The following is a 57,103-nucleotide window of genomic DNA, read 5'->3' on the forward strand; positions in this document are numbered from 1 at the left end:
CGGGCGACGACCACACGGTGACCGAGGAGTCGCCGCTGGCCCCGCAGAGCCCGTACGCGCGGACGAAGGCGGTCTGCGAGGGCATGTTCGCCGACATCGCGGCCGGCCGGCCCATCAAGATCCTGTCGCTGCGCTACTTCAACCCCGTCGGGGCCGACCCTCTCATGCGGACGGGCCTGCAGCTCCGCCGCCCCAGTCACGCGCTGGGCAAGATGATCGAGGCGTACGAGGAGGGCGTCCCCTTCCAGATCACCGGCACCGGCTACCCCAAGGCCGACGGCACCGGCATCCGCGACTACGTCCACGTCTGGGACCTCGCCGAGGCCCACGTGGCGGCCCTGCGGCGGTTCGACTCGCTGGAGGCCGACGTGGTCAACCTCGGCACCGGCTCAGGCACCACCGTCCGCGAGCTGGTGGAGGCGTTCAACCGGGTGGCCGACCGTCCGATCGAGACCGTCGAGGCCCCCGCCCGCCCAGGCGACGTGGCCGGCGCCTACACCCGCAACGACCGTGCCCGCGAGCTGCTCGGCTGGCAGACCCGCTTCTCACTGGAGGACGGCATCAGGCACTCCCTCGATTGGGCCGCCCTCCGCCCCACCCGCCTCCCCTGACCCGAGAAGGGGGCGGCGGCGACGCGAGGCAAGGGGCGAAGTGCCGGCCCGGCTCAACCAGGCCGGCACCCGGAGCGACTCACCCGGCCGGCCCGCCAGAGTGGCGGGCCGGCGGGGCCGGTGCTCGACGTGCGGGTCAGCCGGCGAGGCTGCCGATGGGGAGTTCGAGGCTGGAGATGTCGTCCTCGCCGTTCTTGAACGTGGTGGTCACCTGGTCGGCGGGCGGGGCCTTGACCACGACCTTGCCGCCCCAGCCGGTGTAGCGGGTGTCCACGCTGATGCTGCCCGTCTTGCCGAGGCCGGGCACCGACGTCGGGTACGTCGTCACGAGCCGCGTCGGACGGCCCGCCTTGTCGACGGTGAGCTTCCAGCTGATCGACGCCTTCATCGCCTTGGCGGAGGGCTTGTCCATCCAGCTGGAGCGCAGCCAGGGGGAGACCTTCCACAGGTCGGCCACCCTGGCCTTGCCCGCGTAGCCGCTGCCGGTCGCCTTGGAGCGCTTGAGCAGGGTCGCCAGGGTGACGGGCTCGGCCACGTTGATGGGCTGGCCGTAGGTGCCGGTGAAGCCGCCGGTCAGGCCCTTCGGCATCTTGTACCAGGGCTTGTCCTCGGGCAGCAGCGCCGACCAGATGTTGCCGGACAGGTAGGAGGTGGTGCCGACGCGGATCGTGCGCTCGGGCACGGTCAGCGCCTTCAGCAGCAGGCCGGTCTCGCCGTCGCCCACGCCTTCCAGGTCGCTCGCCTTGATGTTGATCTTGCCGGTGATGTCCGAGGCGGCGACGCCCGACTTGCCGAACTGCAGGGAGCCGGTACGCCGGACGAACACCTGACGGAGGCGACCTTCGCTCAGGGTGGTCCGTTCGGTGAACTTCACCCCCTTGCCGGGGGCGAGCTGCTTCTTGACGGCCGCCACCGGGTTCTTGGGCGCGGCGGCCAGCGCCGGGGTGGCGCTCACGAGAGCGGCGGTCGTGGCTAACGCCACGCCGGTCAGGATTCGCTTCATGCGGATTCCTTAGGTGTTGAGGGGGAGTTGCTGATGTGCGCCGGAGCCCAGAAGGGCGGCACCGGCGTCAGTGCGCCGGGGCCAGAAGGGAGAGGCCCCGGCGCGGGTGTGGCGGCTACTCGACCGCGCTGAGCGAGTTCAGCGACCCGTCAGGAATGCTCTGCGGCACGTCGCTCTCAGTGCTCAGCTCGCTGACGTCGACCACCTCGTCCGCCGGCGGGGCCTTGATCGTGACCTTGCTGCCCCAGCCGGTGTAGCGGGTGTTCACGGTGGACGTGGTCTTCCCGAGGATGCCGAAGTCCAGCTTGTACTCGCTGCGGACCCGGGTGACCAGGCCCTTGGAGTTGACGTCGAGCACGTACGAGATCGCGACCTTGCCCAGCCGCTTGTCGACCTTCTCCCCGTAGAGCTCGCCGAGCCGGCCGAAGGTGACGGCGCCCCGGTACGAGCCGCCCTTGAAGCTCTTGGCGCCCGTCACGAGCGCCTTGAGCACCTTGGGCCGGAAGATGTCCAGCGGCTGGCTGCCGGCCCGCCCACCGGTCTGGTTCGGGTAGCGCACCCACTTCTTGCCGTCGGGAAGTTCATCGCTGAACAACCCGCCCTTCGCGTACGTGTAATTGCCGACCGTGACCATCCGCGGCGGCGCGCCAAGGGAAGGCCCCGCGCCTTTCACTCCGGTGCGCAGGTCCATGGCCACGATTCCGGACTTGCCGAAACCGAGCGTGCCGTTCGTGGTGATGCTCACGGCCCCCGTCGAACCCGCGGCCGTGCGAGCGGACTCGGAGATCCGCACGCCGTGCCCGGTGACGTACTGCTTCTTCAGCGCTTTCACCGGGTCAGCGGGCGCGGCCTGCGCGGGCGCGGCGGTCACGAACGCGGCCGACGACGCCAGCGCGAGCCCCGCGAGAATTCGCTTCATAGGGTTTCCTTCGGCATTAGGCAAGAACGAGGAGCAAGCCTGACATTTGAAGATCACGAACATATATCGAGCGAAGGGTCTTATGTCGGCTAAACCGTGCAATTTGTGTGCAGAGTCCGTCCTGAAGAAGTGAGATCACCGTCACATAGCGGAAGAACCGCGACCCGATGACCTGGGCAGGTCAAGCTTCGGGCTAGGCTTCACTGGCGGAAACGCCCGGCACGACCCCTGAGCGCAGGAGCTCGCCGTGACAGAGCAGAGCGAGGAACGAAGCCCGCGCACGGCGAAGCGCACGCGACCATCAGCACAGATGCCCGGGCCGTCGAACATCAGTCGGATAAGCAAGGACGGACCCTCGTGGACCTGTTCGAACATCAGGCGAAGGAGCTCTTCGCTGACTACGGCATCCCGGTGCCACGCGGCATCGTCGCCCACAACGTGGAGGAGGTGCGGTCGGCGGCTCAGGAGCTGACCGGCCGCGTTGTCGTCAAGGCCCAGGTCAAGACCGGCGGCCGGGGCAAGGCCGGCGGTGTGAAGGTGGCCGACGACGCCGCCGACGCCGTGGCCAAGGCCGAGGCCATCCTCGGCATGGACATCAAGGGCCACACGGTCCACAAGGTGCTGGTCGAAGAGGCCAGCGCGATCGCCGAGGAATACTACTTCTCCTTCCTGCTCGACCGGGCGAACCGTACCTTCCTCGCCATCTGCTCGGCCTCGGGCGGCATGGACATCGAAGAGGTCGCCCACACCGCCCCCGAGAAGGTCGCCAAGGTTCCCGTCTCGGCCCTGACCGGTGTCGACCGCGCCAAGGCCCGCGAGATCGCGGTGGCCGGCGGCCTGCCCGAGAAGGCGCTCGACGGCGCAGCCGAGCTCATCGAGAAGCTCTGGTGCTGCTTCGTCGACGAGGACGCCACGCTCGTCGAGGTCAACCCGATGATCCTGTCGGCCGACGGCCAGGTGAAGGCGCTCGACGGCAAGGTCACGCTCGACGACAACGCCGGCTTCCGCCAGGCCGACCACGAGGCGCTGGCCGACAAGGCCGCCGAGGACCCGCTTGAGGCCAAGGCCAAGGAGAAGGACCTCAACTACGTCAAGCTCGACGGCGACGTCGGCATCATCGGCAACGGCGCCGGCCTGGTCATGTCCACGCTCGACGTGGTGGCCTACGCCGGTGAGGCGTTCCCCGGCAAGCCGGCGCCCGCGAACTTCCTCGACATCGGCGGTGGCGCGTCCGCCGAGGTCATGGCGGCCGGCCTGGAGATCATCCTGTCCGACCCCAGCGTCAAGTCGATCTTCGTGAACGTCTTCGGCGGCATCACCGCCTGCGACGCCGTCGCCAACGGCATCGTCTCGGCGTTCAAGCTGCTGGAGAGCCGCGGTGAGGCGGTGACCCACCCGCTGGTGGTCCGCCTCGACGGCAACAACGCCCAGCTCGGGCGGCAGATCCTGGCCGACGCCGCGCTCCCGCGCGTCGAGCTGGTTGACACGATGGACGAGGCGGCCAAGCGCGCCGCCGAGCTCGCTGCGGTAGGTGCGTGACCCATGGCCATCTGGTTGACGGAGAACAGCAAGATCATCGTTCAGGGCATGACCGGTGGTGAGGGCACCAAGCACACCCGCCGCATGCTCGCCTCCGGTGCTCGCGTCGTGGGCGGTGTCAACGCCCGCAAGGCCGGCACCACGCACGAGGGCCTGCCCGTGTTCGGCACGGTGAAGGAGGCCATCGAGCAGACCGGCGCCGACGTGTCGGTGGTGTTCGTGCCGCCGAAGTTCACCAAGGACGCGGTCAAGGAGGCCATCGACGCCGAGATCCCGCTCTGCGTGGTGATCACCGAGGGCGTGCCGGTGCACGACTCGACCGAGTTCTGGGCGTACGCGGTGGCCAAGGGCAACAAGACCCGCATCATCGGCCCCAACTGCCCCGGCATCGCCTCGCCCGGCGCCTCCAACGCCGGCATCATCCCCGCCGACATCACCACCGCCGGCCGCATCGGCCTGGTCTCGAAGTCCGGCACGCTCACCTACCAGCTCATGTACGAGCTGCGCGACTTCGGCTTCTCCACGGCCGTCGGCATCGGCGGTGACCCGGTCATCGGCACCACCCACATCGACGCGCTGCAGGCGTTCCAGGACGACCCCGGCACCGACGCGATCGTGATGATCGGCGAGATCGGCGGCGACGCGGAAGAGCGGGCCGCCGCCTACATCGAGCAGCACGTCACCAAGCCGGTCGTCGCCTACGTCGCGGGCTTCACCGCCCCCGAGGGCAAGACGATGGGCCACGCGGGCGCCATCGTGTCCGGCTCGGCCGGCACCGCCCAGGCCAAGAAGGAGGCCCTGGAGAAGGTCGGCGTCCGCGTCGGCAAGACCCCCTCCGAGACGGCCCGCCTCATGCGCGAGATCATGCAGGCGCGCTGATCGTTTCCCGAAGGGCTCCGCGTGGTATGCCGCCATGCGGAGCCCTTCGCGCGTGCGAATGTCCCTACGCCCTCGGCGAAGAAGCGACAGAACGCGGCGATACCCGGCGCGTCAACCAAGCTTCGGTCGGGAAAGCTTGAGAAAATCGCCTACTGTGACGGCGATCCTCGACCAGTTGCGTACTGCCCCCCGGTCGGTGCTCGGCAAGCTCCCCGGAGCCCCGAGCGACGACGACGAGACGCGGCGGCCGCTGCCGGTGTCGGGAATGCTGGCCGCCGCCTGCACGCTCGGTGTCGGCCTCGCCGTGCTCACCACGCTCACCCTCGTCGGCTGGATCGCCGCGCCGCGCGGCACGCTGGGCGCCGGGCTGCCGGGTGTCTTCCGTACGGCGGCGCAGCTCTGGCTGGCCGCCCACCACGCCGGGTTCGCCATCCCCGGCGGCCGGGTCGGGCTGCTGCCGCTCGGCCTCATGATCCTGCCCGCCATGCTGCTCTACCGCGCGGGCCGCTGGATGGCCCGCGACGCCGACCTGCGGCTGCGGCTGCCCGCCCGGCTGCCCAAGAACAGCCCGAAGGAGCAGGCGGGCGCGAGGCGGCGGGCGCAGCTCGTCCTCGTGGTGCAGGCCGGGGTGTCGCTGGCGGCCCCCTACGCGCTGCTGGCCGGGCTGATCGCGCTGGTCGCCGGCAACGAGATCACCCAGCCGTTCATCGGTGAGGCGCTGCTCAGCCACTTCCTGCTGGCCTTCCTCGCCGGCTCGCTGGCCACGGCGCGCATGATCGGGCCCTGGCGGGTCATGCTGCGGCTGCTGCCCGAGCGCGTGCGCGCCCTGACCGTCGGCACGGCGGTCGCCACCGCGGTGCTGGTGGTGGCCGGGCTCGCACTGGTGCTGCTCGCGGTCGTGCTCAACTTCGGGCAGGTCAGGCAGCTGTCGGAGGTGCTGTCGCCGGGGTTCGTGGGCGGGGTGCTGCTCATCCTGCTCCAGCTGCTCTACCTGCTCAACGCCGTCGTCTGGGCGTTCTCCTACATCGCCGGGCCCGGCTTCGCCATCGGCGCCGACACGCTGGTCGCGCCCACGGGCGTGCAGCTCGGCACCGTGCCCAGCCTGCCGATCCTGGGCGCGCTGCCCGAGAGCGGGCCGGTGCCCGCGTGGATGATGGCGGTGATCGCGCTGCCGTTCGCGGCGGGCGCGGTGGCGGGCGTCATGGTGGCCCGCATCTCGCCCTCGCCGTCGTACGAGGCCGCTCCGCTGTGGGGGTTCCTGTCCGGCATCACCAGCGGGCTGGTGGCCGGGGTGCTCGCGGCGCTGTCGGGCGGGCCGATCGGCGGCGGGCGGCTGGCCACGGTCGGGCCGTCGCCCTGGGAGGTGGCGCTGTCGGTGGCGCTCGAGGTCGGCGTGGCGGCCGGCATCTCCGCGGGCGTCACCAACCTGCTGCTGCTCAACAAGAAGGCCAGGGCGCCGCTCGACAAGGCCGCCGCCCCCGTACGCAAGGCCGGAGCGGCGCTGGCCAAGGCGGCGAGCAAGGTCGGGCTCGCCGAGAGCGACCCGCGCCCGCTGCCCGGCCACTGGCTCGACGCCACCGAGGCCGACACCCAGGAGATCCCCGTCATCAGGGACGACTGGCAGGACGAGCACGCGTCGGCGGAGGCCGAGACGCTGGCCCAGGCCCGGCCCCGGCTCGCCGAGCCCGAACCGGCCGCGGCCCGCCCGCCTCGCAAGGACATCGTGGACGAGTCAGACGACCGGGGCGGCCACGTGATCTACGTCGACCCTTACGCCTGGGATCGCGACTAGGTCAGGGCTGCGACCAGATCAGGGCTGCATGGTGCCGAGCATCTGCAGGACGTCGGCGGGCAGCTTGCGCTGCGCCGCCTCCTTGAACTCGGCGAAGCACTCACCCTGCGAGGCCACCGTGCCGGCGCCCTTCATGCACTCCGTGTAGGCGGAGTATTCGTCCGCGAGATAGAGCTGCATGGCCGTGGCCCCCGCCGACAGCGCGAGCGCGAGCGAGGAGACGGTGATGCCGCCCACCGCCACGCCCGTGGGCTTGCCCTCGCTCTTGAGCAGCGGCAGCGCCCGGACCCCCGCCATCAGCGCGAACAACGCCATGACCAGGCCCGCAAGGGGCAACATGAACGTCATGGCCAGCGCTGCGATGGACAACCAGATCGCTCGGCGGCCCGCGGAATCCGCGGGCTGCTGGCCTGCCGGTGCCTTCACCGGTGTCGACACCTGACCTCCTCTGCGTCGCCGGACGATGAACAGATACCCTGTGACCCCCACCCTGTTTCCTCATTGGAGTGTGCGTGTCTAAGGCTGGGCGGCTCGTCGTCCTCGTCTCCGGCTCTGGAACCAACCTACAGGCCCTGCTGGACGCTTCCGCCGATCCGTCGTACGGCGCTCGCGTGGTCGCGGTGGGCGCGGACAGGGAGGGCATAGAAGGGCTGGTCAGGGCCGAACGAGCACAGGTCCCGACATTTGTCGAAAAATTGGGCGATTACGCGACTCGGGCGGAATGGGATGCCGCGATCGCGGCCCGCATCGCCGCGTACGAACCCGACCTCGTCGTGTCCGCGGGATTCATGAAGATTCTGGGCATCCCCACCCTCGACGCCTTCCCCGTCCTCAACACCCACCCGGCGCTGCTGCCGTCGTTCCCCGGCGCCCACGGCGTACGCGACGCGCTCGCCCACGGCGTCAAGATCACCGGCTGCACGGTGATGCTCGCCGACGAGGGCGTCGACACGGGGCCCATCGTGGCGCAGGCGGCGGTGCCCGTGCTCCCCGGCGACGACGAGGAGGTCCTGCACGAGCGCATCAAGCAGGCCGAGCGGCGCCTGCTCGTCGAAACCGTCGGCCGGATGGCCCGCGAGGGCTGGACGGTCAGCGGACGTATGGTCCGCATCGGCAACCACAATGGAGGGGAAACCACGTGACTCGCATCGCCATCCGGCGCGCGTTGATCGCTGTATACGACAAGTCCGGGCTCGAAGAGCTGGCCAGGGCCCTCGACGGTGCCGGGGTGGAGATCGTCTCGACCGGTGGCACCGCCGCCGCGATCTCCTCCTTCGGGATCCCGGTGACGAAGGTGGAGCAGCTCACCGGGTTCCCCGAGTGCCTCGACGGGCGGGTCAAGACGCTGCACCCGCGCGTACACGCCGGGCTGCTGGCCGACGTCACCAAGCCGCACCACGTCGCCCAGCTCGACGAGCTCGAGATCGACCCGTTCCAGCTCGTGGTCGTCAACCTCTATCCGTTCCAGCAGACGGTGGCCTCCGGCGCGTCCGACGCCGAGTGCGTCGAGCAGATCGACATCGGCGGGCCCGCCATGATCCGCGGCGCCGCCAAGAACCACAGCACCTGCGCCGTCGTCGTCGACCCCGGCTTCTACGGCGACGTGCTCAACGCCCTGTCCGAGGGCGGCTTCACCCTCACCGAGCGCCGCCGGCTGGCCGGCATCGCCTACGCCCACACCGCCTCCTACGACGTGGCCGTGGCCAACTGGTTCGGCGGCACGTACGTGGGCGAGGGCGAGTTCCCGCAGTTCACCGGCACCGCGTACGAGCGCAAGGCCACCCTCCGCTACGGCGAGAACCCGCACCAGCGCGCCGCCCTCTACACCGCAGGCGAGGGCGGGCTGGCCAACGCCGAGCAGCTGCACGGCAAGGAGATGTCCTACAACAACTACCTCGACGCCGACGCCGCCTGGCGGGCCGCGTGGGACTTCTCCGACCCCTGCGTCGCCATCATCAAGCACCAGAACCCGTGCGGCATCGCCGTCGGCGCCGACGTGGCCGACGCCCACCGCAAGGCGCACGCGTGCGACCCGGTCTCCGCCTACGGGGGCGTCATCGCGGTCAACCGGCCCGTCACCGCAGAGCTGGCCAGGCAGATCTTCGACGTGTTCACCGAGGTCGTCATCGCGCCCGACTTCGACGCCGAGGCGCTTGAGGTGCTGCGCGGCAAGAAGAGCCTGCGCCTGCTGCGCTGTGCTTCCGGCCCCGCCAACCCGACCGAGTTCCGCCGGATCGACGGCGGCCTGCTCGTCCAGACCACCGACCGCGTCGACGCGCCCGGCGACTCCGCCGCCCAGTGGGAGCTCAAGACCGGCGCCGCCGCCTCGCCCGGGGTGCTGGCCGACCTCGAGTTCGCCTGGCGGGCCTGTCGCTCGGTGAAGTCGAACGCCATCCTCCTCGCCAGCGACGGCGCCACCGTGGGCGTCGGGATGGGCCAGGTCAACCGCGTCGACTCCTGCCGCCTCGCCGTCACGCGGGCCGGCGAACGGGTCGCCGGCTCGGTCGCCGCCTCCGACGCCTTCTTCCCGTTCCCTGACGGGCTGGAGGTGCTGGCGGAGGCCGGCGTACGGGCGATCGTGGAGCCCGGCGGCTCGGTCCGCGACGCGGAGGTCATCGAGGCGGCCGAAAAGGCCGGCATCACCCTCTACTTCACCGGCACCCGCCACTTCTTCCACTGATCAGCCACACGCAGCTGGCCCGCCTCCGGCACCCGGAAGCGGGCCATCCCCGCGTCATGCCCTGGCTCACGGTGGCTCATGAGGCTCGCGGAGGGCCGTGGGAGGTGCCGTCGGTGGTGACATCAAGACCAATCTGATGGATCTTGTCGCTTTTATCCCTTTTTGTAGCGAGCAGTCGCCGAGGAACGTTAGCCTGAACTCCTCCTCCCCACTCCCGTCCCTCGGAGTTCTTTTATGGCGCTCGACGCATTCCTGCAGGCCTTCGTCGCCTTGAACGGCTTCTCCTCCAGCCCCATCGTCCTCGTGGTGCTCGCCCTCATCGGCGCCTACCTCGGCGGCCGCATCGTGGAGGTAGTTCCCTTCACCCGCCGCATTATCGAACGCCGCGAAGCCCAACTCGCCGAACGCGAGTAACCACCCTCCGGCGAGAACCCAGGCGCACAACAGCGCAGGCCGCGGCACCGAACCACCCACCGCAGCCACCAGACCGGCACCCCCCACAGCGCCTTCTGGAGCAGAATCCGGGCAGCCCCCATACCGCTCCGCATTTTCACGTGTCGCATCCCCCCGACGCGTCCCGGAGCGATCGCTGGCGCATCTGGCACGCCGACGCACCTCGTCCCAAAGGCGCCTTCCGGGGCCAGCGCACCCCCTGCGCGACCGCTGCGGTGAGGGGTGTGAGCTGCTGGTCAGGTTGTGGACTTGAGGGCTTGCCAGGCCAGGTTCGCGGCGCCCGCGAGGCCCGCCCGGACGCCGAGCGTGCTCTGCTTCACCTGGACCGCTCGGACGAACGCGAGCCCCGCCACGTCGTCAAGTGCTCGCTCCAGCGGGTCGAACAGTACGCTGCCCGCCGCCGACACGCCTCCGCCGATCACCACGGTCGTGACCTCGGCGGCCGCCGCTGTGGACGCGATCATGCCTGCCAGTGCCCTGGCGCCTCGCTCGAACGCCTGCACCGCGATCTCGTCCCCGGCGGCGGCATCCCGTGCCAACGCCCGTGCGTCCGCCCGTCGTTCCTCGCCCTGAGCCCTGGCCTGCTCGTTGTGAGTGTGCTCCTCGTCCCCAGGAGTCCCGTTCACCCGGCCGTCCCCGAAGGCTCCTCTACCGTCCTCGAAAGGTCCGTCCCCTACGGGCCCGTTGCCTCGACCTCCCCCAAGAGGGCCGTTCTCCCGGCTGTTCCCGAAGGGTGCGATCCCCTGATTTCCCTCAGTGCTCCCTTTCCCTTGCTTGTCCCGGGGGGCCCCTGCCCCTGGGGTCGCGTCGTGAACGTGGACGAGGGGCTTTCCTGGGACGCCAGCCGTCGAGGTGTCGGGGGAGGGGGACCAGCCGTTGTCCAGGGCCCAGCGGGTCATGTTCGGGCCGCTGGCGTAGCGTTCCACGCAGCCTCGGCCGCCGCACTCGCAGCGTTCGCCGTACGGGTCGATGCTCATGTGCCCGACATGCCCGGCGTTGCCTGTGGGGCCGAGGAGCGGGGCACCATCGATGACCAGGCCGCCGCCGATGCCGGTCGACACCACGATGCCCAGCAGCGACGAGCAGCCGCGGCCGGCGCCCAGCCAGTGTTCCCCCAGTGCGAAGCACTGCGCGTCACCCGCGAGCAGCGTCGGCAGCCCGGTCAGCTTGTGCACTTCGTCCCGCAACGGGAACCGGCGCCAGCTCGGCATGTTGACGGGGCTCACGGTGCCGGTGGCCAGGTCGAGCGGGCCGGCGCAGCCGATGCCGACAGCCTGGGGCGCCGGGCCGCCTGCCGTCACCTCCGCGATGAGGGCGGCGAGGGCGGACATGACGTCCGTACGCGGGGTCGGCCGCGTCGCTGAGCGCAGGATGGAACCCTTCTCGTCCACCAGCGCGGCGGCGAGTTTGGTCCCTCCGATGTCAATGGCAAGTACGCAGTTCATCAGTGTTTGTGGTGGTTGTCGGGCTGGCGGGGGTCGCCAGGATGCTCCAGCCCGGGAACGAGGGTGACCTTCCTGGCCCGCATGTCGTCCAGCCAGCGCGCGAACGCCTTACGCCGAGCGGCGGCCAGAAGGTCGTGGTCGTGGTCGGCCGGCCGGGAGGTGGGGTGAAGCAGTGTCTGCACGATTCCTTCCGGTTGGTCGGACTGCGGTGCGGTAGCGGCCGTGGGGGACGGTGACGGTGACGTGGGGGCGGTCGCCCCAGGTGACGGCGTGATGGTGGTCGTCTGGCCAGGTGGGGTGGTGACGGTCGTCTGGTGTGGTGGGGCGGGGGTGGGTGTCTCGGGTGGGGTGGCGGTTGCCACGTGCCAGCCGAGGGCGTCCCTGATCGGGCCGACCAGGGTGTTGTACGGGTGGCTTTGGAGGGCTTGGGCGAGGGTGCTGGGCAGGGAGTCGAGCGTGATGAGGCCGAGGGGTTGGAGGTCGGAGGGCGTCGCCGCCTGTGCGTCGGTCAGGGTGTCGAACAGGCCGTGGCGTACGTGGTGGCGGGGCGGGCGGTCGGGGGTCGGTGGGCGGCGCCATTCCTCGGGGACGGTCACCGCAGCCGTGACGTGCTCGAACACGGCCCGCACCCAAGGGCTGGCGTTGTAGGCGGCGGCGTTGATCGAACCGAGTTCGACCGCGGCCACCCGATCGAGCGTAAGGGCTGCCGTCACGGCCGCTTTCGCCGGGGCGTCCGACGCAGCGTGATCTTTGGGCGACAGGGGAGTCAGGGTCGCCTGTGGTCCTGCGGACAGAGTCGGGGTTGTCTGCGGTCCTGCGGAGAGAGTCGAGGTCGTTCGCGGTCCTGCGAACAGGCCGATCTCGGTGGCCGTGGACTCGCAGAGGGCTTCGGTGAGGATGACCTGGGTGAGCCAGCGAGCGAGCTGACGGTCTTCCGAGGTGCCGGGCACGGGAAGGGCCGAGCTGAGCGGGCCGTCCCGGAGGGCGGCGAGGCGAGCGTCAAGGCGTGCGCGAGGGACCGGACGGCCGTCGATCCACCCGATCACCGCAGTCTCCGGTACGCCTCCGGCCACTCCACCGACCTCCATCGCCGAGCGGCCTCCTGTCGGGTCGCCGACCACCGTTGTGGGGCCCTCTCCGGCCGGAACGGCTGCGCTGTTGGGCTTGGTCGCGGGGTTCACCGGTGTCATCGGGTCACCTCCAGGCGTACTGCCGGGGTGTACTGGCAGCGGCCGAACCACATGACCTTGGCCAGGGCCCACGCGTGGCCGGTCGGGTGGTCGTGGGGGACCTGCACCGGGAACGACACGTCGGCGGTCGTCCCTGCCGCCACCGTGAAGCCCTGGATGACCTCCGGGAGCAGGGACCAGGTGCCCCAAGGCGAGGCCAGCTGGGCTTCGCCGCGGATCTCGTCGGCGGTGGTGTTGGTGAGGCGCAGCGTGAGCTGGGCTCGGTCGCCGGGGCTCAGAGTCAGGGAGTCCTCGACGGTGGTGATCGACAAGCCTGTGGGGCGGGCCGTGTCGGCGACGGTGCCGCGGGTCGCCTTGGCGAGCTCGGGTGGGGTGCCGGGGACGGGCAGCTCGGGGGCGGGGCCGATGGCGACCGTGGTGATGTCTTCGACGAGTTGCCCGCCGGTGTGGGTGCGGGCGGAGATGAAGTGCAGGCCGGGCTCGGGGCCGGCGGTGGGCGTCACCGTCACGGGGAAGCGGAGGTGCCCGCCGGAAGTGAGGCGGAACGGGCGGGCGGACGGGGTGGCCGTCCAGCCCTCGGGGACACGGATCTCGGCGACGCCCTCGTGCGCGGTGTCCGTGAGGTGGGAGGCCAGGACGACCTCCACCTCGAACGGCCCCTCCGGCGACTCCACGAGACCCGGCGTGACCGCGATGGAGACCGGGAGGTAGCCCAGGGGTGCCGGACCCTTGTTGTGCAGCCAGTAGCGGCTGTAGACGGGCTGGGCCTGCTCGGTCGTGCGCGCGAGTTCCGGGGCCGTGGACGGGAGCGGGGCCGAGGCGAGGTAGGTGGCGACCTCGAAGCCACCAAGGTCGATGCTCGCAGGCGCAGGCGCAGGCGCAGGCGCAGGCGAGGGGGTGGGGCTTGCGGGCTCATCGATGGCCGCAGCCGTGGTGGCTGCGGAGCCGGAGGAAGCGAGGGAGCCGGGTGCTGGCGGGGTCTGCTCGCTGGGGGCGGTGGGGGTGGCGTTCTCGGTCGTGCGGGTCAGCGCGTTGGAGGTGGGTGTCGTGGGGTGTTCGAGGAGGTTGGCGGGGGTGAGGGTGTGCAGGTCGAGGACAGGTGAGGTCAGCTCGGCCCGGGTGCCCAGGCCGGTGGACTCGATCAGGCGGAGGGTTACGGCGGAGGTTTCCGAGGCTCCTTCGGTGCGGCCGTGGGCGTGGGGGTTGCCGGTGGACTTGAGGGTGCTCAGGAGGACGTCGCGCTCGGGGGACACCGTAAGCAGTGAGTGGACAGGTGGGAGGGAGCCCGTCTGCGGGGTGTCGAGGAGGCGGGTGTGGAGGGGGGTGATGTGTTCCTGGGCGGCGGCGGGCAGGCGCAGGGCGCGCCAGTCGCCGGGGCCCGAGACCAGGGAGTAGGAGAACTCGTGCGTCCAGTGCTGGAGCTGGAAGCCGGAGCCGTCGGGGGTGGTGCGGCGGGGCGGGTCGAGCCAGATGCCGGAGGGCCAGCCGGTGCAGGACCGCATGAGCGACAGGTGCAGGGCGCCGGACGGGTCGACCGCGAACCCGGGCAGCCCGTACGCCAGCAGCGCCACCGTACGGTCCTCAAGGCGCTCGCCGCCCAGCGGGCACACGGCCTCGATGGTCGCGTCGGCGAGGTCGGCCACCAGGTCGGCGATGGAGCCGGTGACGATGAGGGCCGGAAGGGCCCGCAGGTCGCGCAGGTCGGCGCTGGGCTGCCAGGTCTCGGGCAGCGGGCGCTCGGCCGGGATCCAGACGCGGGTGGCCCCCTCGCTCAGCGCCTTCGCGTAGGACTCGTCGGCCCTGGCGAGCAGGTCGGCGGCCACCGGGTTGGTGTCGGGGCCGCCCAGCACGAGGCGTACGTCGGGCAGGTTGGAGTCGACGTCGAGCCAGCCGTAGCGGGTGCCGTCGGCGGAGGAGGTGGTGGCGGTGACGCCGGCCTTGGCCAGGGCCACGACCAGGTCGCGGGCCTGCGGAGCGTCGTCGAGGGCGGGCACCACGACCTCGGCCACGCCGAGCGCGCGTGCGCCCGCCGCGCCCAGATCGACCTTCGCGGTGGCCGAGAGACCGAACCAGGTGTTGGCCGGGTTGTCGAGCGTCCACGGGTGGTGGGCCGTGTCGACGTCGGGCAGCGCGAAACCGCGCCCCACCACGGCCCCCGAGACGTCGGACACCGGCAGCGCGCCCTCCACCCGGGCCGGGAACCGCACGCGCAGCAGCCGGTCGGCGCCGGTGTGGTCGAGGACGCGGGTGGTGAAGTCGATGCGGTCGGAGCCGGCCGGGAGGGTGACGACCTGCTCGTACGTGATCTCGCCGACCTGCCCGGTCACGATCAGCCGCCGGCCCACCGGGCTGACCTCGGCGCGCACACCGGTCGCGGCGGCCGACGACGAGCCCACGACGTGGCCGGTCGGAATGAGGTGCCAGGGCCCCTCGCCCATGTCGGGATGCTGCGGATATTCGTCGTAGAGGCGCAGCTCGTTGCCGGGGCCGGTGAGGACCTCTTGGCCGGTGGTGCGATCGACGATGGAGACGAGGGTGCCGCCCCTGTCGGGGTCTGCGGTGATCTGCCAGTGGTCGTTCTCGATGGTGACGCCGGACGCCGGTTGCCACGTCTCGGGGGTGCCGGGCACCACGTGGTACGTGCGCCAGCCCATCGACGGCACGTCGCGGGCCAGGAACGTGAGCATGCCGCCCTCCGCCACGGCGGGCACCGGCGCCCCGGAAGGGTCGGCCGGCAGGTGACCCTCGGGCAGGGCGGCCGTCGCCAGGCCGTCACGCGCGAACGGCAGCGTGTTGGCGACGAGCAGCCCCGGCGCGTCGGTCGTGACCTGGGCGGACAGGGCCGACAGGGCGTTGTCGCGGGCCTCGGCGGCCAGGTCGTACGCCTCGCGCCAGCCGGTCAGCAGGTCGATGTAGACCTGGTCGGACTCGGAGCCGGTGATGGCGTCGTGGTGGGCGCCGTAGGCGAGCTGCCGCCACACCTTGTCGAGCGCCGTGTGCGGGTAGCCGCCCAGCCCCAGCACATGGGCGAACGTCGCCAGCCGCTCCGCGTCGAGCGCCGCCACCTCGGCCGCGCGCTGGGCCTGCTTGGTGTCGATGTAGGAGACGTCTTTCCCGGTGTAGATCGGGTTCATGTCGCGCGTCTGGGGGCTGTAGGACGACAGCCCGGCGCGTACGGCGTCGAGGAAGTCACGCGGGACGGCGCACACGAACCTGGGCCACACGTAGCGGGACGCCCACGTGCGGTGGATGTCGGTCACCCACTTGTTGGGCGGGGTGTAGTCGGTGCCGACCGGGAGCAGGATGTTCTTCGTCGCGGCCACCGGCTTGAGTGAGCGGTAGAGGTCGTAGACCGCCTGGCAGGCGTCCTCAAGGGACGGTGACGAGTCCATCCACCAGCCCGCGGAGTAATGAGCCGGCATGTAGTGGGTCAGCACGCCCTGGCCCGACGGCGCGATCCACTCGAACTCGCTCGGGAACTGCATCAGCGCCGCGTCGTTCTTGGCCTCCTTGAAGTTCTTGCTGATGGGACCCCACTGGTGGAACGGGCCGCGCGCCCACGCGCTGGCCGTCAGCCCGGCCGCCGCGAGGTAGCCGGGGAACTGCGGGTCGTGGCCGAACACGTCGAGCTGCCACGCCGTGCGCGGGTCGCCGCCGAGGATGTCGCGCTGGTAGCCGATGCCGTAGACGAGGTTGCGGATCGTGGTCTCGGCACCGGTGAGGTTGGTGTTGGGTTCGTTGTACGTGCCGCCGACCAGCTCCACCCGGCCCTCGGCCATGAGGGCACTGAGATCGGCCCGGCGCTCGGGATGGGTGTCGAAGAACGGCTTGAGGTAGTCGACCTCGGCCAGCACGAACCGGTAGTCGGGGTCGCGCAGCGCCAGCTCGATGTGGGCCTCGACCAGGGCGAACGCGTTGCCCTCCCAGAGTGGCCTGGTGGTGGCGTCGGCCGACAGCAGCTCCCACGGGCTGGTGTAGGCGGCCTGCGTGTTCCACCACACGGGGTCGTAGTGGAAGTGGGACACCATGAACATCGTCCAGCCCGGCTCTTCGGCCGTGACCTCGACCTCCAGCTCCTCGCCGTCGAGGGTGAGCAGGCAGGGCAGGGTCGTGCCCGGCTGGGCCGACACCTCCAGCGGGACCTCGTGCACGCCCGCTTCCGGCGGGATCGTGACGTTCCCGGCCAACCGGACGCCCGCGCCGCGCAGCTCCAGCGACGACTCGCGCTCGCCTGCCGCCACGGTGACGCGCAGGACTTGGTGCGGCTCTTCCTGGGAGCCGACGAACAGGTCGGTGGACTCGGCGGACAAGAGGCGGAACGGCAAGGGGGACCTCCGGACGCGTGGTGCTGGCGCCGAAAACACTAAGCCTTCGCCGAATCGATGACAACGATGTCAGCCCTTGGCTGTGGGCAACCCGCCCCGGCCCCTGGTGATCTGTGGATGAGTCACCGGGAATGACGGCAACCGGTACACCACGACGGGCCGCGTCCCGCCGGTGCGGGCCGATATGGGGTGGTCGTCCTCTGGGAGTCGGCCGCCACCCCTTCGGGGGGCGGGACGGCGGCGCGGGGGTGGTTGGCGGTCGGAACCGGGGCTCGGCATCCGGCGGGGTGGGGGTGGCCGGTGGCTGGGATCGGGTGTGCGGGATCTGGTGGTGTGGGGTGGTCGGGCTGGGGGGCTTGGCGTCCGTGGCAGCGTCCGTGGCCGGGGGTGCGGGGTGGTGCGGGGGAGGTCAGGGGGCATGACAGGATTGCGGCATGAGCGCTGTGAAACTCGATGGCAAGGCCACCGCCGCAAAGATCAAGGCAGATCTCACCAAGCGGGTGGCCGCGCTCAAGGAACGCGGGATCACGCCGGGCCTGGGCACCGTTCTGGTGGGGGACGACCCCGGTAGCCAGATCTATGTCGCGGGCAAGCACCGCGACTGCGCGGAGGTGGGCATCGCCTCCATCCGCGTCGATCTGCCGGCCACCGCGTCCCAGGCCGACGTCGAGGCGGCCATCGACGAGCTCAACGCCTCACCGGCGTGCACCGGCTACATCGTGCAGCTCCCCCTGCCCAAGCACCTCGACACGATGGCGCTGCTGGAGCGCATCGACCCGGCCAAGGACGCCGACGGGCTGCACCCGGTCAACCTCGGGCGGCTCGTGCACATGGTGGACGCGCCGCTGCCCTGCACGCCGCACGGCATCGTGCTGCTGCTGCGCGAGTACGGCGTGCCGATCAAGGGGGCCGAGGTCGCCGTGGTCGGTCGCGGCATCACGGTGGGGCGCTCGCTCGGGCTGCTGCTGACCCGGCGCAGCGAGAACGCCACGGTGACCCTCTGCCACACCGGCACCCAGGATCTGGCCGCCCACGTGCGGAGGGCCGACATCGTCGTGGCGGCGGCCGGCGTGCCCGAGCTGATCACGCGCGACATGGTCAAGCCGGGGGCCGCCGTGCTCGACGTCGGGGTCTCCCGGGTGGCGGGCAAGATCGCCGGGGACGTGGCTCCGGACGTCGAAGAGGTCGCCGGTTACCTCACGCCCAACCCGGGCGGCGTCGGCCCGATGACCCGCGCCCTGCTCCTCGCCAACGTCGTCGAGGCCGCCGAACGCCGGCTCGCCTGACCTCGGCGCCCCGGGCCCGGGCCCGCCCTGGGCCCGGAGCCCATGGGGCACCTGAGTTCTCGGGGAACCTGCGGCGGCGTCCGCGCTCTAAGACGATGACCGCACTGGGTGGCGCGGTGAGCGTTGCGGGCGGCCCAGGTCCGTGGAAGGGCAGGGAAACGCGCGGCGATACTCGGTGGGCGTCACCCCGAGGTGTGCCGCGAAATGATGGCGGAGGTTGTTCGCACCGCCGAGCCCGCTGCGTTCGCTGATCTGCTCGATGGACAGATCGGTGGTCTCCAGGAGCTGCTGAGCGCGGGCGAGCCGCTGGTGGAGCAGCCACTTCATCGGGCTGGTGCCGGTCGCCGCCCGCAGGTTGCGGTGGAAGCTGCGTACGCTCATCCCCGCGCGGGCGGCCAGGTCCTCGACGGTGAGCGGGGCGTCGAGGTGCTCCAGCGCCCAGTGCAGGACGGGGGCGATCCCGTCGTCGGTCACGTCGACGGCGCGCTCCACGAACTGGGCCTGGCCGCCCGGCCGGTGGGCGGGCACCACGAGACGGCGGGCGAGCTGGTTGGCCACCCGCGCGCCGAGATCGCGGCGGACGATGTGCAGGCACAGGTCGAGCCCGCCGCTGAGCCCGGCGCTGGTGAGCACGTCGCCGTCGTCGACGTACAGGACCGAGTCGTCCACCCGCACCTGCGGGTACCGTTCGGCCAGCTCGCGGGTGTGCTCCCAATGGGCGGTGGCGGGACGGCCGTCGAGGAGGCCCGCGGCGGCGAGCGCGAACACGCCGTTGCAGAGCGAGACCATCCGCGCGCCCGCGGCGCCCGCGCGGCGGAGGGCGTCGAGCAGTTCCGGGGGCAGGTCGCGGTCGCCCCGCATGTACGCCTCCGGCACGACCTGGACGATCACGGTGTCCGCCCGCTCCAGCTCCTCCAGCCCGTACGGCGCGTTGCAGGTGAACCCCGGCACCGAGGAGGTCGTCCCGGGGCGCATCCCGACCACCCGCAGGTCGTACCACGGGTCCGCGAGGTCGCTGTGGTCCACGCCGAAGACCGCCGTGGCGATGCCCAGCTCGTACATGTCCCACATGGAGAGGGCGTCGTCGATCACGACGAGCGCCACGGTGCCGGCACTCACGGCGCTCACCCTATGGCAGGAATTTGGTGAATGTCGGCACTCCTGCCAATGTCGGCCGCCGGCTTGCGTCGTCATCATGGTGGCCCGTCACCATCGAAACGGACAGAAAGCGACAGACAATGGCAGAAACGCCGGTAACCGTCATCGGCATGGGCATGATGGGCCGGGCGCTGGCCGCCGCCTTCCTGAAGGCGGGCCACCCCACGACCATCTGGAACCGCACGCCGGGCAGGGCGCAGGCCCTGGTCGAGGCGGGCGCGAGCGAGGCCCCGACGGTGGGCGCCGCCGTCGCCGCCGCCCCGCTCGTCATCGTCTGCGTACGGGACTACGACGCCGTACGCGACCTGCTCGCCCCGGCGGAAACGGAGCTGTCCGGCCGCGCCCTGGTGAATCTCACGTCGGGCGCGTCCGACGAGGCCCGCACGATGGCCGGCTGGGCGGCAGAACGCGGGGCCGAGTACCTGGACGGGGCGATCATGATGACCCCGCCCGGCATCGGCGCGCCGGAGACGGTCATCCTGTACGGAGGTCCGACCGCCGCGTACGAGGCGTACGAGCAGACCCTGCGGGTGCTGGGCGGCGGCACCACGCTCATCAGCACCGACGTCGGCCTGCCGGCGTTGTACGACGTCGCGCTGCTCGGGATCATGTGGTCGACGTTCAACGGCTTCATGCACGGCGCGGCGCTCCTGGGCACCGAGAAGATCGCGGCCACCGACTTCCTGCCGATGGCCACGGACTGGCTCAAGGGGGTGGCGTCGTTCCTGACGGCCTACGCCCACCAGATCGACGCGAACTCCTTCGCCGCCGACGACGCCACCCTGGAGACCCAGGTCCCGCCGGTCCGGCACCTCATCCACGAGAGCCGGATGCGCGGCATCGACCCCACCATGGCGGAGTACACCGGCGAGCTGCTCGCCGAGGCGATCGACCGCGGGCACGCCCTCGACAGCTACGCCCGCATCATCGACCACTTCCGGAGGTGAACGCCGTCAGGGGCTCGTGTAGTGGTGGAGGAGGGCGGGTTCGCCGGCCGCGTTGAGCCAGCAGGGGGTGCCGGGCCCTGATGCGGAGCCAGACGCCGTGCGTCCGAGGGCGGCGGGTCAGGTGGGGGTCACGGACAGCGAGGCCAGGTCGGACTCGATCTTGGCGGCCGTGGCGAGCAGGGGCGGGAGGAGGTCGCGGCGTACGGCCTGCAGGCTCGTACGGCTGGCGTGCGTGGACACGTTCACCGCCGCCACCGTCCGCCCCGACCGGTCCATGATGGGCGCCGCGATCGACCTCAACCCCTCCTCCAGCTCCTGGTCCACCATCGCCCACCCGCGGCCCCGCACCTCGTCGAGCTCGGCCCGCAAGGCGGCGGGCAGGACGATGGTGCGGGAGGTGAGCCGGCGCAGCTCGGCCCGCTCCAGGTAGGCGTCCAGCTCGGCGGCGGGCAGCCCGGCGAGCAGCACCCGCCCCATCGAGGTGCAGTACGCGGGGAAGCGAGTGCCGATGTTGATCGTGACGCGCATGATCCGGGCGGTGGCCACTCGCGCCACGTAAACGACGTCCTCCCCGTCCAGCACGGCGACGGAGGCGGACTCGCGGACCTCGGCGGCGAGCCGTTCGAGATGGGGGTCGGCGACCTCGGGCAGGGACAGGCTGGACAGGTAGGCGTAGCCGAGCTCCAGCACCCGCGGCGTGAGCGCGAACAGCCGCCCGTCGGTGCGCACGTAACCCAGATCGGTCAGCGTGATGAGGAACCGCCTGGCCGCCGCCCTGCTCAGCCCGGTCGCGCGGGCCACCTGGCTGAGCGTCAGCTCGGGCTGGGCGGCGCTGAACGCCCGGATCACCGCGAGCCCGCGGGCGAGCGACTGCACGTGATCGACCATGAGCTGCCCCCTTGACAGCGGCGGGCAAGAGCGTAGCTTCCGCGATACGGGGTCGTTCGGTCAGAGAATACCTGTGCGCACAGCGAACAGAAAGAGGAGCAGTCGTGCGTCGCGCTCTTGTGATCCTCACCTGCACCGCCGCACTCGCGGCAGCCTGTGGCACGTCGGAACCGACCGGAGGGTCCACTGGCTCCGGGCCCGCCAAGGTCAACGCGGGCGTCATCGCCATCGTCGACACCGCGCCGATCCACCTCGGCAAGGCCAAGGGCTTCTTCACCGAGCAGGGCATCGACCTCACCATCACCCCGGTCGCGGGCGGCGCCGCCTCGGTGTCGGGCGCGGTGAGCGGGCAGTTCCAGTTCGCCTTCGCCAACACGACGTCGCTGCTGACCGCCAAGCAGCAGGGCCTGGACGTGAAGGTGGTGGCGAATGGCGTCTCCTCGACGGGCGAGCAGGGCGAGGACTTCAGCGCGGTGCTGGTGAAGCCGGGCAGCCCGATCAGGACGGCCAAGGACCTGGCGGGCAAGAAGATCTCGGTCAACCAGCTCAAGAACATCGGCGACACGACCGTACGCGCGTCCGTGCGCAAGGCCGGCGGCGACCCGAGCGGCATCGAGTTCGTCGAGCTGCCCTTCCCCGACGCGCCCGCCGCGCTGCAGAGCGACCGGGTGGACGCGATCTGGGTGGTCGAGCCGTTCGTCAGCCAGGCCATCAGCCAGGGCGCCCGGCCGGTGGCGTGGAACTTCGCCGACGCCGCACCCGACCTGACCGTGGCCATGTACTTCACCACCGGCCGCGCCGACCCCGACCTGACCCGCCGTTTCACGGCCGCGATGCGCAGGTCCCTGGAGTACGCCGACGGCCACCCTGACGAGGTGCGCGAGGTGCTGAAGACGTACACGAAGATCGCGCCTGAGGTGATCGCGCAGATCAAGCTGCCGAAGTGGCCGGTCGAGGTGAACAAGGCGTCCGTGCAGACCATCGCGGACCTGGCGCTGGCCGACGGGGTGCTGCAGGACGAGGTGGACGTCTCGGAGCTGGTGCCGTGAGGGGCGCGGACGGTCGGCCCGCCCGGCCCGCGTACGGCGCCGCGGGTCTGACCGGCCTGCCCGCCCGGCTGGCGTACGGCGCCGCGGGTCTGACCGGGCTGCTGCTCCTGACGGAGGCGGCGCCCAGGCTCGGCCTGGTGGACGAGCGGTTCCTGCCGCCCGCCACGGTCATCCTCGGCACGCTGGCCGGGCAGCTCGCCACCGCCGAGCTGTGGATCGCGCTGGCCGAGACCCTGCGCGGCTGGGCGATCGGGCTGGCGCTGGCGTTCTGCGCGGCGGTCGGCGCGGGCGTGCTGATCGGCGTGGTGCCGGGGCTGCGCGCGCTGACGAACTCGACGGTGGAGTTCCTGCGGCCGATCCCGTCGGTGGCCCTGGTGCCGCTGGCGACGCTGCTGTTCGGGCCCTCGCTGGGCTCGACGCTGCTGCTCGTCGTCTACGCCGCGTTCTGGCAGGTGCTCATCCAGGTCCTGTACGGCGTCGCCGCCGTGGACGCGGTCGCCCACGACACGGCCAGGTCGTACGGATTGTCGGCCTGGTCGCGCATCAGGCACCTGGTGTGGCCGACCGCGCTGCCGTACGTCATGACCGGCCTCAGGCTGGCCGCGGCGGTGGCGTTCATCCTGGCGGTGACGGCGGAGCTGGTCATCGGCAGCCCTGGGCTCGGCGCGGAGATCCAGGTCGCGCAGAGCAGCGGCGCGGTGCCGTCCGTCTATGCGCTGATCGTGCTGTCCGGCCTGGTCGGCATCGCGGTCAACGCGGCCGTACGGCTGCTGGAGCGCCGGGTGCTGGCCTGGCATCCCGCCGTGCGCTCGGAGGTGGCCGCGTGAGGGCGATCAGGCTGCTGGCGCTGCCCGCCCTGCTGGTCCTGGTCTGGTGGGCGGTCGGCGGTGCCACGTTCTACCTGCCGGGGCCGGCCGCCGTGGGCCGGGCGTTCGCCGGGACGTGGTTCTCCGAGCGGCTGACCGAGGACGTGCTGCCGTCGGCCGGCCGGCTGCTCGCGGGCTATGCCGTGGCCGGGCTGCTCGGCGTCGGGCTGGGCGTGCCGATCGGGCTGTCGCGGCGGCTGCGGGCGACGCTGGAGCCGGTGCTGGAGTTCTTCCGCGCGATCCCGCCGCCGGTGCTGGTGCCGTTGATCATGCTGCTGGCGGGCATCGACACGCCGATGAAGGTGCTGGTCATCGTCTCGGGCTGCCTCTGGCCGATCCTGCTCAACACCGTGGAGGGCGTACGCGCGCTGGACGAGGTGCTCGCCGACACCTGCCGCATGTACGGCGTGCGCGGAGCTTCCAGGATGCGGCGTTTCGTGCTGCGCGGCGCGAGCCCGCAGATCATGACCGGGCTGCGGCAGGCGCTGTCGATCGGCATCATCCTCATGGTCATCAGCGAGATGTTCGCCAGCTCCAGCGGCCTCGGGTTCACGATCGTGCTGTTCCAGCGGCAGTTCCAGATCGCCGAGATGTGGAGCGGCATCCTGCTGCTCGGGCTGCTCGGCCTGGGGCTGTCGGCGCTGTTCCGCGTGGTGGAGCGGCGGGTGCTGGCCTGGTACCACGGGGGTGGAGCGGCCCGTGCTTGAGATCTCCGGCCTGCACAAGGTCTATGCGAGCCCAGGTCGCAGCGTCGAGGCGATCGGCGAGGTGACGTTCGAGGTCGGCGCGGGCGAGCTGGTCTGCGTGGTCGGCCCTTCTGGCTGCGGCAAGACGACGCTGCTGCGCTGCGTGGCCGGGCTGCTGCCGGCGACCGGCGGCGAGGTGCGCGTGGCCGGCGTGCCGGTGACGGGCCCGCCGCCGCGCATGGCCGTGGTCTTCCAGGAGTACGCCCGCAGCCTCTTCCCGTGGATGACCGTGCGCCAGAACGTCGAGCTGCCGCTGAAGGAGAAGCGGCTGTCCGCGGCCAGGCGGCGGGAGCTGGTCGCCGAGTCCCTCGGGGCGGTCGGGCTCGCCGACGCCGCGGACGCGCATCCCTGGCAGCTGTCCGGCGGCATGCAGCAGCGGGTGGCGATCGCGCGGGCGGTCGCGTACGAGCCGCAGGTGCTGCTCATGGACGAGCCGTTCGCCGCCGTGGACGCCCAGACCAGGGCCGACCTGGAGGACCTCATCCTGCGGTTGTGGCGCGACCTCGGCGTCACCACGCTCTTCGTCACCCACGACATCGACGAGGCCGTCTACCTCGGGCAGCGCGTGATCGTGCTCTCGTCGTCCCCGACCACGGTCATGGAGGACCTCAAGATCGACCTGCCGCCGGAACGCGACCAGCTCACCACCCGGTCCCTGGCGCGTTTCGGCGAGCTGCGCGGGCACGTCTACCGGCAGATCCAGCGGGCGAGGGGGAAACGATGACCACCGTCAAGGAAGCCGTCTTCGACGTGCTGCGCCGCCACGGGCTGACCACGCTGTTCTGCAACCCGGGCTCCACCGAGGTGGCGCTGCTCACGGGGCTGCCCGACGACCTGCGCTTCGTGCTGGCCCTGCACGAGGGCTCGGTCGTCGGCATGGCCACCGGCTGGGCGATCGGGCGCGACGCGCCCGCGCTCGCCGTGCTGCACACCACCGCCGGGCTGGGCAACGCCGTCGGCGCCATCGCGACCGCGCGCGAGAACCGGGCGCCGCTCGTCGTGCTCGTCGGGCAGCAGGACCGCCGGCACCTGGCGCTGGAGCCGTTCCTGGCCGGGCGGCTCGCGGCGCTGGCGGGCGACTATCCGGTACGGGTCGACCAGCCCGTACGCGCCCAGGACGTGCCAGGCGCGGTCGCCAGGGCCGTGCACGAGGCGCGTACCCACCGGGGGCCCGCGCTGGTCGTGGTGCCGATGGACGACTGGGACGCGCCCTTCGAAGGGGAGATCGTGGCGGCGCCGGCCAGGCTCGTGCGGCCCGCGTCGGTGGCGGACGCCGAGCTGGCCCCGCTGGTGGAGCTGCTGGCCGGGGCCGAGAGGCCGGCGATCGTGGCGGGCGCGGGCGTGCGCGACGGGTGGGACGCGCTCGTGGCGCTGGCCGAGCGGCTGGGGTGCCCGGTGCACCAGGAGTCGTTCGGCGGCCGGGCCGGGTTCCCGCAGGACCATCCCCAGTACGCCGGCGTGCTGCCCGCCGACCGGGCCAGGCTGCGGGAGCGGCTGGCGGCGTACGACGTGGTGCTGGCCGTGGGCGCGCCGGTGTTCCGCCAGTATCCGTACGTGCCGGGGCCGCTGGTGCCGCCCGGCACCGCCGTCGCGCTGGTCACCGACGACCCGGCCGAGGCCCACCGCAGCCCGGCCGACCTGGCCGTCCTGGCCGCGCCGGAAGCCGTCTGCGCCCGCCTGACCGCCCTGCTCCCGCAGCGGCCACGCGCCACGAGCACCGGGCCCGAAGCACAGGAGCACACCACGGACGGCCCGCTCCAGCCCGCCGACGTGCTGCGCGAGCTGGCGCTGCGGCTGCCCGCCGACGCCGCGCTCATCGAGGAGACCCCCTCGGCCCGCCCCGACCTGCACCGCCTCGTCCCCGCCAGGACCTCGCTCGGCTTCCTGTCGGCCGCGATGGGCGGGCTCGGGTTCGCGCTGCCCGCCGCCGTGGGGCTGAAGATGGCGCTGCCCGACCGGCCGGTGGTGGCCGTGGTCGGCGACGGCTCCGCGCTCTACGGCCTGCACGCGCTGTGGAGCGCCGCCCACTACCGGGTGGGCGCCCTGTTCGTGGTGCTGGCCAACGGCAGGTACGCGGTCATGGACCGGCTCGCCGAGCAGCACGGCGGCGGCAAGGCGCCGTGGCCGGCGTTCGACGAGATCGACATGGGCGCGCTGGCCAGTTCGCTCGGCTGCCCGGCCGTCACGATCGGCTCGCACGCCGAGCTGACCGCGGCCCTCGACGACATCATGCCCGTACTGTCCGGCCGCGACAGCCCCCTGCTGCTCGACGTCGCCGTGGCGGTCGATCCGCGGTTCCAGCCCTGAGGAGGCACACCATGACGTTCTTGGACCCGAAGACGTGGACGGGGTCGATCTTCGACGGGAGCTGGACGGCCGCACGGGCCGGTGAGGCGCCCGTCATCGAGCCCGCGACGGGCGACGAACTCGGCAGGGCGGGCACGGCCGGCGCCGAGGACGTGGCGGCTGCCGCCGTACGCGCCAGGCAGGAGCAGCGGGCCTGGGCGGCGACCTCGTACGAGGAGCGGGCCGCCCTGCTGCGCCGCGCGGGCAGGCTGTTCGAGGAGCACGCCCAGGAGATCCAGGACTGGATCGTCAGGGAGTCCGGCGGGGTGCCGGGCAAGGCCGGGTTCGAGATGCACGTGGCAGCCCAGGAGTGCTATGAGGCGGCGGCGCTGGCCAGCCAGCCGGTCGGCGAGATGCTGCCCACGGTGCGCAAGCGGCTCAGCTTCGCCCGCCGGGTGCCGGTCGGCGTGGTGGGCGTGATCGCGCCGTTCAACTTCCCGCTCATCCTCGGCATCAGGTCGGTCGCCCCTGCCCTGGCGCTGGGCAACGCGGTCGTGTTCAAGCCCGACCAGCGCACCGCCGTCTGCGGCGGCTACGCCATCGCCCGCGTCTTCGAGGAGGCGGGGCTGCCCCCTGGGCTGCTGCACGTGCTGCCCGGCGGGCCCGAGGCCGGGCAGGCGCTGGTCGCCGACCCCAACATCCCCGTCATCTCCTTCACCGGCTCGACCGCGGCGGGGCGCAAGGTCGGCGAGGCGGCGGCCCGCGCGCTCAAGCGGGTGCACCTGGAGCTGGGCGGCAACTCGGCGCTGGTGATCTTCGACGACGCCGACCTGGACGCGGCGGCCTCGGCGGGCGCGTGGGCGTCGTTCTTCCACCAGGGCCAGATCTGCATGACCTCGGGACGCCACCTCGTGCACGAGTCGGTGGCCGCCGAGTACGTCGAGCGCCTGGCCGCCAAGGCCGACGGGCTGCCGGTCGGCGACCCGGCCACCGGTCAGGTCGCGCTCGGCCCGCTCATCGACGCCGGGCAGCGCGACCGCGTGCACCGCCTGGTCACCGAGAGCGTGACGGCCGGGGCCAGGCTGGCGGCGGGCGGCTCGTACGAGGGGCTGTTCTACCGGCCGACGGTGCTGGCCGAGGTGCCGGTGCGGGCGCCCGCGTACGCGGAGGAGGTGTTCGGCCCGGTGGCGCCGGTCACCACGTTCTCCACCCTGGAGGAGGCGGCGGCGCTGGCGGCCGACTCCGAGTACGGCCTGTCACTCGGCATCCTCACCAGGGACGTCATGAAGGGCCTGGCGCTGGCCGAGCAGGTGCCGACCGGCATCGTGCACATCAACGACCAGACCGTGGACGACGAGGCGGTGGCGCCGTTCGGCGGCGTGGGCGCCTCGGGCACCGGCAGCCGCTTCGGCGGCACGGGCGCCAACGTCGACGCCTTCACCGAGACGCAGTGGGTCACGGTGCAGGGCGACATCGCCGGTTACCCGTTCTAGCGGTTGCGGTAACGGTCGGTGGCCTCGCGGGTGGCGCGGATGGCGGCTTCAGCGGTCTCGTAGCGCCGCTGCGCCAGCCCGACGAAGATGCAGTCCACGATGAGGAGCTGGCTGATCCTGCTGGCCAGCGCGCCCGGGCGGAACGCCGTCTCGCGGCCCGCGGAGACCAGCGTGTGATCGGCCAGCTCCGCGAGCGACGAGCGCGGATTGTCGGTGATGGCCACCAGCAGGGCGCCCGCCTCCGCGGCGGTGCGGGCCGGCACCAGCACGTCGGGCGTCTCGCCGCTGCAGCTCACGGCCACCACGACGTCGCCGTCGCGGAGCAGGGCCGCGCTGGTCAGCGCGAGGTGGGCGTCGCTGAACGGGTGGCTGGACAGGCCGATGCGCAGGAGTTTCTGCGACATGTCGGTCGCGACCAGGCCCGAGGCGGCGACGCCGTACACGTCGATCCTGCGCGCCTCGGAGATGGCCTTGACGACCTCGCCGAGCCGGTCGGGGTCGAGCTGGGCGGCGGTGTCGGCGAGCGCCTCCGACTCGGCCCGCGCGACCTTGGCGATGACGTCGGTCAGCGGGTCGTCGGGCGCGAGGTCGCCGGGCACCAGCCGCTCGGGCTCCTTGGCGACGGCGGCGGCCAGCGCGAAGCGCATCTGCGAGTACCCGGCGAAGCCGAGGGCCCGCGCGGTGCGCACGATCGTCGCCTCGCTCGTCCCCGACACGGCGCTGAACTCGGTGATCGTGCTGCGCACCACGAGGCCGGGGTCGTCCACGATGAGGCGGGCGATCGACTGCGCGGCGGGGGTGAGCGAGGGCAGGACGGCGCGTACGGCCGCCACCGGGTTCGCCGGCTCGACGCTCATCGGGTCATCCACTCGGCCGCGGCCTGGGCCGACACGCGGGAGATGCCGTGCGTATGGACGTGCGTGCCGCCTTCCGGCGCGGCGGGCACGCCGGTGTCCACCACGAACGCGTCGGGGCGGGCGGCCAGGGCCCGCGCGACCGTCTCGCGCACCTGCGGATGCCTGGCGGCGTCGTGCACCACCAGCACCACGGGACGCTCGCCGAACGCGGGCAGCTCGCCGCCCTGCTCCAGCCGCACCCGTGCGGTGCCCGGCAGCAGGGCGGTCAGCGCGGTGGCGACGCCGGTCGGCGTGTCGGCGTCGATGGCCTTGTTGAGCCGGGTGTTGACCTCGACGACCAGCGGGGCGCTCGTCAGCCTGCCGTCGCCGGTCGTGGTGAGCGCGCGGCGGGCGGCGTCCAGGCCCACGCCCTCGTCCACGTCGCCGTGGGCCTTGGCGCGCAGCTCGGACTGGGCGGCGTACCAGGTGGACAGGGCCCGCACGCGGGCGGCGGCCTCCGCCAGCCGCTCCTCGGCCAGCCGGCCCTCGCGGACCGCCGCGACGATCGCCTCCGCGATCTCGCGCAGGCCGTTCTCGTCGCTCAGGCCGACGCAGATGGCGTCCACGCCGGCGTCGAGCGCGCGTACGGCGATCTCGCCGGGCGGCGCCATGGCGGCCACCGCCCGCATCTCGATCGCGTCGGTGACCAGCATCCCGTCGAAACCGAGCTCGCCCCTCAGGAGCTCGGTCATCACGGTACGGCTGAGCGTCGCGGGCGCCGCAGGATCGAGTGCGGGCACGAGCAGGTGGCCCGACATGATCGAGCGCACCCCCGCCTCGATCGCGGCGCGGAACGGCGGCAGGTCGCGCTCCTGGAGCACCTCCCTGACGGCGTGCACGGTGGGCAGCGCCAGGTGGGAGTCGGTGACCGTGTCGCCGTGCCCGGGGAAGTGCTTGGCGCAGGCGGCCACCCCGGCGCCCTGCACGCCCTCGACGTACGCGGCGGTGTGGCGGGAGACCAGCTCGGCGGCAGGCCCGAACGAGCGCACGCCGATCACGGGGTTGGCCGGGTCGGCGTTCACGTCGGCGGAGGGCGCGTAGTCGAGCGTGATGTCCAGGTCGGCGAGCATCCTGCCGATCTGCCGGCCCACCTGCTCGGTGAGCCGCACGTCGTCCACCACGCCCAGCGCCCTGTTACCCGGGAAGGAGCTGCCGTCCGCCGCTTCGAGCCGGGTGACCGTGCCGCCCTCCTCGTCGATGGCGACGACGACGTCCGGGTTCTCGGCCCGCAACTCGCGGACGAGGTCGGCGCCGATGGCGTTGCGGGCGAACAGCACGACGCCGCCCAGACCCTCGCCCAGCGCGCGGCGCAGCCAGTCGGGAGCAGAGGTCCCCTCGAACCCCGGATGCAGCACCGTCATCGCCAGTCTGTACAGGTCACCGCTCATCGGCATTTTCCTTCACGGTTGTTGATCTGAAGGTAATTTTCTGTCATCGTCGCCTTCGATACAACCACTTCCGAGAGGCACCCCCCATGCCCAGCAGAAGGACTCTCCTCAAGGGTCTCGCTCTCGCCGCCGCCGCATCGGCCGTTCCCCTCCCGGCCTTCGCCCAGCCCGGGTACGTGCCCCCGCTGCGCCAGATGCGCGGCATGTGGATCGCGTCGGTGGTCAACATCAACTGGCCGTCGAAGCCGGGACTGACCGCCGAGCAGCAGCAGGCGGAATACCTCGCCTGGCTCGACGTGGCCGTGCAGCGCAAGCTCAACTCGGTGTTCGTGCAGATCAGGCCCACGGCCGACGCGTTCTGGCCGTCGCCGTACGAGCCGTGGTCGCAGTATCTCACCGGCACCCAGGGCCAGGACCCCGGCTACGACCCGCTCAAGTTCGCCGTCGAGGAGACGCACAAGCGCGGCCTGGCCTTCCACGCCTGGTTCAACCCCTACCGCGTCTCGATGCAGGCCGACCCGGCCCAGCTGCACCCCGACCACCCCGGGCGCAAGCACCCCGACTGGCTCGTGCCGTTCGGCGGCAAGCTCTACTACAACCCCGGCATGCCCGAGGTCAGGAAGTTCTGCCAGGACGCCATGATGGACGCGGTCACCCGCTACGACATCGACGGCCTGCACTTCGACGACTACTTCTACCCGACCAACACCACCGGCTTCGACGACGCGGAAGAGTTCGCCAAGTACGGCGCCGGCTTCCCCGACCTCGCCGCCTGGCGCCGCAACAACGTGGACCTCATGGTCCAGGAGATGCAGCAGCGCGTGCTCAAGGCCAAGCCGGAGATCGCCTGGGGCATCAGCCCGTCCGGCATCTGGCGCAACAAGGGCACCGACCCGCTCGGCTCCGACACCAACGGCGGCCAGTCGTACGACAACCTGCACGCCGACACCCGCGGCTGGGTCAAGAAGGGCTGGCTCGACTACATCGCGCCGCAGCTCTACTGGTACATCGGGCAGCCGCCGGCCGACTACTCCAAGCTCGTGCCCTGGTGGTCCGACGTGGCCGCGGGCACCGAGACGCTGCTGTGGATCGGGCAGGCGGCGTACAAGGCGGGCGACCCGGCGCAGGCGGCCGAGTGGCAGGCGCCGGACGAGCTGTCCAGGCACCTGACGCTCAACCGCGACCACCCCGAGATCGGCGGCGACATCTGGTACAACGCCAACGACGTCAAGGTGGACAGGCTCGCCTCCATCACGACCGCGGTCAACGACCACTACCAGCGGCCCGCGCTCGCGCCGGTGCTGCCCCGGCTCGCGGGCGGCAGGGCGCCGTCGCGGCCGGTGGTGGCGTACGCGCTGCGCCGCCACGGCGGGGTCGAGGTGCGGGCGGTGGCCACCGGGAAGGACGAGCCCTTCCAGTGGGCCGTCTTCCGCTTCGACCGGCCCGCGAACTCCCGCGCCTTCGACGACGCCCGCAACCTGGTCGCCGTCGTGCCCGGCGACCGGCAGTTGCGCTGGGTGGACGCCGAAGGCAAGCGCGGCCACCACTACTACGTCGTCGCGGTGGACCGGGCGAACAGGACCAGCAAGCCCAGCAACGGGTTCAGGGTGATCTGAGAGCGTGCTGCGCCCGGCTGCGTCGCCGGTCTGACCGGCGACGAGCCGCGGCGCCGCCCTGAGCAGGGCGTACGCCGTTGCCCGCGCCCCCCGGAGGGGGTGATGTCCAGGTTCCGACGCTGCCGGAACCCCTCGCCGTGGCCCCGGTCGCGAACCTTGAGACTACGAAGCCCTGCGCCCGGCCGCCGAAGCCTGCTCGGGTGCGGATCCCGACGACCTCTGCGGTGGCACCACAGGGGTCGGGCGGACCAGCCCGAGCGCGACGACCTCGTTGGCCAGCCGTGTGCGCCGGTTGGTGCCCTCGGGAATCCTGAACTTCTGGTAGAGCCGCAGCAGATGCTGCTTGACCGCGGCCTCGGTCACGACCAGGTCGTCGGCGATCTCGCGTGCCGTCGCCGGAGCGACGAACGCCTCATCGGACAGCGCCGGCCGGCAGAGCGAGGTCAGCACATCGACCTCGCGCCTGGTCAGCTCGGGTGCCGCCGCCCTGCGCAGCTCGACCTCGGGGGTGAAGTCCTCACGGGGGACTCCACCGATCCGGCCCCGCGCCGCGCCGAAGGAGACGACGTCGCCGTCGTCAAGGACCCTCCGGGCGATCGGCCTGCCGTTCACCCGCGTGCCGTTCCTGGACAGCCCCAGGTCGACGACATACAGGTAGGGTCCTCGTCTGACGAACTCGGCATGGAGTCGAGACACGCTGGGGTCGGTGAGCCGGATGTCTACACCCCGGCCCCTTCCGACCGTCGTGATCTCGGGGCGCAACGGGACCACCTCGCCAGTGTCCTCGATGCGTATGAACGGCCCCTCCACGGCAGTTCCTCCCCAGGTAGCCCGCCGTAACTATTACTACAGCTCCGGCTTACCCAACCGAGGGGATGCGGAATCTCCTTTGCCGAAAGGAGAATCCGTCGTGAAATTGGTCTGGACCTTTGACGTCGGTTTTGCCTGCTCACGGGTAGACTTCGGGCGGAGATAAGCGGAGGAAACACTCATGGCGGACAAGCCCACGAAAGGTCTGGCCGATGTCGTCGCCGCGTCCACAGCGCTGAGCGACATCGACGGAAAGGCCGGTCGCCTCTTCTACCGTGGATACGACATCCACGACCTGGCCGGCCGCGCGACGTTCGAGGAGACCGCACACCTGCTCCAACGTGGCAAGCTGCCCACCCGCTCCGAGCTCGACGCCTACGGCGACGAGCTGGCTCGGGGCCGCGAGCTGGGCGCCCTGGTGTCCGCGAACATCGCCGAGATCGCCGAGAAACAAAAACCCATGGAGGCGCTGCGCACGCTGGTCTCGCTGGCGGGCGCCGACGACGCCGACAAGGACTCCATCGACCCCGAGGCCAACCTGCGCAAGGCCGCCCGCCTGGTGGCCCAGCAACCGCTGCTCGTCGCCCGCTACCACGCCGCGCGCACCGGCTCGGAGGCGCCCGAGCCCGACCCGTCGCTGAGCATCGCCGCCAACTTCCTGCTCCAGGTCACCGGCCGCACCCCTGACCAGCGCGAGGTCGAGATCTTCGACGAGTGCCTGGTGCTGCACGCCGACCACACCATGAACGCCTCCACCTTCGCCGCCCGCGTGTGCGCCGCGACGCTGTCGGACATGCACTCCGCCATCGTCGCCGCCATCGGCACCCTCAAGGGCCCGCTGCACGGCGGGGCGAACGAGCAGGTCATGAAGACGCTGGAGTCGCTGTCGCCGGGCGGCGTCGCCCAGGCCGTACGCGACAAGCTCGCCGCCGGCGAGAAGATCATGGGCTTCGGCCACCGCGTCTACAAGACCGAGGACCCCCGCGCCACGCACCTGCGCCGCATGTCCGCCGAGCTCGGCGAGGCCAGCGGCGACGACACGTATTACCGGATGTCGAAGGAGATGGAGGAGGTCGTCTTCGAGACCAAGGGCCTCTATCCCAACGTCGATTTCTACGCCGCTTCCGTTTACCACTACCTTGGCATTCCGACAGACCTGTTCACGCCGGTCTTCTCCGTCAGCCGCATGTCAGGCTGGACGGCTCACGTGATCGAGCAGCACGCCGACAACCGGCTGATCCGCCCCGACAGTGAGTACATCGGTGAGACCGACCAGAAGTGGAAGCCGATAGAAGAGCGTTGAGCAACGGGACCGAACGCGAGACCTGGGGGCCGTACCCGCTGATCCTGGTGGGTGCGGCCGCCGGTGTGCTCGCCATGTTCATCGCCGACCCGCGCTGGGGCGGGTTCGTGCTGGGGGCCGTCATCATGGTCGCGGCCGCGCTGCGTTTCGCCGGTTACGGCGGTCAGCTCGCACTCAGGAGCAAGAAGATCGACGTCATCACGCTGTCCGTGTTCGGATTCGTGCTGGTGCTGACCTCGCTCCTGCTCGGCAACAACGAGCTGAAAGCGATCATCCTGTCCCTTTTCGCCCCGTGACCTTACGGTCCGATAGCCTCAACGCATCCATTCATTGAAGGGGAACCATTCGCATGCCCAAGATCAAGGTGGAGGGCCCCGTCGTCGAGCTTGACGGCGACGAGATGACCCGGATCATCTGGCAGTTCATCAAGGACCAGCTGATCCTTCCCTACCTCGACGTCGACCTGAAGTACTACGACCTCGGCATCGAGCACCGCGACGCCACGGACGACCAGGTCACCATCGACGCCGCGAACGCCATCAAGAAGTACGGCGTCGGTGTGAAGTGCGCCACCATCACCCCGGACGAGGCGCGTGTCGAGGAGTTCGGCCTCAAGAAGATGTGGAAGTCCCCCAACGGGACCATCCGCAACATCCTCGGCGGCGTGATCTTCCGCGAGCCGATCATCATGTCCAACGTGCCGCGCCTGGTGCCCGGCTGGACCAAGCCCATCGTGGTCGGCCGTCACGCCTTCGGCGACCAGTACCGCGCGACCGACCTGAAGATCCCCGGTGAGGGCACGCTGACCCTTACCTACACGCCGAAGGACGGCTCCGAGCCGATCGAGCTCGACGTGTACGACTTCCCCGGCAGCGGCGTCGCCATGGCGATGTACAACCTCGACGAGTCGATCCGCGACTTCGCCCGCGCCTCCATGCGCTACGGCCTGGCCCGCAACTACCCGGTCTACCTCTCCACGAAGAACACCATCCTCAAGGCCTACGACGGCCGCTTCAAGGACATCTTCGCCGAGGTCTACGAGGCCGAGTTCAAGGCCGACTTCGAGAAGGCCGGCCTCACCTACGAGCACCGCCTCATCGACGACATGGTCGCCGCGGCGCTCAAGTGGGAGGGCGGCTACGTCTGGGCCGCGAAGAACTACGACGGCGACGTCCAGTCCGACACCGTCGCGCAGGGCTTCGGCTCCCTCGGCCTGATGACCTCGGTCCTGATGACCCCCGACGGCAAGACCGTCGAGGCCGAGGCCGCCCACGGCACCGTGACCCGCCACTACCGCCAGCACCAGCAGGGCAAGCCCACCTCCACCAACCCGATCGCCTCGATCTTCGCGTGGACGCGTGGCCTGGCCCACCGCGGCAAGCTCGACGGCACCCCCGCCGTCACCGACTTCGCCGACAAGCTGGAGCAGGTCTGCATCGAGACCGTCGAGAGCGGCCAGATGACCAAGGACCTCGCGCTCCTGGTCGGCGGCGACGCCGAGTGGCTCACCACACAGGACTTCCTCGCGGCGCTCGACGAGAACCTCAAGAAGAAGATGTCCGCCTGAAGGACCTTCTCCTCCGCGCTACGGCCTCTGCCTCCCCAGGCAGAGGCCGTTCGTTTTGTCGGGCGCGGCGCGTTTTCCCAGCTCTTGACCCCGGGGGCGGCGTGGCGTAGTTGATCACGTGGGTAAGAGCCAGCTCAGAACAGTCGTACGCGTTTCGGGGGGTAAGGATGCGACTGCGAATTCTGAGTGGGCTGGGGGCGCTCACCGCCGCCGCTCTCCTCACGGGCTGCGACTCTCAGCCCGAGACCGCCAAGCTGACCAACAACAAGGTCGACGCCGCGGCCAAGGCCAAGGCGGACAGGGCGGCCAAGGTGAAGCGGGCCGCCGCGGTGAAGGCCAACGAGCTGGGGCAGATCCCGGTGCTGATGTTCCACCGCATCGTGCCCAAGCCGCAGACCACCGACGACCGGTCGCCCCAGCAGTTCAGGGCCGATCTGGAACGCCTGGTGAAAGAGGGCTACGTGCCCGTCTCGGCCGGCGAACTGGTGACCGGCAAGATCGACATCCCGGCGGGCAAGCACCCCGTGGTGCTGACGTTCGACGACTCGTCGCCCTCACAGCTCACCCTGAACGCGATGGGCGTGCCGCAGAAGGACACCGCGGTGGCGATCCTGAAGGAGGTGGCCGCCGCGCACCCCGGCTGGAAGCCGAAGGCCACCTTCTACGTGACGCGCGACATGTTCGGCAAGACCGTGCGCGAGGAGCAGGCCCAGGCGCTGCTGTGGCTCAAGGACAACGGCTTCGAGCTCGGCAACCACACCCGCGACCACTACAACCTGCGGGGCCGCTCACAGAAGGAGGTCGAGGAGCAGATCGGCTCGATCGGCAAGGAGATCGAGGCCCTGTCGTACGTCAAGCCCGTCACCATCGCCCTGCCGTACGGCAACCAGCCGAGCAAGAAGAACTGGGCGCTGCGCGGCAAGGCGTACAAGCACGCGGGCGCGTTCCTGGCCGGCTACACCCCGGCACCGGCGCCGTTCAGCAAGGCGTTCGACCCCGCCGGCATCCCGAGGATCAAGGTCATGGAGAAGAAGGGCGACTGCGCCCAGTTCTGCTCCGAGGCGTGGCTCGACTGGCTGAAGAAGAACCCGGACATGCGCTACACCTCCGACGGTGACCCGCGTACGGTGGCGTATCCCAAGTTCAAGGCGCCCTCGCTGCGCAAGGCGTTCGCGACCTGGAGCCTGCCCTACTGATCGGCCTCACCCGCGACCCACGTCGACCCCGGCGCCGGAGATCGGCGCCGGGGCAGGAAAGAGGCGAACCCGTGACGTACCTAAGCCTCAACCGATCCCTGAGAAGTTGCTGAACGTCGTAAAGTTTGCGTCGATGGGTTCAGTACACGTGGGGATGACGAATGCCGCAGATCTCGCCGCTGGTCGCCGGCGATCCCACCGAGCTGGGGTCCTTCCGGCTGTCAGGACGGATCGGGGAGGGCGGGCAGGGCATCGTCTATCTGGGGGCCAACAACCAGGGTGAGCGGGCCGCGATCAAGCTGCTGCACGTCAAGTTCAGCGGCGACACGATCGCGCGCTCGCGCTTCGCGCGGGAGCTGAAGGCGGCGCAGCGGGTGGCGTCGTTCTGCACCGCGCGGGTCATCGAGGCCGACCTCGACGGTGACACGCCGTACATCGCGAGCGAGTACATCGACGGCCGGCCGCTGCGCGAGATCGTCGAGACCGACGGACCGCTCACCGGCACCGTGCTCGACCGGCTGGCCATCGGCACCGCCACCGCGCTCACCGCCATCCACCACGCCTCGATCGTCCACCGCGACTTCAAGCCCGACAACGTGCTGATCGCCGCCGACGGGCCGCGCGTGGTCGACTTCGGCATCGCCCGCATCATCGACTCCACCGGTACGATCACCAGCCGCGCCATCGGCACGCCCGCCTACATGGCGCCCGAGCAGATCGCCGGCGACGACATCGGGCCCTACACCGACGTGTTCTCCTGGGGCGCGACCATCGCGTTCGCCGCCACGGGGCAGGTCGCCTTCGAGGGCAAGTCGATCGCGGTCGTGCTCAACCGCATCCTCAACCACGAGGTCGACGTCACCATGATGGCCGAGCCGCTGCGCGGCGTGGTGAGCTCGGCGCTGGCGAAGAACCCGGCCGACCGGCCGTCCGCCGACCAGATCCTGCTGCGGCTGCTCGGCCAGTCGTCCACGGCGGGCGCCTCGACGGCGGTGCTGACCAAGGGCGTGCAGGTGGCGAGCGACGACACCACGCCGTTCCTGCGGGTGTCGGCGGGCTCGATCACCGACCGTCCCGGCGTGACGGGCGCCTCCCCGGCCCAGCCCGCCCCGACCGGCCCCCAGACCGGGCAGAGTCCCCAGCCCGCGCAGAGTCCCCAGACCGGCCCCCAGACCGGCCCCCAGACCGGCTCCCACACGAGCTCGCAGGCCGTCCCAGGTCCGCACACCGGCGCCCAGGTCCCGCACCTGCCGGCTCCCCACACGGCTCCCCCCACAGCTCCCCACGCCGGGGCCTCCGCGCTCCAGAACGCGCCGACCGGCCCCGGGCAGCACCCGGGCGGCGTGGCGCCGCCGGAGGGGGGTGCGGCGCCGTACGCGCCGGCCGGGCCCGCCGCGCCCGCACGGCGCGGGCGGGCCAGGCTGTGGATCGCGGTGGCCACCGTGCTCGTGCTGCTCGCCGCCGCGGCGCTGGCGCTGTTAGCGAACGGCTGGCGCCCGCTCGCCTTCTTCGAGCAGGTCGATGCGTCACCGGAGGACTCCGGCGGTGCGGCCACGGCGGTCGTGGACAAGGTGGCTCAGACCGGGAAGATCGTGATCGGGGTCAAGGGCGACCTGCCGGGCATCGGGCTGCAGAACGGCGGCTCGTTCGAGGGCTTCGACGTCGACGTCGCCAAGCGCATCGCGGCCGAGCTGGGCGCCAGGGAGACGACGTTCGTCAGGGTCGGGCGGGACGACCGGGCGTCCGCGCTGGCCGAGGGCCGGGTCGACCTGGTCGTGGCGACGTACTCGATCGACAAGAGCGACACCCAGTTCGCCGGGCCCTACTACCTGGCCCACCAGGACGTCCTGGTGCGCGCCGGCGACATCGACGACATCGACGAGCTCAAGGGCAAGCGGGTGTGCGCGCTCAACAGCCCGTCGGTCGGCGCCGTCCAGGACCGCGTGCCGGTCAAGCCGGTCGCGGCCAGCGACTACGCCGCCTGCATGGACCTGCTGCGCACCGGCAAGGTGAGCGCGGTGCCCGGCGAGGACCTGATACTCGCCGGGTTCGCGGCCCGCGAGAACCTGCGCTTCAAGATCCTGGGCGCCAAGCTCAGCACCGAGCGCTACGCGGTCGGCATCAAGGACGGCGACGTCAAGACGTGCAAGGCCGTGTCGGGCGTGATCGCCGACATGTACGCCAAGGGCGTCATGGAGCAGCTCCTGACCAGCTATTTCGGCAAGGTCGACTTCAAGGAGGAACTCAAGGTGCCCGCGATGGAAACCTGCTGATGACGAGCGGGTAACATCCCGAACGTCAATGATTCACGCTGCGAGTTAGGGGAAGGCCATGGCGTCGTCAGCCACTGAGCCCGTCAAGGTGCCCGTCAAGGTGACCGTCACCGGAGCCGCCGGCCAGATCGGCTACGCACTGCTGTTCCGCATCGCGTCGGGGCAGCTGCTCGGCGCCGACACGCCGGTGAAGCTGAGCCTGCTGGAGATCCCGGCGGCGGTGAAGGCGGCCGAGGGCACCGCGATGGAGCTGGACGACTGCGCGTTCCCGCTGCTGTCCGGCATCGAGATCACCGACGACCCCAACGTGGCCTTCGACGGCGCCAACGTCGCGCTGCTGGTCGGCGCCATGCCCCGGAAGGCCGGCATGGAGCGCGGCGATCTGCTGGGCGCCAACGGCGGCATCTTCGGCCCGCAGGGCAAGGCCATCAACGACCACGCGGCCGACGACATCAAGGTCCTGGTCGTGGGCAACCCGGCCAACACCAACGCGCTCATCGCCCAGCAGAACGCTCCCGACGTCCCGGCAGAGCGCTTCACCGCGATGACCCGCCTCGACCACAACCGCGCGCTGTCGCAGCTCGCGGCCAAGCTCCAGGTGCCGGTCACCGAGATCAAGCACATGACGATCTGGGGCAACCACTCCGCGACGCAATACCCCGACCTGTTCCACGCGGAGGTGGGCGGCAAGGTCGCGGCCGAGCAGGTCGACGGCGACTGGCTGCGCGAGACGTTCATCCCGACCGTGGCCAAGCGCGGCGCGGCCATCATCGAGGCGCGCGGCGCGTCCTCGGCCGCCTCGGCGGCCAACGCCGCGATCGACCACGTCTACGACTGGGTCAACGGCACCGAGTGGACCTCCGCCGCCGTGGTCTCCGACGGCTCCTACGGCGTGCCCGAGGGCCTCATCTCGTCCTTCCCGGTGCGTGCGGCCGGTGGCAGGTTCGAGATCATCCAGGGCCTCGAGATCGACGCGTTCTCCCGCGAGCGCATCGACGCCAGCGTGCGCGAGCTGGCGGAGGAGCGCCAGGCGGTCAAGGACCTCGGCCTCATCTGACGCGCTCTCGCTGACGCGCGCCCTTCCGCTTCGCGGGGGCGCGCGTTCGCGTCTCGGAGGTCAGCCGGTCACGGAGTGGCCGCCTGGTCGCTCGGCGCGGGGTCGGCGGCCGGTACGGGGCCGGGCGTGGCGAAGACCACACCGGCGGCGGTCAGGAGGCTGCCCGTCACGACGAGGGCGACGAAGAGCAGCTTCGTGACCCTTGGTGAAAAGCTCCTCACATTTGCGTATCACAGCACAGATCGCGCACGCGTAGGGTCATTTCCGAGAAAGCGCTCCCCAGGCGTCGGCGACGATGTCGCGCAGCGCCGGCCGCTCGGCCTTCCAGCCCAGCTCACGCTGGATCTTCGCGGACGACGCCACCAGCACGGCGGGGTCGCCGGGCCGCCGCTCGCCGACCACTGCGGGGATCTCGTGCCCGGTGACCTCGCGGCAGACCGAGATCACCTCCTGCACGGAGAAGCCGGCGCCGCTGCCCAGGTTGTAGATCTCGTGCCGGCCGGGCGTGATCGACTGCAGCGCGAGCAGGTGCGCCCTGGCCAGGTCGGCGACGTGGATGTAGTCGCGCACGCAGGTGCCGTCGGGCGTGGGGTAGTCGGTGCCGAACACGCTGACCGACTCCCGCTCGCCGGTCGCGACCTTGAGCACATTGGGGATGAGGTGGGTCTCGACCGCGTGCCGCTCGCGGTAGCGGCCGTAGGCGCCGGCCACGTTGAAGTAGCGCAGGCTCACCGCGCCGAGGCCGCGCCGGCCCGCGTACGCGGTGAGCGCGCTGTCCACGGCCAGCTTGGTCGCGCCGTAGGGGTTGGTCGGGCGCGTGGGATCGCTCTCCTCGATGGGCGAGCGCTCGGGCTCCCCGTACGTCGCCGCCGTCGAGGAGAACACGATCCGGCCCACGCCGTGCTCCCGCATGGCGTCGAGCAGTGCCAGGGTGCCGCCCAGGTTGTTGGCCCAGTAGCGCGCTGGCTGCTGCACCGACTCGCCGACCAGCGACTTGGCGGCGAAGTGCAGCACCGCGTCCACGCCGTCGAGCGCCTGCCCCGCCTCGGCGATGTCGGCGCGCACGAACCGCGCGCCCTCGGGCACCGCGTCCTCGTGCCCGGTGGACAGGTCGTCGAGCACGGTCACCTCGTGTCCCGCCTCGACGAGCTGGGCGGCGACGACACTGCCGACGTATCCGGCTCCTCCGGTGACCAGCAGTCTCATGTGTACTCCTGTGGAGACATGTTTGATTTTGTAAGGCTTGCCGTTCAGCATACGCGGGAAACCGGACGAGTACGCTGCCAACCACCATGTTTGACACCGTCGCGGCCAACATCGCCCTGGTTCTGCTGTTCATTCTGATCGGGGGCTTCTTCGCCGCCGCCGAGATAGCCATGGTCTCCCTGCGCGACAGCCAGGTGCGCAAGCTCTCTCAGCAGGGCAGGCGCGGCGAGCGGGTGGCCAAGCTGGCCCAGGACCCCAACAGGTTCCTGTCGGCCGTGCAGATCGGGGTGACCGTGGCCACCATGCTGTCGGCCGCGTTCGGCGCCGACCGGCTCGCCGCCCAGTTCGAGCCCGTGCTCGTGAGCTGGCGGGTGCCCGAGGCCGTCGCGCCCGTGCTCGCGCTGGTGCTGGTGACGCTGGCGATCTCGTACGTGTCGCTGGTGCTCGGCGAGCTGGCGCCCAAGCGGCTGGCGCTGCAGCGCACCGAGGGCCTGTCGCTCGTCGTGGCCCCGTTCCTCGACCGCATCGCCGCCCTGTCGCGCCCGGTCATCTGGATGCTGTCGAAGTCGACCGACCTCGTGGTCCGGCTGCTCGGCGGCAACCCGGCGGCCGACAGGGAGGAGGTCACCACCGAGGAGCTGCGCGACATGGTGGTGGGACACACCGACCTGACCGCCGACGAGCGCAAGCTCATCGCCGAGGTGTTCGCCGCCGGGAAACGGCAGCTCAGGGAGGTGATGCTGCCGCGTACCGAGGTCGAGTTCATGGACGCCGACACGCCGCTGACCGAGGCCGCCAGGCTGGCCGCCACGCTGCCGCACTCGCGCTTCCCCGTCTACCGGGAGTCGTACGACGAGGTGGTGGGCTTCGTCCACGTGCGCGACCTGCTGGACCCGGAGCTGATCGGGCGGACCGAGCCGATCAGCGCGGTGGTGCCGATCAGGACGGCCAAGTTCGTGCCCGCGTCCAAGCGCCTGCTCACCACGCTCAACGAGATGCGCGACGAGGGCCAGCACCTCGCCATCGTGGTGGACGAGTACGGCGGCACGGCCGGCATCGTCACCATGGAGGACCTGGTGGAGGAGCTGATCGGCGACATCAGGGACGAGTACGACATCGAGGAGGACGTCGTCGTCCTGCCCGCCGGCGAGATCGAGATCGACGGCCTGACGAACCTCAACGACTTCGCCACGGAGACCGGCATCAGGCTGCCGGACGGCCCGTACGAGACGCTGGCCGGCTTCGTCATGGCCATGCTGGGCCACGTGCCCGCGGTGGGCGAGCGGGTGGAGTTCAGCGGCTTCGAGCTGACCGTGACCGAGCTGGACGGCCGCAGGATCGCCCGGATCAGGGTGAAACGCCGACCGGCCGTCGAGTCGGCACCTGAGCAGGATTCCTGACACAATTGGCTGCTATGGCCAGACCTCGTGTTCTCTCCGGCATCCAGCCCACAGCGGACTCTTTCCACCTGGGCAACTACCTGGGTGCGCTCCGTCAGTGGGTCACGTTGCAGGAGACCCACGACGCGTTCTACTGCGTGGTCGATCTCCACGCGATCACGGTGCCGACCGAGCCCGCCGCGCTGCGCCGCCGTAGCCGCGTGGCCGCGGCCCAGCTCTTCGCCGCCGGGCTCGACCCCGAGCGGTCGACGGTCTTCGTGCAGTCCCACGTGCGCGAGCACACCGAGCTGGCGTGGATCCTCATCTGCCTCACCGGCATGGGCGAGGCGGCCAGGATGACGCAGTTCAAGGACAAGTCGGCCAAGTTCGGTGAGAGCGCGGCCAGCGTGGGCCTGTTCACCTACCCGATCCTGCAGGCCGCCGACATCCTGCTCTACCAGGCCGACCGCGTTCCCGTGGGCGCCGACCAGAAGCAGCACCTCGAGCTGACCCGCGACCTCGCGCAGCGCTTCAACCACCGCTTCGGCGACACGTTCACGCTGCCGGAGCCGTTCATCCCGAAGGAGGTCGAGAAGATCACCGACCTCCAGGACCCGACGTCGAAGATGTCGAAGTCGTCCTCCAGCCCCGCGGGCATCCTCGACGTGCTGGAGCAGCCGGGGCCGCTGCGCAAGAAGATCATGCGCGCGGTCACCGACACGGGCTCCGAGGTGCTGTTCGACGAGGAGAACAAGCCCGGCATCTCCAACCTGCTGCGCATTCAGTCCGCGCTGACCGGCACGCCCATCCCCGAGCTGGTGGCCCGCTACGAGGGCCAGGGCTACGGCACGTTCAAGAAGGACGTCGCCGAGGCGGTGGTCGAGACGTTCACGCCGATCAGGGAGCGCACGGAGAAGCTGCTCGCCGACGAGAAGGAGCTCGACCGGCTGCTCGCGATCGGTGGCGAGCGCGCGTCGGCGGTGGCCAAGCAGACGATGGAGCAGGTGCGCGACCGCGTGGGCTTCCTGCTCTGACCGCACCGGCTCGCGACGGGCGCACCTAGGCGCAGGGGCACTCCGGGTCGTGGCGGACGGCCCGGTGCATGCGCAGGATGGCGCGCAGGGCGGCCAGGCTGGGCCTGTGCAGGCGGGTCTCGTCGCGGGTGGCGGTCCAGCCCGAGCGGTCGCGTTCGAACGACCATCCGGGGAACTCCCGCGTGGCCTCCTGGAGCAGGTGTTCCATGACGAAATCGGCACTCGGCGCTGTGGTCATGGTCGCAGCGTGGCACGCCGGCGCCTGACGGTGACGAACTCGGGCGCAGGATCTCCCCGTTCGCAGGGACCGAACTTCGAGTTCGGGGTTCAGACCGTGATGTGGTGGCGCTCGGCGAGGTGGCGTACCTCGGGGGCCCACGACGGGCGGGCCCGCCGCGCCAGCGACCTGACCATCTCGCGCAGCAGCAGCTTGTGGCCGAGCTCCTCGGGGCTCTCCCGCTCGATGCGCAGCAGGTGGAGCAGGCTCGCGGCGTCGTCTCCGAGGTCCTCGCAGGCGCGGGCGACCTGGGCGAGATGGGTGGTGCGGCGCTCGATGGACGGGGTGCGGCGCAGGTCGATGTCGTCGGCGATGCGTAGCACGGCCTCGGGGCGGCCGATGTCGTTCTCGATGCTGGCCATGTGGATGGCGACGTTCGTGGGGCCGAAGAAGGCCAGGTCGTAGCCCCCTGAGGCGTCGTCGACCCGCTCAGCCAGCCCGGCGGCGGTGCCGCGCAGGCGCTCCTTGGCGGTGTCGTCGTCGCCCATGCGGGCCTCGCCGATGGCGGCGAGCAGGTGGAGCGCGCCGAGCGCCTTGATGTGCCGCTCGTCGCCCTCGGCGACGTGCGGTTCGAGAAGTTCGAGGCCGCGCCGCGCGACGTCGTACGCGATCTCGTGCATGTCGTCGGAGAGCATCGACTGCCCGAGACTCCAGTACGCCCACGCCGTCATCAGCGGGTCCTCCGACTCCTCGGCGAAGCGCATCGCCCGGTCGGCGGCCAGGTGCGCGAGGTCGACCCTGCGCAGGTGCTTGAGCACACCTCGGGCCAGCAGGTACGCGTCGGTCGCCACGCCGCAGGCCCGTGGCGTGCGCTCCAGGGCGAGGCTCTCGGCGTCGGTGATGATCGACGGCAGCGCGGCCATGAGGATGGAGTAGCGGCGCGACGAGGCGAACCAGGCGTTGCGGGCGGCGGCCACCCGCTCGGCCAGCTGGTCGGCGTCGGGCGGCTCGATGTCGGGAGTCTGCGAGCGGCTGGTGAACAGGGCCCGCTCGATGTCGCCGATCTGCGGCCTGCTGGGCTCGTGCGAGTCGCGCGGGGTCTCGCCGAGCAGGACCGCGGTGCGTACGCCGAGCACTTTGGCGATCTGCCTGAGCAGGGGGAGCGAGGGGGTGCGCTTGCCGTGCTCGATCAGCTCGATGTGCCTGGGGGTGCAGCCGGACTGCGTGGCCAGCGCGGTGGTGCTCATGCCTCTTCGCTCGCGCTGGAGCCTGACCATGTGCCCGGTGCTGATTTCGGCCATGGGCGGGACGCCTCCTGGGTCGGTCGGAACATCCCAAAGGCTAGGGCTCGCGCTGTCCGCCCGTCCCGGTTTCCGCCCTGCTCAGAGGCCCTTTCCGGGGGTGTGGAACGCGTGAAACGCTCGCGTTTTTCGGACAGTGGAGGCGGCGCCTGCCGAGGGGCGCGAGGACCTCGCGGAGGGCGCCGACGCCTGCTGCGTGGACACCGTCCTCGTCGCCGGGCGTGCCGTCAGGCGTGCTGGGCAGTTGCTCCATCATGAGGTGGCGACGGTCGTCGCCGCCCTGGCCGACAGCGCCCGCGCGGTGGTCGCAGCCTGATCACCGCCCCGGGCCCGGGGTGAGAGGGTGAGATGGCGAGTCTGACGGAGCGCGTGGCGGCGGCCAAGGCGCGGGGGCGCGGCAGGCTGAACGACTGGCGGGTGCGCCGGCCCGCGCTCGACCACCTCATCAGGGCGGTGCAGCGCTACCAGCTCCAGTCGGGCGACCGGCTGGCGGGCGCGGTCACGTACTTCGCGTTCCTGTCGTTCTTCCCGCTGGTGGCGCTCTCGTACGCGGTGCTCGGCTTCGTGGTGGCGACCAGCGAGACCACCAAATACGCGCTCACCAAGGCCATCGAGGAACGCCTGCCCGGCATCTCCGACCAGCTCGACCTGACCGCCATCGCCACGGCCAAGGAGACCGCCGGCATCATCGGCCTGCTCGGCCTGCTCTACGCCGGTCTCGGCGCGCTCGACGCGCTGCGCGGCGCTTTGCGCGAGATGTACATGACCACCGTGCCGCCGCTCGGCTTCCTCGTCGGCAAGCTGCGCGACCTGGTCTCGCTGCTGCTGATCGGGGTGACCGCGATCTCGTCGGTGCTGGTCGCCGGGTTCGCCACCACGGCGACGAACAACGTCATGCACTTCCTGTTCGGCCAGGAGTCGGTGCTCGCCAACCTCGGCTTCCGCGCGGCGGGCGTGGGCGCCGGGGTGGGGGCCGACTGGCTGCTGTTCGTGATCCTGCTGGGCTGGGTGGCGCGGACCGGCCAGCCGTTCCGGGTGATCGCCAAGGGCGCGCTGCTGGGCGCGATCGGGTTCGGGGTGCTCAAGCAGATCGCGACGCTGCTGCTGGCCACCACGCTCGGCAACTCCGCCCTGTACGGCGTCTTCGCCGTCATCGTGGGCCTGCTGGTGTGGATGAACTTCTCGGCCAGGCTCGTGCTGTTCGTGGCCGCATGGACGGCCACCGCGGGGTTCAGCCCGCCGCCCGCTCCGTCCCCGATTCCCGCCGTCGAGCAGGCGCAGAAGGAGGCGGAGCGGGCGCAGGCGTCAGAGACCTGAGCGGCCGCGCCTGCGGCGGATGCCGAACCCCAGCCAGATCAGCCCGAACAGCAGCCCGCCGCCGATCACGATCGCGCCGACCATCTTGGTGGAGTCGGTCTGCTTGGACGCGGCGGTGTCGAGCAGCGGCGGCTGCGCGGCCGGAGTGACCGACGCCCCGCCGGACGGAGCCGTCGTGGGAGCGGCTGTGGCGGCCGTGTGCGGGCCCGCGAGCGCGGTGGCGGGCAACGGGTCCACCAGGCGGCCTACGGGAGCCGCCTTGCCGCGTACGGAGAAGCCCCAGTCGAGCAGCTTGGACACCTCGTCCCAAAAGAAGCCCTCGTGCCGCATGATGCTCACCACGATGGTGTGGCCGCCCCTGGTGGCCGCGCCGACGAAGCTGGCGCGCGCCTTCGACGTCCAGCCGTTCTTGATGCCGATCATGCCGTCGTAGCGCCAGAGCAGCTTGTTGTGGTTGCTGATCTCGTAGTGGCCCTTGGGCGCCGGGAACTTCGCGGTCTTGGTGCTGATGTAGCGGCGGAAGTCGGGGTTGGCCAGGCCGGCGCGGGCGATGAGCGCCAGGTCGTACGCCGAGCTGCTCTGCCCCTTCTCGTCGAGGCCGCTCGGTGTCTTGGCCACCGTGTCGAACGCCTGCAGCCGCTTGGCCTCGGCGTTCATGTCGGCCATGGTCTTGGCCACGCCGCCGTTCGTCTCGGCCAGCGCCATCGCGGCGTCGTTGCCGGACGACATCATCAGCGCCCTGAACAGGTCCTCGATCTTGTACGACACCTTCGGCGACAGGCCGACCGCGCTGCCCTCCTGGTTGCACGCGTTCCTGCTGGGCTTGATCTTGCGGTTCTTGTCCAGCTTGGGGATCAGTGTGAGCGCGGTGAGCGTCTTCAGCGTGCTGGCCGGCAGGTAGCGTCCGTGGGCGTCCTTGGCCGCGAGCACCTGGCCCGTGCCGGCGTCCGCGATGACGTACGAAGTAGCCTTGCTCTTGGGCGGCTTCTTGACGCCCTCGGGGGCGACCAGGCCGTGGCTGCCCAGCGCCTCGCCGCCGACCGGCGTCGTCGGTTCGGCGTGCGCGGTCCCGCCGGTGAGCGCGACCGAGGCGATGAGTGCCGTGACCGGCACGAGTTTCGTCCACATGGCGGTCTCAGCGTAGCTCCGTGATAGTGCACATGTGGCGACACATCCCCCGAAGATCCACGTTCGATGCTAGAGAGGCACATGTGTCACGAAAGATCGCCGGATTCCTCATCATCCTAGGCGCATTCATGATCTTCGAGTGGGTGAACCTCGGGTTTAACTTGGCCGACGGCCACCCCACCGCGTTCTACGTGGTGCACGGCGTGCTGATCGCGGTGAACATCGTGCTCGGGGTCGTCCTGGGGGTGATCGGCTGGCGCGCGTTGCGCGGCGGGGGCAGCGGCGGGATCAAGGGCCGCACAGGAGGCGGCGAGTGAGCGCGTGCAGCTCGTCGGCCTCCTCGCGGGAGTCGCCGATCGTGGTGAAGCCCAGCTTGCCGTGCTCGGGGATGGCCCCGAGCAGGTGGAACACGTTGCCGGTACGCCGCTCGGCGTCGAAGCCGACGCCCAGCCGGTCGGCCGTGCGCATGACCTCGCCAGGCGTGCGCCCGCGCAGGCAGGCCGAGGCGCAGTTGTCGGTCGCGGTGTAGTACTTCGGCCGGTCGCCTGACATGAGGTGGCCGGTGGCCTGGTCGTACGTGGCGCCGGTCGTCAGGACGGCGGCGCCGTACGGGTGCGTGGTGCCGCCGATGCGCAGGTTGATCTCGCACAGCAGCGCCGCGTACCCGGCGTCGGCCTTGAGCGCGAAGAAGTCCATCCCGAACAGGCCCACCACGCCGCGCTCCGCGAGCACCTGCGCGATGCGGCCCGCCGACGCGCCCACCTCGGCGCGGTACTCCGGCGCGGCCGGGAACGTGCAGCCCTGGTAGACGTGGCCGTTCGGGCCGCCGAGCACCTGGTCGTGGGTGGCCAGCACCCTGGCGTGCCCGCCGGGGGTGATGCCGGCCAGCGCGCTCGGGTAGTACAGCGGCCGGTGCTCGATGAACTCCTCGACCACCGCACCCCGTTCCCTGATCTTCGCGGTGAAGCTGCCCCAGTCCTCGCCGTCGGCGGAGAAGCTGATCCGTGACCGGTCGGACCTGGTGACGATGGCGTTGCCGAGCCCCGAGTAGCCGTCGTTGAGCTTGACGATCAGCCGGTCGCCCGGCAGGGCCTCGATGGCCTCCTCGATCTGGAGCGTGGTGCGCACGTCGCCGAAGCCCCGGGCCATCGGGACGCCCGCCTCATGTCCCACCTCTCTGGCCCCGCTCTTGGAGCCGTAATAGGAAAGGGACGTGGCGGGTCCGTAGAGGGGCACGCTGAGTAGCGACGCCAGCTCCTCCTCGAGCTCGCTCAGCACGAAGGGCACCAGCCAAGCGTCCCCGTCGATCGCCGCGCGCAGCTGCTCGATCACGTCGGGACGGTCGAGCACGCCCCTGGTCAACGGCTGGGACCAGGGGTCGTCGAGGCTGATCAGCGTCAGACGCTTGGCGGCGTCATCCGGATCGGGCAGGAAGCCGAAGTAGTAGTCGACGATCTCGGGATCGACCGGCGCGGAGGAGAGGTAGACCACTTTGACCCCGGGCTCCCGGAGCGTCAGGAGCAGGAAGAGCAGGCGCTCCTCGTAGGACCTGGCCCCCGTGATCCGGCGGAGCTCATCCTGCGGAAGGGAGAGCGAGGGCACGACCACCAGGGTCCCCTCGCCCGGCTCGAAGATGCTCAACCCAGCATACTTCTCCCCGAACGGGATATTAGTGATCATATAGCGAGTGAAACACGCAATCCCCCCGAAAACAGCAACCGCTGAAGTGTGATGACCATGACGGGAGGTGACAGGATTCGGAATCGCTGACCACGTTTGAACTGGCAGCATCGGGTCACGATCTACTGATCCCTTGTGACTATTTAGGGATCACCAGCGCCCGTACGGAACGTGACAACCTGCGATTACGGACGTGCCACGGGCCAACATTTGGGGTATCTGTCGGCGTGCAGGCGCGAGAGGGCGATAAAGTCGAAGCATCGCCATCAGGCACACGGCCGACCGCCGTGCTCCCTGGCTGCGGCGGCACTCGCGATCGATGGAATGCGAAGCCCGTGCTTGACGATCCGCGCACCGAATCCGGCGGGCCGATCTTTGGTTTCCGCCGCACACCGGCCGCTCAACCAGGTGGCCGCGGCGGTGATGGAAAGTTTTCTGGAGCGCATGAGCCGTGCAGCCCAGCAGTTCGCCGGGAGAGCATGGCATCGGACGGGACGGTGACATATGCGGGGACGTGAGCTTCGAGGCGAACTCGACGCGTTCCTGGCGGAGACCGAGCAGGATCTCGTGGCATTCCGCCGCGACCTCCACATGCATCCTGAGCTGGCCTTCGCCGAATATCGCACGACACAGCGCATCGCCGAGCGGCTCACCGCCGCCGGCCTCACCCCCTCGGTGCTGCCCAAGGGCACCGGGCTGATCTGCGACGTCGGCAGCGGCGACGGCCCGACCATCGCCCTGCGCGCCGACATCGACGCGCTGCCGCTGCAGGACGAGAAGGACGTGCCCTACCGCTCGACCGTGGCGGGCGCCTGCCACGCCTGCGGCCACGACGTGCACACCACGGTCCTGCTCGGCACCTCGCTCTTCCTGGCCCAGCAGGCCGCCGCCGGGTCGCTGCCCGGCCGCGTACGCCTGATCTTCCAGCCCGCCGAGGAGCTGCCCGGCGGCGCGCTCGAGGTCATGGCCCACGGCGGCATCAGCGGCGTCGACCGCATCTTCGGCCTCCACTGCGACCCGCGCGTCGACGTCGGCCAGTTCGGCCTCAGGACCGGCCCCATCACCTCCGCCTGCGACAAGATCGCCGTGCGGGTGTCCGGGCCCGGCGGTCACACCGCCCGCCCCCACCTGACCGCCGACCTCGTCTTCGCGCTGGCCAAGATCCTCACCGAGCTGCCCGCCGCGCTGTCGCGCCGCGTCGACCCGCGCTCCTCGCTCAGCCTCGTCTGGGGCAAGGTGATGGCCGGCACCGCGGCCAACGCAATCCCCGACGACGGGGTCGCCGAGGGCACCGTGCGCTGCCTCGACGAGGACGCCTGGCACGCCGCGCCCGACCTCATCAAGTCGCTGCTCGAGTCCGTCGCCGGCGCCTACGGCGTCGAGGCCACCCTCGACTACACCCGCGGGGTGCCGCCCGTCGTCAACGACGAGCTCAGCGTCGAGATGCTGTCCGCCGCCGCCGAGCAGGCCCTCGGGGCCGGGGCCGTCGTCCCCACCCAGCAGTCGCTCGGGGGCGAGGACTTCGGCTGGTACCTCGAGTCGATCCCGGGCGCCTTCGCCCGGCTCGGCACGCGGTCGCCTGACGGGGTGACGTACGACATCCACCAGGGGACGTTCGACGTGGACGAGAAGGCGATCGCCATGGGGGTGCGGGTGATGGCCACCACAGCCCTGACCTCCCTGTGGGAGGTCGGCCCCATCAACTCGATCACCAACGCCATGGCCTGACCACCCCTGTTCTTCGAAAGGACCCCGCCCCACTCCGGCCGGGGTCCTTTTGGGTGTTGGGGGGTGGGGTTCCGCCGTACTTCGGCTGGGGTCCTTCTGGGGGTGGGGTTCCGCGGCGCTTTCGCCGGGGTCCCTTGGGGGCTCCACCCTCCACCCCCTCTTAGGGACCCTCGCCGAAGTGCGGTGGGGCTTTCTTCTCTTACGGGAGGCGGCCCAGGGTTATGGGGAGGTTGAGTTTGCTGTGGGAGGGGGTGATGGTGATCTTGGTGCCCGCTGGGTAGCGGAGGGTGTAGTCGTAGTCGGTTGAGATGACTACCAGCCCTAGGCGGTGGCCCTTCTTGAAGGTGTAGTCCGTGGGTTGGAAGTCCCAGGTGAAGTCGTAGTCCTTGCCTGGGCGGAGCGCGTCGGTGCGGTCGGGGCGGTGGCGGTTGCGGGTGTCCAGCCAGCCTCTTGTGACGATCTTGTACGGGGTCACGGAGGTGCCCAGCGTGCGGAGGACCGTGCAGCCGGTGTCGCCGGGGACGCCCTGGCCGTAGCAGTAGTTTTCGCCGGTCGAGAGCAGGCTGCCGTTCGGGCGGGTGTCGGTGCCGTAGTCGACCAGCAGGGCGGTGAGATATGGGGAGGCGCCGTCCTTGAAGGAGGCGCGGACCTTCACCGTCGGGGTGCCGGAGATGCGGACGTCCGTGGGGAGGGCGGGTGTGGTGTAGGCGAGGCGGTTCGGGTCGGGGCCGGTGGCCTCGACCAGCTGCTCGGCCGTTCGCGTCTTCTGGTCGACGAAGGTCTCCTCAGCCGCGCGCGGCCGGGGGAGGAGGCCGAGGGAGGAGCCGGGGCCGAGGTGCAGGGGGACGGTCACGGTGCCGGGGAGCGGCCAGGAGCGGTGCTGTTCCCACTGGCCGGCGGCCACCTCGACGTCGGCCTGCGGCTCGCGCATGATGCCGGAGTCGATGCCGTGCAGCCAGTAGTCGAACCAGCCGTGCAACTGGCGCAGCCATTCGACGGTACGCAGGCTGAACGGGTTCATGTGGGTGCCCTGGTGCAGCCAGATCTTGCGCGGCACCTTCTGCTTGGCCAGCGCGTACCACCACTGGGCGAACTGCTTGGTCTTGACGTTCCAGTCGTTGAGCCCGTGCACGACGAACACGCTGGCCTTGACCTTGCGCACGCCGTTCATGTAGTTGCGGACGTCCCAGAAGGCGCTGTAGTCGCCGGTGATCCGGTCCTGTCCTGCGGCGATGTCGTCGATGACGGCCCCGCAGGCCTCCTGGCCGTTCTCCCTGGTCAGGACGTATTTGGCGAGCACGTCGAGGTCCTCGCCCTGGAAGCCGCCAGGGGCCAGGACGCCGCCGTTGGCGCGGTAGTAGTCGTACCAGCTGGAGATGGCGGCGATCGGGACGATCGTCTTCAGGCCCTCGACGCCGGTGGCGGCGACGGCGTTGGGCAGGGTGCCGTTGTACGAGACGCCGATCATGCCGACCTTGCCGGTGGACCAGGTGGCGTGGACGGGGTCGCCGGCGGCGTCGAAGCCCTTGGCGCGCCCGTTGAGCCAGTCGATGGCGGCCTTCGGCCCGGCCGTCTCGTTGCGGTCGCCGGAGGTGGGGCAGCCGGTGGCGCGGGCGCTGCCGACGTTCTCGACCAGGGCGATGGCGTAGCCGCGGGGCAGGAAGTAGTTGTCGTAGTAGCCGTCGAACGGCCCGGCGTCCTGGCGGGCGCTGAGCGCGGTGAGCGCGGGCAGCGGGTTGCCGTGCTCGTCCACGTCCACGGGGTGGTTGGCGACGTCGTTGCCGGGGGCGTAGTACGGGCTCGCCTCCATGATGACCGGGACCTTGAGCCCCTGGTCGGTCTCCTTGGGCCGCAGGATGTCCACGGCCACCCTGTCCGGTTTGCCGTCGTTGTCGCTGTCGGTGCCCTTGACCTCGACGAACACCGTCTGCCGGATGGCGTCCGCCCGAGAGAAGACGGGCTGGGTCGCGTTGTTCTCGATGGTGATCGCGGGGGTGTCGGCCGAGGCGGGCGTCGTGCCGGTCAGTGTGCCGGTCACTGTGCCGGTCAGGGTGGCCACGAGTAACGCGGCCAGCGGCACGGCGAGCCTCTTGCGGGCCTTACGAGAATGCATGCGGGCTCCGATGAGAGTTTTCGACCTTCGCTGGGAATCTCCGTCACGATGAGCGCTGGGGCAAGGGGTGTCCATGGGGCGAAGTTGGGGAAATCTTTCCGGATGTCGTACGGTGTGCCTGCTTCGTGCCGGATTCAGGTCCCAGGTCACGGACGCGAGTGATGTCGATAACGGAGCGGTTGCGACCCTGTGCGCCGGTTTGGTTGTCCCTGGTCAAGCAACTATCTTCCGTGCAGGTGCCGTTCGTTTCTTCGCGCCTGCGATGAGATTCGGCGGCGGGGAAATGGAAGGAGTCGCCTTGCTCGGCAAGCGATTCAACAGGCTGATGCTCGGCTCGGTCGCCGGCGTCATGCTCATGGCAGCGGCCGCCTGTGGTGGCGGCGATGGTGGGGGAACCACGGCCAGCGAAGAGCCGACAGGGGGCACGAGTTCCGCGGCGGGCACCGGCTCGCTGAAGGTCGGCCTCGCGTTCGACGTCGGCGGGCGCGGTGACAAGTCCTTCAACGACGCGGCTTACACCGGCCTTGAGAGGGCGAAGACGGAGCTGGGCGCGGAGATCAAGGAGCTGAGCCCCTCCGCCGACGGCTCCAACCGCGGTGACCTGCTGCGTCAGCTCGCGGACGCCGGCTACAACCCGATCATCGGGGTCGGCTTCGCCTACGCCGAGGACGTCAAGAAGACCGCCGAGGAATACCCCGACCTGCAGTTCGCGGTCGTCGACTCCGCCTCCAACGCGCCCAACGTGACCGGCCTGCTGTTCGCCGAGGAGCAGGGCTCGTACCTGGCGGGCGTCGCCGCGGCGACCAAGTCGGAGAGCGGCCACGTCGGCTTCGTCGGCGGCGTCGAGTCCGACCTGATCAAGAAGTTCGAGGCGGGCTTCGTGGCCGGCGTGAAGTCGGTCAAGTCGGACGCCAAGATCGACGTCACCTACCTCACCCCTGACGGCGACTTCAGCGGCTTCAAGGCCCCCGACAAGGGCAAGGTCGCGGCCGAGAAGATGTACCAGGACGGCGCCGACATCGTCTACCACGCCTCCGGCGACTCCGGCCTCGGCGTGTTCCAGGCGGCCGCCGCGGCCGGCAAGAAGGCCATCGGCGTCGACTCCGACCAGCGGCAGACGGTCAAGGAGACCGACCTGCAGTCGGTGATCATGACCTCGATGCTCAAGCGTGTCGACGTCGGCGTGTTCGAGTTCGTCAAGGCCTTCCAGGGCGGCGCCAAGGGCGGTTCGAACGTGACGTACGACCTCAAGGTCGACGGTGTCGGCCTGTCCACCACGGGCGGCGAGATCGACGACATCAAGGACAAGCTCGACGCTGCCAAGAAGGACATCGTCGACGGCAAAATCACGGTTCCTGCCAAGCCGTAATCGGGGTACGAGGGACAGCTGAGGGCCCGGAGTCCGTAAACTTCGGGCCTTCTGTCTATGTCGCCCACCCGCTCTAGGAGAGGCGAAATGAGTGCTGACACCCTGGCCACGGCGCGACCCGCCGTAGAGCTGGAGGGCATCACCAAGCGTTTCCCCGGTGTCGTCGCGAACCACGACATCCGCATCACCGTCCAGCCCGGCACGGTGCACGCCATCGTAGGGGAGAACGGCGCGGGCAAGTCCACCCTGATGAAGATCCTCTACGGCATGCAGAAGCCGGACGAGGGCACGATCAAGGTCAACGGCACGGAGGTCAGCTTCCGTACGCCGAGCGACGCCATCGACGTCGGGATCGGCATGGTGCACCAGCACTTCATGCTCGCCGACAACTTCACGGTGCTGGAGAACATCGTCCTCGGCGCCGAGCCGAAGCGGGCCGGCCGGCTCGACACCGCCTCGGCCCGCAGGCGCATCACCGAACTGGCCGCCACCCACGGCCTGCGGGTCGACCCCGACAAGCTGGTGGAGGACCTCGGCGTCGGCGACCGCCAGCGCGTCGAGATCCTCAAAGTGCTCTACCGCGGAGCCCGCATCCTCATCCTCGACGAGCCGACCGCCGTGCTCGTGCCGCAGGAGGTGGACGAGCTCTTCCAGAACCTGCGCGAGCTGAAGGCCGAGGGCCTGACGGTCATCTTCATCTCCCACAAGCTCGACGAGGTGCTCGGCATCGCCGACGCGATCACGGTCATCCGCCGCGGCACCACCGTGGCCAGCGTCGATCCTCGCGAGGTGACCGCGCGCCGGCTCGCCGAGCTGATGGTGGGCAGCGAGCTGCCCACGCCGGAGACCCGCGAGTCCACCGTGACCGACACGGTCGCGCTGCAGGTCTCCCACCTCACCGTGGAGGCCGACGGGCACCACCCCGCCCCCAAGGGCGTCGCGGTCGGCGAGTACGCCGCCAGGCTGCGCGACGAGGGCAAGCGGCTGCTGCTCGACGACGTGTCGTTCCAGGTGCGCAAGGGCGAGATCCTGGGCATCGCCGGCGTCGAGGGCAACGGCCAGTCGGAGCTGATCGAGGCCATCATGGGCATCAGGGCCGCGCACGGCCTGGTCGCGCTCGACGGCCGCGACATCAGCTCCTGGTCCACGCTGCGCCGCCGCGAGGCAGGCATCGGCTACATCCCCGAGGACCGCCACCGCCAGGGCCTGCTCCTGGAGGCGTCGCTGTGGGAGAACCGGGTGCTCGGTCACCAGACGAGGAAGCCCGCGCGCAAGGGCATCTGGGTGGACAGGAAGGCGTCCAAGGCCGACACCCAGCGCATCATCGACGCGTACGACGTGCGTACGCCCGGCGTGGACACGATGGCCCTGGCCCTGTCCGGCGGCAACCAGCAGAAGCTGATCGTGGGCCGGGAGATGAGCGGCGAGCCCGTCTTCCTCATCGCCGCGCACCCCACGCGCGGGGTGGACGTCGGCGCCCAGGCCGCGATCTGGGACCACCTGCGCGACGCCCGCGCCGCCGGCCTCGCCGTGCTGCTCATCTCCGCCGACCTCGACGAGCTGATCGGCCTGTCCGACACGCTCCAGGTCATCTACCGGGGCCGGCTCGTCGCCGGGCTCGACCCCTGCGAGATCACGCCCGAACAGCTGGGCGGTTACATGACCGGCGCCATCGCCGGAAACGAGGAGACGTGATGCCCGCCGGGCTCAACCGGGCACTGCTCACCGTCGCCGGCGCCGCCATCGCCGTCGTGCTGGCGATCGCCGTCTGCAGCGTGGCCATCGTGGTCGCGGGCGGCAGCCCGCTGGACGCGCTGGTCGCCTTCTTCGACTTCGGCAACAGCGCGCGGGCGGAGTCCAACTCCGTCGCGACCTTCCTCAACCGGGCCGTGCCGCTGTTCATCGCCGGTCTCGCGGTCGCCGTCGGCTTCCGCATGAACCTCTTCAACATCGGCGTCGAGGGTCAGTACCGCATCGCCGCGATCTGCGCGGCGTTCGTGGGCTCCACCTTCACCGCGCCCGCCCCCATCCAGATCGCGGTCATCATCCTCGTGGCGGCCGCGGTCGGCGGCCTGTACGCGCTCATCCCCGCCGTCATGAAGGTGACCAGGGGCGTGAACGAGGTCATCTCCACGATCATGCTCAACTACATCGCGATCGCGCTGTCGGCGTACCTGTTGCGCGAGCCGTTCGCGGGTGAGCGGGCGGAGGGCCAGCTCAACACGACCACGCCGCCGCTGCCCGACTCCGGCATGTTCCCCGACCTGAACTTCGTCTTCGAGTGGTTCGGCATGCTGCCGCCCACCCGCAACGGCGGCCTGTGGGGCTTCCTGCTCGTGGCCGTCGTGCTCGGCGTGGTCATCTGGGTCGTGCTGGAGCGCACGCGGTTCGGCTTCAACGTCAAGGCCAGCGGGCTCAACGGCCCGGCCGCCCAGGCCTCCGGCGTCAACCCCAAGAAGATGATCATCGCTGCCATGGTGCTGTCGGGCGGCATCGCCGGGCTCATCGGCCTGCCGGAGATCCTCGGCGACCGGGGCGCCTACACCAACAACTTCACCGCCGGCCTGGGCTTCCTCGGCATCGCGGTGGCGCTGCTCGGCAGGAACAAGCCCGTCGGCATCGCGTTCGCCGCGCTGCTGTTCGCCTTCCTCGACCGGGCGCAGGGCGCGCTGCAGTTCGCCGACATCCCCGCCTCCGTCGTCACCATCATCCAGGGCGCGATCGTGCTGCTCGTCGTCGTGGCCAACGAGGTGACCAACCGCATCGCGCTGAGAATCGAAGAACGGCGAGCGGCCCAGCAGCTCGGCAGGAACACTCCCGTTGAGGTGGCAGCATGACCAGGGTCCGCAAATACCACCTCGCGCTGATCGGCGTCGCCGTGCTCATCGTGGTGGTGTCGCTGGTCCGCGTGCTGACCGGCTTCGACGACCTCACCTCGTCCGGCACCGTCGGCGCCGCGCTCATCCTCGC

Annotated in this window: 50 protein-coding genes (2 of these 50 running past the window's edge); 32 read left to right on the forward strand and 18 right to left on the reverse strand. The window is 70.7% G+C overall.

The window, feature by feature from the left end:
* Positions 1-611, forward strand: partial view of an NAD-dependent epimerase/dehydratase family protein gene (locus ABZW11_RS00260; protein WP_355412006.1) — the 3' portion only. 157 nt of this gene lie to the left of the window's left edge; only the last 611 of its 768 coding nucleotides appear in the window; its start codon lies beyond the left edge, outside the window; its stop codon occupies positions 609-611.
* Between the two features lie 136 nt (positions 612-747).
* Here ABZW11_RS00260 and ABZW11_RS00265 read toward each other — a convergent pair whose 3' ends face one another.
* Together ABZW11_RS00265 and ABZW11_RS00270 are read right to left on the reverse strand one after the other, a co-directional pair.
* Entirely contained in the window at positions 748-1,614 is an 867-nt protein-coding gene (locus ABZW11_RS00265; protein WP_355410973.1) for a hypothetical protein, read from the reverse strand.
* 115 nt (positions 1,615-1,729) lie between these two features.
* Positions 1,730-2,533 carry a hypothetical protein gene (locus ABZW11_RS00270; protein ID WP_355410975.1) on the reverse strand — a complete coding sequence of 268 codons (804 nt, stop codon included), beginning with the start codon at positions 2,531-2,533 and terminating at the stop codon, positions 1,730-1,732.
* A gap of 357 nt (positions 2,534-2,890) precedes the next feature.
* Between ABZW11_RS00270 and sucC the strand changes: the two genes are divergently transcribed.
* The 3 genes from sucC (at position 2,891) to ABZW11_RS00285 (ending at position 6,743) form a co-directional block, all read left to right on the forward strand.
* The gene (sucC, locus tag ABZW11_RS00275) at positions 2,891-4,072 is read left to right on the forward strand and encodes an ADP-forming succinate--CoA ligase subunit beta (protein WP_355410977.1); all 1,182 of its coding nucleotides are present in this window, start codon (positions 2,891-2,893) and stop codon (positions 4,070-4,072) included.
* A gap of 3 nt (positions 4,073-4,075) precedes the next feature.
* On the forward strand, positions 4,076-4,951 hold the full coding sequence (gene sucD / locus ABZW11_RS00280; protein WP_345395968.1) for a succinate--CoA ligase subunit alpha: 876 nt from the start codon (positions 4,076-4,078) through the stop codon (positions 4,949-4,951).
* A gap of 175 nt (positions 4,952-5,126) precedes the next feature.
* Entirely contained in the window at positions 5,127-6,743 is a 1,617-nt protein-coding gene (locus tag ABZW11_RS00285; RefSeq protein WP_355410979.1) for a DUF6350 family protein, read from the forward strand.
* Between the two features lie 18 nt (positions 6,744-6,761).
* Here ABZW11_RS00285 and ABZW11_RS00290 read toward each other — a convergent pair whose 3' ends face one another.
* A complete protein-coding gene (locus tag ABZW11_RS00290) occupies positions 6,762-7,181 on the reverse strand; it encodes a hypothetical protein (protein ID WP_355410981.1) in 420 nt (139 codons plus the stop codon).
* 74 nt (positions 7,182-7,255) lie between these two features.
* Here ABZW11_RS00290 and purN point away from each other — a divergent pair, with 74 nt between their 5' ends.
* The 3 genes from purN to ABZW11_RS00305 all read left to right on the forward strand — a co-directional run bounded on the left by purN (position 7,256) and on the right by ABZW11_RS00305 (position 9,837).
* Positions 7,256-7,885: a phosphoribosylglycinamide formyltransferase gene (gene purN / locus ABZW11_RS00295; RefSeq protein WP_355410983.1), complete on the forward strand. Its 630-nt coding sequence runs from the start codon at positions 7,256-7,258 to the stop codon at positions 7,883-7,885.
* Entirely contained in the window at positions 7,882-9,423 is a 1,542-nt protein-coding gene (gene purH / locus ABZW11_RS00300; protein ID WP_355410985.1) for a bifunctional phosphoribosylaminoimidazolecarboxamide formyltransferase/IMP cyclohydrolase, read from the forward strand. Before purN ends, purH begins: the two co-directional genes overlap by 4 nt.
* A gap of 234 nt (positions 9,424-9,657) precedes the next feature.
* Positions 9,658-9,837: a hypothetical protein gene (locus ABZW11_RS00305; RefSeq protein WP_355410987.1), complete on the forward strand. Its 180-nt coding sequence runs from the start codon at positions 9,658-9,660 to the stop codon at positions 9,835-9,837.
* A 275-nt stretch (positions 9,838-10,112) separates the two neighbouring features.
* Here ABZW11_RS00305 and ABZW11_RS00310 read toward each other — a convergent pair whose 3' ends face one another.
* From ABZW11_RS00310 to ABZW11_RS00320, 3 genes are all read right to left on the reverse strand, one after another.
* Positions 10,113-11,321 carry an ROK family protein gene (locus tag ABZW11_RS00310; protein ID WP_355410989.1) on the reverse strand — a complete coding sequence of 403 codons (1,209 nt, stop codon included), beginning with the start codon at positions 11,319-11,321 and terminating at the stop codon, positions 10,113-10,115.
* Entirely contained in the window at positions 11,321-12,007 is a 687-nt protein-coding gene (locus tag ABZW11_RS00315) for a hypothetical protein (protein ID WP_355410990.1), read from the reverse strand. The genes ABZW11_RS00310 and ABZW11_RS00315 overlap by 1 nt, the downstream gene beginning before the upstream one ends.
* Before the next feature lie 500 nt (positions 12,008-12,507).
* Positions 12,508-16,836, reverse strand: a complete 4,329-nt coding sequence (locus ABZW11_RS00320; RefSeq protein ID WP_355410991.1) for a glycoside hydrolase family 38 C-terminal domain-containing protein — start codon at positions 16,834-16,836, stop codon at positions 12,508-12,510.
* A gap of 434 nt (positions 16,837-17,270) precedes the next feature.
* Between ABZW11_RS00320 and ABZW11_RS00325 the strand changes: the two genes are divergently transcribed.
* Positions 17,271-18,122: a bifunctional methylenetetrahydrofolate dehydrogenase/methenyltetrahydrofolate cyclohydrolase gene (locus ABZW11_RS00325; RefSeq protein ID WP_355410992.1), complete on the forward strand. Its 852-nt coding sequence runs from the start codon at positions 17,271-17,273 to the stop codon at positions 18,120-18,122.
* A gap of 87 nt (positions 18,123-18,209) precedes the next feature.
* On the opposite strand, the gene ABZW11_RS00330 is transcribed toward ABZW11_RS00325, so the two are convergent.
* The gene (locus ABZW11_RS00330; RefSeq protein ID WP_355410993.1) at positions 18,210-19,241 is read right to left on the reverse strand and encodes a helix-turn-helix domain-containing protein; all 1,032 of its coding nucleotides are present in this window, start codon (positions 19,239-19,241) and stop codon (positions 18,210-18,212) included.
* Between the two features lie 119 nt (positions 19,242-19,360).
* On the opposite strand from ABZW11_RS00330, the gene ABZW11_RS00335 reads away from it, so the two are divergent.
* A complete protein-coding gene (locus ABZW11_RS00335) occupies positions 19,361-20,227 on the forward strand; it encodes an NAD(P)-binding domain-containing protein (RefSeq protein WP_355410994.1) in 867 nt (288 codons plus the stop codon).
* A gap of 117 nt (positions 20,228-20,344) precedes the next feature.
* On the opposite strand, the gene ABZW11_RS00340 is transcribed toward ABZW11_RS00335, so the two are convergent.
* Positions 20,345-21,115: an IclR family transcriptional regulator gene (locus ABZW11_RS00340; RefSeq protein ID WP_355410996.1), complete on the reverse strand. Its 771-nt coding sequence runs from the start codon at positions 21,113-21,115 to the stop codon at positions 20,345-20,347.
* 104 nt (positions 21,116-21,219) lie between these two features.
* Between ABZW11_RS00340 and ABZW11_RS00345 the strand changes: the two genes are divergently transcribed.
* From ABZW11_RS00345 to ABZW11_RS00370, 6 genes are read left to right on the forward strand one after another with little or no spacing between them, the layout of a single operon-like run.
* A complete protein-coding gene (locus ABZW11_RS00345) occupies positions 21,220-22,164 on the forward strand; it encodes an ABC transporter substrate-binding protein (protein ID WP_355410998.1) in 945 nt (314 codons plus the stop codon).
* Positions 22,161-22,991, forward strand: a complete 831-nt coding sequence (locus tag ABZW11_RS00350) for an ABC transporter permease (RefSeq protein ID WP_355411000.1) — start codon at positions 22,161-22,163, stop codon at positions 22,989-22,991. The genes ABZW11_RS00345 and ABZW11_RS00350 overlap by 4 nt, the downstream gene beginning before the upstream one ends.
* Complete coding sequence (locus ABZW11_RS00355) at positions 22,988-23,737, forward strand: ABC transporter permease (RefSeq protein WP_355411002.1); 750 nt, start codon at positions 22,988-22,990, stop codon at positions 23,735-23,737. Before ABZW11_RS00350 ends, ABZW11_RS00355 begins: the two co-directional genes overlap by 4 nt.
* Positions 23,730-24,500, forward strand: a complete 771-nt coding sequence (locus tag ABZW11_RS00360) for an ABC transporter ATP-binding protein (RefSeq protein ID WP_355411004.1) — start codon at positions 23,730-23,732, stop codon at positions 24,498-24,500. The genes ABZW11_RS00355 and ABZW11_RS00360 overlap by 8 nt, the downstream gene beginning before the upstream one ends.
* The gene (locus ABZW11_RS00365; RefSeq protein WP_355411006.1) at positions 24,497-26,083 is read left to right on the forward strand and encodes a thiamine pyrophosphate-dependent enzyme; all 1,587 of its coding nucleotides are present in this window, start codon (positions 24,497-24,499) and stop codon (positions 26,081-26,083) included. Before ABZW11_RS00360 ends, ABZW11_RS00365 begins: the two co-directional genes overlap by 4 nt.
* Before the next feature lie 11 nt (positions 26,084-26,094).
* Positions 26,095-27,555 (forward strand): benzaldehyde dehydrogenase, encoded by a 1,461-nt coding sequence (locus ABZW11_RS00370; protein ID WP_355411008.1) that lies wholly within the window; start codon positions 26,095-26,097, stop codon positions 27,553-27,555.
* Here ABZW11_RS00370 and ABZW11_RS00375 read toward each other — a convergent pair.
* Both ABZW11_RS00375 and ABZW11_RS00380 read right to left on the reverse strand, forming a co-directional pair.
* The gene (locus ABZW11_RS00375) at positions 27,552-28,412 is read right to left on the reverse strand and encodes a MurR/RpiR family transcriptional regulator (protein WP_355411010.1); all 861 of its coding nucleotides are present in this window, start codon (positions 28,410-28,412) and stop codon (positions 27,552-27,554) included. The two genes, ABZW11_RS00370 and ABZW11_RS00375, sit on opposite strands and share 4 nt — an antisense overlap.
* Positions 28,409-29,839 carry a glycoside hydrolase family 3 N-terminal domain-containing protein gene (locus ABZW11_RS00380; RefSeq protein ID WP_355411012.1) on the reverse strand — a complete coding sequence of 477 codons (1,431 nt, stop codon included), beginning with the start codon at positions 29,837-29,839 and terminating at the stop codon, positions 28,409-28,411. Before ABZW11_RS00380 ends, ABZW11_RS00375 begins: the two co-directional genes overlap by 4 nt.
* Before the next feature lie 86 nt (positions 29,840-29,925).
* Between ABZW11_RS00380 and ABZW11_RS00385 the strand changes: the two genes are divergently transcribed.
* Positions 29,926-31,455 (forward strand): family 10 glycosylhydrolase, encoded by a 1,530-nt coding sequence (locus ABZW11_RS00385; RefSeq protein ID WP_355411014.1) that lies wholly within the window; start codon positions 29,926-29,928, stop codon positions 31,453-31,455.
* A 162-nt stretch (positions 31,456-31,617) separates the two neighbouring features.
* Here the strand turns inward: ABZW11_RS00385 and ABZW11_RS00390 are convergent, their stop codons facing one another.
* Positions 31,618-32,265: an FHA domain-containing protein gene (locus ABZW11_RS00390; RefSeq protein ID WP_355411016.1), complete on the reverse strand. Its 648-nt coding sequence runs from the start codon at positions 32,263-32,265 to the stop codon at positions 31,618-31,620.
* A 181-nt stretch (positions 32,266-32,446) separates the two neighbouring features.
* Between ABZW11_RS00390 and ABZW11_RS00395 the strand changes: the two genes are divergently transcribed.
* The 6 genes from ABZW11_RS00395 (at position 32,447) to ABZW11_RS00420 (ending at position 39,661) form a co-directional block, all read left to right on the forward strand.
* Positions 32,447-33,568 (forward strand): citrate/2-methylcitrate synthase, encoded by a 1,122-nt coding sequence (locus ABZW11_RS00395; RefSeq protein WP_355411018.1) that lies wholly within the window; start codon positions 32,447-32,449, stop codon positions 33,566-33,568.
* Entirely contained in the window at positions 33,565-33,864 is a 300-nt protein-coding gene (locus ABZW11_RS00400; protein ID WP_355411020.1) for a DUF3017 domain-containing protein, read from the forward strand. The genes ABZW11_RS00395 and ABZW11_RS00400 overlap by 4 nt, the downstream gene beginning before the upstream one ends.
* Positions 33,865-33,917: 53 nt before the next feature.
* Positions 33,918-35,135 carry an NADP-dependent isocitrate dehydrogenase gene (locus tag ABZW11_RS00405; RefSeq protein ID WP_355411022.1) on the forward strand — a complete coding sequence of 406 codons (1,218 nt, stop codon included), beginning with the start codon at positions 33,918-33,920 and terminating at the stop codon, positions 35,133-35,135.
* Between the two features lie 167 nt (positions 35,136-35,302).
* Positions 35,303-36,331 carry a polysaccharide deacetylase family protein gene (locus tag ABZW11_RS00410; protein WP_355411024.1) on the forward strand — a complete coding sequence of 343 codons (1,029 nt, stop codon included), beginning with the start codon at positions 35,303-35,305 and terminating at the stop codon, positions 36,329-36,331.
* A gap of 161 nt (positions 36,332-36,492) precedes the next feature.
* Entirely contained in the window at positions 36,493-38,604 is a 2,112-nt protein-coding gene (locus tag ABZW11_RS00415) for a transporter substrate-binding domain-containing protein (RefSeq protein WP_355411026.1), read from the forward strand.
* A 58-nt stretch (positions 38,605-38,662) separates the two neighbouring features.
* The gene (locus ABZW11_RS00420; RefSeq protein WP_355411028.1) at positions 38,663-39,661 is read left to right on the forward strand and encodes a malate dehydrogenase; all 999 of its coding nucleotides are present in this window, start codon (positions 38,663-38,665) and stop codon (positions 39,659-39,661) included.
* Positions 39,662-39,729: 68 nt separating this feature from the next.
* Here ABZW11_RS00420 and ABZW11_RS00425 read toward each other — a convergent pair whose 3' ends face one another.
* Together ABZW11_RS00425 and galE are read right to left on the reverse strand one after the other, a co-directional pair.
* Positions 39,730-39,882 carry a hypothetical protein gene (locus ABZW11_RS00425; protein ID WP_355411030.1) on the reverse strand — a complete coding sequence of 51 codons (153 nt, stop codon included), beginning with the start codon at positions 39,880-39,882 and terminating at the stop codon, positions 39,730-39,732.
* 37 nt (positions 39,883-39,919) lie between these two features.
* Positions 39,920-40,867, reverse strand: a complete 948-nt coding sequence (galE, locus tag ABZW11_RS00430; protein ID WP_355411032.1) for a UDP-glucose 4-epimerase GalE — start codon at positions 40,865-40,867, stop codon at positions 39,920-39,922.
* Between the two features lie 86 nt (positions 40,868-40,953).
* Between galE and ABZW11_RS00435 the strand changes: the two genes are divergently transcribed.
* Positions 40,954-42,267: a hemolysin family protein gene (locus ABZW11_RS00435; RefSeq protein WP_355411034.1), complete on the forward strand. Its 1,314-nt coding sequence runs from the start codon at positions 40,954-40,956 to the stop codon at positions 42,265-42,267.
* Positions 42,268-42,281: 14 nt separating this feature from the next.
* Positions 42,282-43,280, forward strand: a complete 999-nt coding sequence (gene trpS, locus ABZW11_RS00440) for a tryptophan--tRNA ligase (protein WP_355411036.1) — start codon at positions 42,282-42,284, stop codon at positions 43,278-43,280.
* 25 nt (positions 43,281-43,305) lie between these two features.
* Here the strand turns inward: trpS and ABZW11_RS00445 are convergent, their stop codons facing one another.
* Entirely contained in the window at positions 43,306-43,518 is a 213-nt protein-coding gene (locus ABZW11_RS00445; RefSeq protein WP_355411038.1) for a hypothetical protein, read from the reverse strand.
* Between the two features lie 89 nt (positions 43,519-43,607).
* On the reverse strand, positions 43,608-44,798 hold the full coding sequence (locus ABZW11_RS00450) for a helix-turn-helix transcriptional regulator (RefSeq protein ID WP_355411040.1): 1,191 nt from the start codon (positions 44,796-44,798) through the stop codon (positions 43,608-43,610).
* Positions 44,799-44,934: 136 nt separating this feature from the next.
* Between ABZW11_RS00450 and ABZW11_RS00455 the strand changes: the two genes are divergently transcribed.
* Both ABZW11_RS00455 and ABZW11_RS00460 read left to right on the forward strand, forming a co-directional pair.
* Complete coding sequence (locus ABZW11_RS00455) at positions 44,935-45,114, forward strand: hypothetical protein (protein ID WP_355411042.1); 180 nt, start codon at positions 44,935-44,937, stop codon at positions 45,112-45,114.
* Between the two features lie 32 nt (positions 45,115-45,146).
* Entirely contained in the window at positions 45,147-46,115 is a 969-nt protein-coding gene (locus tag ABZW11_RS00460; protein WP_355411044.1) for a YihY/virulence factor BrkB family protein, read from the forward strand.
* On the opposite strand, the gene ABZW11_RS00465 is transcribed toward ABZW11_RS00460, so the two are convergent.
* A complete protein-coding gene (locus tag ABZW11_RS00465; protein WP_355411046.1) occupies positions 46,104-47,243 on the reverse strand; it encodes a D-alanyl-D-alanine carboxypeptidase in 1,140 nt (379 codons plus the stop codon). The two genes, ABZW11_RS00460 and ABZW11_RS00465, sit on opposite strands and share 12 nt — an antisense overlap.
* 128 nt (positions 47,244-47,371) lie before the next feature.
* Here ABZW11_RS00465 and ABZW11_RS00470 point away from each other — a divergent pair, with 128 nt between their 5' ends.
* Positions 47,372-47,560, forward strand: coding sequence for a hypothetical protein (locus ABZW11_RS00470; RefSeq protein ID WP_355411048.1), 189 nt, complete (start codon positions 47,372-47,374; stop codon positions 47,558-47,560).
* Here ABZW11_RS00470 and ABZW11_RS00475 read toward each other — a convergent pair.
* Positions 47,532-48,884, reverse strand: coding sequence for a peptide ligase PGM1-related protein (locus ABZW11_RS00475; RefSeq protein ID WP_355411050.1), 1,353 nt, complete (start codon positions 48,882-48,884; stop codon positions 47,532-47,534). The two genes, ABZW11_RS00470 and ABZW11_RS00475, sit on opposite strands and share 29 nt — an antisense overlap.
* Before the next feature lie 543 nt (positions 48,885-49,427).
* Between ABZW11_RS00475 and ABZW11_RS00480 the strand changes: the two genes are divergently transcribed.
* Entirely contained in the window at positions 49,428-50,651 is a 1,224-nt protein-coding gene (locus ABZW11_RS00480; RefSeq protein WP_355411052.1) for a M20 family metallopeptidase, read from the forward strand.
* A gap of 199 nt (positions 50,652-50,850) precedes the next feature.
* Here ABZW11_RS00480 and ABZW11_RS00485 read toward each other — a convergent pair whose 3' ends face one another.
* The gene (locus tag ABZW11_RS00485) at positions 50,851-52,764 is read right to left on the reverse strand and encodes a Xaa-Pro dipeptidyl-peptidase (RefSeq protein ID WP_355411054.1); all 1,914 of its coding nucleotides are present in this window, start codon (positions 52,762-52,764) and stop codon (positions 50,851-50,853) included.
* 298 nt (positions 52,765-53,062) lie between these two features.
* On the opposite strand from ABZW11_RS00485, the gene ABZW11_RS00490 reads away from it, so the two are divergent.
* From ABZW11_RS00490 to ABZW11_RS00505, 4 genes are all read left to right on the forward strand, one after another.
* On the forward strand, positions 53,063-54,133 hold the full coding sequence (locus ABZW11_RS00490) for a BMP family ABC transporter substrate-binding protein (RefSeq protein WP_355411056.1): 1,071 nt from the start codon (positions 53,063-53,065) through the stop codon (positions 54,131-54,133).
* Between the two features lie 87 nt (positions 54,134-54,220).
* Positions 54,221-55,828 carry an ABC transporter ATP-binding protein gene (locus ABZW11_RS00495; protein WP_355411058.1) on the forward strand — a complete coding sequence of 536 codons (1,608 nt, stop codon included), beginning with the start codon at positions 54,221-54,223 and terminating at the stop codon, positions 55,826-55,828.
* Complete coding sequence (locus ABZW11_RS00500; RefSeq protein ID WP_355411060.1) at positions 55,828-56,970, forward strand: ABC transporter permease; 1,143 nt, start codon at positions 55,828-55,830, stop codon at positions 56,968-56,970. Before ABZW11_RS00495 ends, ABZW11_RS00500 begins: the two co-directional genes overlap by 1 nt.
* On the forward strand, positions 56,967-57,103 hold the beginning of the coding sequence (locus ABZW11_RS00505; RefSeq protein WP_355411062.1) for an ABC transporter permease. Its footprint extends 1,144 nt past the window's final position; 137 of the gene's 1,281 nt are visible here — the first part of the coding sequence; its start codon is at positions 56,967-56,969; the stop codon falls past the right edge of the window. The genes ABZW11_RS00500 and ABZW11_RS00505 overlap by 4 nt, the downstream gene beginning before the upstream one ends.

It is taken from the genome of Nonomuraea sp. NPDC004580 (genome assembly GCF_040609855.1).
GTDB classification, from domain to species: Bacteria; Actinomycetota; Actinomycetes; order Streptosporangiales; family Streptosporangiaceae; genus Nonomuraea; species Nonomuraea salmonea.

Coding starts and splice junctions, on each gene's coding strand:
- sucD (WP_345395968.1), top strand. CDS start 4,076: ATGGCCATCTGGTTGACGGAGAACAGCAAGATCATCGTTCAGGGCATG.
- ABZW11_RS00495 (WP_355411058.1), top strand. CDS start 54,221: ATGAGTGCTGACACCCTGGCCACGGCGCGACCCGCCGTAGAGCTGGAG.
- ABZW11_RS00370 (WP_355411008.1), top strand. CDS start 26,095: ATGACGTTCTTGGACCCGAAGACGTGGACGGGGTCGATCTTCGACGGG.
- ABZW11_RS00485 (WP_355411054.1), bottom strand. CDS start 52,764: ATGCATTCTCGTAAGGCCCGCAAGAGGCTCGCCGTGCCGCTGGCCGCG.
- ABZW11_RS00380 (WP_355411012.1), bottom strand. CDS start 29,839: ATGAGCGGTGACCTGTACAGACTGGCGATGACGGTGCTGCATCCGGGG.
- ABZW11_RS00325 (WP_355410992.1), top strand. CDS start 17,271: ATGAGCGCTGTGAAACTCGATGGCAAGGCCACCGCCGCAAAGATCAAG.
- ABZW11_RS00405 (WP_355411022.1), top strand. CDS start 33,918: ATGCCCAAGATCAAGGTGGAGGGCCCCGTCGTCGAGCTTGACGGCGAC.
- ABZW11_RS00375 (WP_355411010.1), bottom strand. CDS start 28,412: ATGAGCGTCGAGCCGGCGAACCCGGTGGCGGCCGTACGCGCCGTCCTG.
- ABZW11_RS00385 (WP_355411014.1), top strand. CDS start 29,926: ATGCCCAGCAGAAGGACTCTCCTCAAGGGTCTCGCTCTCGCCGCCGCC.
- ABZW11_RS00460 (WP_355411044.1), top strand. CDS start 45,147: ATGGCGAGTCTGACGGAGCGCGTGGCGGCGGCCAAGGCGCGGGGGCGC.
- ABZW11_RS00435 (WP_355411034.1), top strand. CDS start 40,954: ATGTTTGACACCGTCGCGGCCAACATCGCCCTGGTTCTGCTGTTCATT.
- ABZW11_RS00335 (WP_355410994.1), top strand. CDS start 19,361: ATGGCAGAAACGCCGGTAACCGTCATCGGCATGGGCATGATGGGCCGG.
- ABZW11_RS00420 (WP_355411028.1), top strand. CDS start 38,663: ATGGCGTCGTCAGCCACTGAGCCCGTCAAGGTGCCCGTCAAGGTGACC.
- ABZW11_RS00470 (WP_355411048.1), top strand. CDS start 47,372: ATGATCTTCGAGTGGGTGAACCTCGGGTTTAACTTGGCCGACGGCCAC.
- ABZW11_RS00450 (WP_355411040.1), bottom strand. CDS start 44,798: ATGGCCGAAATCAGCACCGGGCACATGGTCAGGCTCCAGCGCGAGCGA.
- ABZW11_RS00395 (WP_355411018.1), top strand. CDS start 32,447: ATGGCGGACAAGCCCACGAAAGGTCTGGCCGATGTCGTCGCCGCGTCC.
- ABZW11_RS00340 (WP_355410996.1), bottom strand. CDS start 21,115: ATGGTCGATCACGTGCAGTCGCTCGCCCGCGGGCTCGCGGTGATCCGG.
- ABZW11_RS00500 (WP_355411060.1), top strand. CDS start 55,828: ATGCCCGCCGGGCTCAACCGGGCACTGCTCACCGTCGCCGGCGCCGCC.
- ABZW11_RS00465 (WP_355411046.1), bottom strand. CDS start 47,243: ATGTGGACGAAACTCGTGCCGGTCACGGCACTCATCGCCTCGGTCGCG.
- ABZW11_RS00310 (WP_355410989.1), bottom strand. CDS start 11,321: ATGAACTGCGTACTTGCCATTGACATCGGAGGGACCAAACTCGCCGCC.
- trpS (WP_355411036.1), top strand. CDS start 42,282: ATGGCCAGACCTCGTGTTCTCTCCGGCATCCAGCCCACAGCGGACTCT.
- ABZW11_RS00415 (WP_355411026.1), top strand. CDS start 36,493: ATGCCGCAGATCTCGCCGCTGGTCGCCGGCGATCCCACCGAGCTGGGG.
- ABZW11_RS00265 (WP_355410973.1), bottom strand. CDS start 1,614: ATGAAGCGAATCCTGACCGGCGTGGCGTTAGCCACGACCGCCGCTCTC.
- ABZW11_RS00480 (WP_355411052.1), top strand. CDS start 49,428: ATGCGGGGACGTGAGCTTCGAGGCGAACTCGACGCGTTCCTGGCGGAG.
- ABZW11_RS00445 (WP_355411038.1), bottom strand. CDS start 43,518: ATGACCACAGCGCCGAGTGCCGATTTCGTCATGGAACACCTGCTCCAG.
- ABZW11_RS00270 (WP_355410975.1), bottom strand. CDS start 2,533: ATGAAGCGAATTCTCGCGGGGCTCGCGCTGGCGTCGTCGGCCGCGTTC.
- ABZW11_RS00305 (WP_355410987.1), top strand. CDS start 9,658: ATGGCGCTCGACGCATTCCTGCAGGCCTTCGTCGCCTTGAACGGCTTC.
- ABZW11_RS00365 (WP_355411006.1), top strand. CDS start 24,497: ATGACCACCGTCAAGGAAGCCGTCTTCGACGTGCTGCGCCGCCACGGG.
- galE (WP_355411032.1), bottom strand. CDS start 40,867: ATGAGACTGCTGGTCACCGGAGGAGCCGGATACGTCGGCAGTGTCGTC.
- ABZW11_RS00410 (WP_355411024.1), top strand. CDS start 35,303: ATGCGACTGCGAATTCTGAGTGGGCTGGGGGCGCTCACCGCCGCCGCT.